This window comes from Roseovarius pacificus (assembly GCF_900142665.1).
GTDB lineage: Bacteria > Pseudomonadota > Alphaproteobacteria > Rhodobacterales > Rhodobacteraceae > Roseovarius > Roseovarius pacificus.
Map to the genome: position 1 here is coordinate 1 of NZ_FRBR01000009.1, position 55450 is coordinate 55450.

A 55450-nucleotide genomic window follows, 5' to 3' on the forward strand; every position below is an offset into this window, starting at 1 on the left:
GCAGACCTCTTCACTGCCGTCCCGGAACTCACAGAGAAACTCTGAGACCGGCGCCCCCGAACATCCCGAAAGGCCCGCCAGACCGGCGGGCCTTTTTCATCTCCGGGCCATGACCCCGCGCAAGGCCGGGATCAACGCCAGCGCGGCCTCCACATGGGCCGCCGGGCCCAGCAACTCCCCGGCGGCCGGGGCCTCGATTTGTGAAAACACCATGCCGCTGGTCCCGGTCCTGAGCGCGGTTGCACTGGCCGTCACCTCGATCAGATGCGCCGCCTGGCCGCGCACCGTTTCCAGCATCGGCCGCGTCACGAAGGCCGGGTCCTGCGCCACATCCGCGCCGTCGCAATCCCGCCCCGGACGGCGGGCGGCGAACCATAGCAGGATCACCGGCGGCCCGTCGCGCCCGATCAGCTCCACCATGCGCTCCACCCAGACGGTGCGCAACTCCTCGCGCACCAGATCGAACCGCTCGGGTGAGACCGCCTGCAAGCGCCGCAGCATATGGCGTGTAAAGTGGAATTCGGTGAAATCCATCTCGGGAAACAGGCGCATCAGGGCGTCCGTGGCCCTCACGAACCGGTCGTTGCGCCGCGCATGTACGCCGTAGAACCGGTTGGTCATGTTCTGCGCGCCCGGCACTTGCAGCACCACGGCCCGCGCCCCGGCCCGCGCATATGCCATGCCCGGATCGTTCAGCAACACGTCCAGCCCGGCATTGGGCCAGCCCATGTTGACGCAGGTTTCCCCCATGTGCCGCCCGATCATCGCCGGAAACGGCTCGCGTATGAACTTGCCATAGGTTTCCGTGCCGCCCAGAAAGACGATGTAATCGCCCGTCAGCGCGCGGCGCGGCCCGCGAAACGTCAGTTTCGAGCCGGGATACCGGCACGGGCAGTAGTCAAGGGGCGCCCGCCCCCCCAAGGGTTCGTAACTCATTTTCACCCACCATGTTTTGTCACCCGACAGCAGAGTCGCCGACGCATGTTGAGATTTCTCTAAGGGAAGAATTTGCATCGGATTTTAGGCATCACCGGCCCTTGCGGCCCGCCCCCGGCCACGCCTATTGTGACGCAGGTCACAGCGAAAGGCAGGCGACATGGAGATCGGTAAAATCGGCGTCATCGGCGCGGGGCAGATGGGCAACGGCATTGCCCATGTGATGGCGCTGGCCGGCTACGACGTATGGCTCAACGACATCAGCGCCGACGCGCTCGAGGCCGCGCTGGCCACCATTCGCAAGAACCTGGATCGTCAGGTCAGCCGCGACAGGATCAGCGCCGATGAGATGGAGGCCGCCCTCGCACGGATCACCACCACCATGACGCTGACCGATCTGGGCGCCACCGATCTGGTGATCGAGGCCGCCACCGAACGCGAAACCGTCAAACAGGCGATCTTCGACGAATTGCTGCCCCATCTTCAGCCGCACACGATCCTGACGTCGAACACCTCGTCGATCTCGATCACCCGGCTGGCCAGCCGCACCGACCGCCCCGAGAAATTCATGGGGTTCCACTTCATGAACCCGGTGCCGGTGATGCAGCTGGTGGAACTGATCCGTGGCATCGCCACTGATCGCGAAACCTATGACGCCTGCCTTGCCGTGGTGGAAAAGCTGGGCAAGACCGCCGCCTCGGCCGAGGATTTCCCCGCCTTCATCGTCAACCGCATCCTGATGCCGATGATCAACGAGGCGGTCTATACCCTCTATGAGGGCGTCGGCAACGTGAACTCCATCGACCAGTCCATGAAGCTGGGCGCGAACCACCCGATGGGGCCGCTGGAACTGGCCGATTTCATCGGGCTGGACACCTGCCTTGCGATCATGAACGTGCTGCATGACGGGCTGGCCGATACCAAATACCGCCCCTGCCCGCTGCTGACGAAATATGTCGAGGCCGGCTGGCTGGGCCGCAAGACGGGCCGCGGATTCTACGATTACCGGGGCGAAACGCCGGTGCCCACGCGCTGATCCCGGCGGGGTTCAGCCCCCGTCCCGGCCCAGCGACAGCGTATGTTCGCGCAGCCACGCCATGAAACCGCGCGGATCGCTTTGCAGCATCGCCATCTTGTCCGCCGGCACCGGCGGGCCCACCACCGGTTTCTGCGGCCTGTTGCAACTGTGCACGACCTCGTGCAGCAACAGCGACTGGCGCAGCGTCGGCGACAGCCGGTTGGCCACCTGATACCAGCGCGAATTCGCACCGGGGAAATAGATCGGCACCACCGTCGCCCCCGACCGGCGGATCATCTGCGCGGTGAACACGTTCCACTCGCGCTCGATCACCGGCCCGAACATCGAATCCGACGAGGCCACCACCCCCGAGGGAAACACGCTGATCAGCCCGCCCTCTTTCAGATGGGCCATCGCCTTGGCGCGCATTTCCACCGATTTGCGCTGCGCATCCGGTTCATGCGGGAACGGCACCGGGATCATGTACGAGGCCGCGACCTCGTCGATCCCCGTCAACAGGGCGCGCGTCAGGATCTTGTAATCGGTGCGCCGCCGCCCGATCAGGTCGGCCAGGATCATTCCGTCCACCAGACCATGGGGATGATTGGCCACCGCCACCACCGGTCCCTCGCGCGGGATGTGCTCAAGCTGCGCGTCGGGGGTTTGCAGATCGATCCCCATCGTGTCCAGCGCCGCGCGCCAGAACGGCTGCCCGGTGGGCGCGCCGCGCCGCTCGAACTGCTTGATCATGCGAAGGATCGACAGCTTGCCGGTGAACCATTCGATGGTCCGGATGGTCAGCGCCGTCGCCGGTGAGTCGAAGGAATTGGCATAGGTCAGGCTGCGCCGGTCATACTTGGTGAAGTTCACCGTTTCGCCGGGTTGTCCGCCACTCTGATCCTTTGCGCCGTCAACCACCTGATCCGTTCCCGTTTCGTCGCGCATCGTCGCGCCTTCGCCTTACATGTCCTCTCCGAACCGGTTCGCCACCAGCGCCTGCACCGCATCGGCCAACGCCTCGGCGTCCGCCCCCGAAGTCTGCACGTCAATAGTGGTTCCTTGCGACGCTGCCAACATCAAAAGCCCCATAATGCTGTCCCCTCCGGCAGACATTCCATCATGGCTGACTTCGGCGGTGGCGTCGAACCCTTCGACGACCTCCACCAGCTTGGCTGCGGCGCGGGCATGCAGCCCCTTGACGTTGACGATTTCCAGTCGACGCGTGATCGTATCGGACATGAACTCTTCTACCTGTCTGCTTCACTGCACGAAACGTTATGACTGTCGATATACTTGCGCCCGGCGTCCAATGCACTGCGGGCGGCCTCCTGCACCGGCAGATGGCGGCTTTTGGCCAGCTTGATCAGCATCGGAAGGTTGGCCCCGTAGAGAATGCGCCGGTCACTGGGCCGGCACGCCTTCAGCGAGAGGTTCGAGGGCGACCCCCCGAACAGGTCGGTCACGATCAGCACACCGTCGCCGGTATCCACCGCGTCGGCGGCGGCGCATATCTCGGCCTGCTTGCCTGCGCGATCCTCGGCGTCTTCCATCGAGATCGCAACAATGCCCTTCTGCTGGCCGACAACATGTTCGATCGCCCGCAGATATTCCCGAGCCAAACCACCATGCGCCACGATCACGATGCCGATCAAAGCCGTCACTCTCCTACATTGCCGAAACTGTCCTGAACCGGGGCCTGCGGGCCTGCCACTGCCCCCCTCCGTTCCAGCTCGCGATGCCTTATTGACACCGCCCAGCCGCCATCCGCAAGGGCCTTGGCCAAAGTTTCTGCCATCGTGACGCTGCGATGCTGCCCGCCCGTGCAGCCGAACCCGATCGCCAGATAGGCCTTGCCCTCGGCCTCATAGGCCGGCAGCAGCAGACCGGCCAGATCGACCACCTTGTCGCGAAACGCGGCAAAGCGCGGATCGCCCTCTACATATGCCGCCACCCTTGCATCGCGCCCGTTCAGGTCGCGCAGCGCCTCTTCCCAGTACGGATTGCGCAGAAACCGGCAATCCAGAACCATGTCCAGCCCGCGCGGCAGCCCGCGCTTGTAGGAAAACGAATGCACCGACACCGCCAGGCGGCTCTGGCCGTCCGGGGCGAACCATTGCTCCAGTTCCGCGCGCAGGTCGTGCGGCGACATCTCGGATGTGTCGATCAGCATATCCGCCCGCGCCCGGACCGGCCCCAGCAGATCGAATTCCCGCGCGATCCCCATGCCGGGGCTTTCCGCCGGAGCCAGCGGATGACGCCGCCGCGTTTCCGAAAACCGCCGCAGCAGCACCTCGGCATTGCAATCGAGATACAGAACCTGCATCGGCGTCCCCGAAAACCCGTCCATCCGGTCGATCACCTCGATCAGGGCATTGGTCGAGAAATCCCGGTTGCGCGTATCCACGCCCAGCGCCAGCGGTTTTTCCGGTGTGTCGCCTTCCAGCAGCCGGGGCAACAGCGACAGCGGCAGGTTGTCGATGGCCTCATAGCCCATATCCTCCAGCGCCCGGATCGCGGTGCTGCGGCCCGCGCCCGACGGGCCGGTGACCAGAACCAGCCGGGGCTTGCCCGTGGCCGGTGGATCTGGCTGTGCTGTACTGCTCATCAACGGCCCCCTTTCGTTCGGTCACCTCGCCCGTCAGTCGACCCGCCCATACATAAGATATAGTAATATCGCCGAAGGAAAATGGGGGTGCCCCGGATTTCCAAGGATCGGCAGCGAAATATCCAGCACCTTTTCCTCGCCCCATGGCGGCAGGCGCTCGGGCTCGGGGCGGTCCATGTCCACGATCAGCGCCAGCGGCACCGGCCCGGCTGCGGGGCAGCCCATGATACCGACGCCGCGCGCCTCGATCCGGCCCCGGATCGCCTCGGGGGCGTCCGCGATCACCTGATCGCCCGTGCGCCGCAGCCGGGTGCGATCGTCGGCCACCAGCCCCGCGCCCAGCCCGATCAGCGCCAGCGCCAGCCCCGATTTCCCGCTCCCCGAGGTGCCCCGGATCAGCGCCGCGCGGCCATTGGCCGCGACCGTGGTGGCATGCAGGATGAGTGGCCCGGCGGCGTCGGCGGAGGCTCCGCTGTCACGCCCCGTCACGGGATCAGACCGGAAGGCCCACGACGAAACGCGCGCCCAGCGGGTCCGAGGTGACATCGGCATCGGTCGGGCGGATGTTCTCGGCCCAGATCACACCGTCATGCGCCTCGACGATCTGTTTCGAGATCGACAGGCCAAGGCCCGAATTGTTGCCGAAATCGCTTTCCGCGCGCTGCGAATAGAACCGCTTGAAGATCTTGGTCAGCGCCTGGTCGGGAATGCCGGGGCCGGTATCCTCGACCACGACCAGCACCCGGTTTTCGCGCTTGCGCACCCACAGCCGGATCGCATCGCCATCCTCGCAGAAGCTGATCGCGTTGGTGATCAGGTTGACGAACACCTGCGCCAGCCGCGCCTCCAGCCCGGTGATCACGATGGCGTCGGCGGGGAAATCGGTGATGAAGTCGATCCCCTTCTTCTCGGCCTCTTCGCCCAGGTAATGGCCCAGGTTGCGCAGCATCCCGATCAGGTCGAACGGCTCCTGCTCTTCCTTGACCAACTCGCTGTCCAGCCGCGACGCGTTCGAAATATCGCTGACCAGCCGGTCCAGCCGCCGCACGTCGTGCTCGATCACTTCCAGCAGCTTCTCGCGCTGGTCCTCGCGCTTGGCCACGCGCATCGTGCCCACGGCACTGCGCAGGCTGGCCAGCGGGTTCTTGATCTCATGCGCCACGTCGGCGGCGAATTGTTCGTTGCTGTCGATCCGGTGATACAGCGCCGACACCATCCCGCGCAGCGCGCCGCTCAGGCGGCCGATCTCGTCGGGGCGCGCCGTCAGGTCGGGGATGCGAATGCGCCCGCCGCCCTTGTGACGGTTGCGGTCGCCGCCGATCTCCGCCGCCGCGGCCAGATCGGCCAGCGGGTTGGCGATGGTCGAGGCCAGGATCAGGCTCAGCCCCACCGACACCGCCGTGGCGATCAGAAACACCCGCAGCACCCATTCGTGCTCGGCCCTCACCAGCAGGTCGATCTCGCCGGTGGCGTTGGCGATGGCCACCACGGCCACCGGCGCACCGTTTTGCAGAACCTGCGTCGCCGCCGAGAACACGGTGCGCTCGTTCACCTCGCTGGCGGCGGTCTGCGCACCCTCGCTCAGCGTCGCGGGCACCAGCCCCTGCACCTGATCCAGAACCGTCGTCGGCGCATCGCCCCCGAACAGGGCGAACGGGGCCGATACCCAATCCCAGACCCGGCTCAGCGCGTCGGTGATGATCGTGCGCTGCAACCGTTCGCGGTCCATCACGCCGGGGCGGCTGCCCACCGACTGCCCCACCAGCGCGCCGTCGGCGTCGAACACGAACACCTCGACCCCCTGCCGGATATCCAGCCCGGCCAGCGTGCCCGCCACGTCGATCCCGTCGCCGGTCATCAGGTTCACCGGCGCGCCGGCGGGCAATTGCACCTCGAACACGTCGGCGACCAGTTCGACCTCGCTGACAAGATTGCTGGCCCGCTGCAACGCCAGACTGTCGCGCGAGGAATTGAGATACAGGATTCCGGTCAGCAGCACGCTGAGCGCGACAAGGTTGAACGTGATGATCTTACGGGTCAGCGACGAATTCTTGACCGTGCGGAACCCCCTGCGCTCGCGGCGCGAACGCAGTTCCGAATCCGTGACATTGTCGGGCGACACGAAATCGTCGCCCAGAACAACATCGTCGTCCCGCCGATGCGCGGTGTCGCGCATGTCGATGCCCTCGGCCAGCGCCATTACTCTTCGTTATACCGATAGCCGATCCCGTACAGCGTCTCAATCGCCGAGAAATCGGAATCCACCATGCGCAACTTCTTGCGAAGGCGCTTGATATGGCTGTCGATCGTGCGGTCGTCCACATAGACCTGATCGTCATAGGCCACATCCATCAGCTGATCGCGGCTTTTCACGAAACCGGGGCGCTGCGCCAGTGCCTGCAACAGCAGGAATTCCGTCACCGTCAGCGACACGTCCTTGCCCTTCCAGCTGACCGCGTGGCGCAACGGGTCCATCCGCAGCTGGCCGCGTTCGATCACCTTGGTGTCTTCGGTATCGGCCACCACCTCGCCGGCCACCGCATCCTGCCGCCGCAACAGCGCGCGGATGCGTTCGACCAGCAAACGCTGGCTGAACGGCTTCTTCACGTAATCGTCCGCGCCCATGCGCAGCCCGAGCACCTCGTCGATCTCGTCGTCTTTCGAGGTCAGGAAAATGACCGGCATCGAGGTCTTCTGCCGAAGCCGTTGCAACAGGTCCATGCCGTCCATGCGCGGCATCTTGATGTCCAGCACCGCCATGTCTGGCAGTTTCTTGCTGAAGGCATCGAAGGCCTGCTGACCGTCATTATAAGTGTCCACTTCAAAACCCTCGGCCTCGAGGGTCATCGAAACCGATGTCAGAATATTCCTGTCATCGTCCACCAGGGCGATCTTCGACATGTCACCGTTCCTTGTACTGCTCTGTTTGTTGTTGTTTTTTTTCGCCAATATGCGCGGTTTCGTGCTTTACAATCAATCCCAAAGTGCGAATCGGCCCGTTCGCGCCACAATATTGAGCCAAAAAATTCTTGATAATGACTTAATTGACTCACCCGTCATACGGCACGGCTCGTATGCTTGCGCTAACACATGTCTGGTTGCGCTAACTTGGGCGTGGTTGCGCTAACTGCGCTAAAGCGTCCTGTTCTTTTACGGAAACGTCATGTTATGAGGCCGCCAGGGCATGGCATGCACTGCCATACCGGTGCCGCACCGGCACTACGGACCAAGGCCGCCGCACTGGCCGGCCACCGCGAACAGGAGCGTGAAAGACATGACATCTGGACGGGTCAACCCGCAATTCCGGCTTGAGGATCAAGGCATCACCGGGCTGGGAAATGTCTATTACAACCTCATCGAGCCCGCGCTGATCGAACAGGCGCTGAAGAACGGCGAAGGCACCCTTGGCAATGGCGGCGCACTTCTGGTGACCACCGGCAAGTTCACCGGCCGCTCGCCAAAGGACAAGCACGTCGTCAGGACCGACAGCGTCGCCGATACGATCTGGTGGGACAACAACGCCGAAATGTCGCCCGAAGGGTTCGATGCCCTGTACGACGACATGCTCGCGCATATGCAGGGCGGCACCTGTTACGTGCAGGATCTCACCGGCGGGGCCGATCCCGCCCATGCGATCAACGTGCGCATGGTCACCGAACTGGCGTGGCACGGGTTGTTCATCCGCCACCTCCTGCGCCGCCCCGACCGCGACGCGCTGGACAGTTTCACCGCCGATTTCACCGTCATCAACTGCCCCAGCTTTCAGGCCGACCCGGCCAAACACGGCTGCCGCTCCGAGACCGTGATCGCGATGAACTTCGACCGCAGGATCATCCTGATCGGCGGCACCGAATACGCGGGGGAGAACAAGAAATCGGTCTTTACCCTGCTCAACTACCTGCTGCCCGAAAAAGGCGTGATGCCGATGCACTGCTCGGCCAACCATGCCGATGGCAACCCGGTGGACACCGCCGTGTTTTTCGGCCTGTCGGGCACCGGCAAGACCACCCTGTCGGCCGATCCCGCGCGCACGCTGATCGGCGATGACGAACACGGCTGGTCCGAGCGCGGCACCTTCAACTTCGAAGGCGGCTGCTATGCCAAGACCATCAACCTCAACCCCGAGGCCGAGCCGGAAATCTACGCGACCACCAGCAAGTTCGGCACCGTGATCGAGAACATGGTGTTCGATCCCGAAACGCTCGAACTGGATTTCGACGACGATTCGCTCACCGCGAACATGCGCTGCGCCTATCCGCTCGAATACATCTCGAACGCGTCCGGCACGGCGCTTGGCGGGCACCCCAAGAACGTCATCATGCTGACCTGCGACGCCTTCGGCGTTCTGCCTCCGATCGCGCGGCTGACCCCGGCGCAGGCCATGTATCACTTCCTGTCGGGCTTCACCTCCAAGGTGGCCGGCACCGAACGCGGCGTGACCGAACCCGAGCCGACCTTCTCCACCTGCTTCGGTGCGCCCTTCATGCCGCGCCGCCCCGAGGTCTACGGCAACCTGCTGCGCGACAAGATCGCCAAGCACGGCGCAACCTGCTGGCTGGTCAACACCGGCTGGACCGGCGGGGCCTACGGCACCGGATCGCGCATGCCCATCAAGGCCACCCGCGCCCTGCTGACCGCCGCGCTCAACGGGTCGCTGAACGAGGTCGAGTTCCGCAAGGACGACAATTTCGGCTTTGACGTGCCCGTGGCCGTGCCCGGCGTGGCCGAGGTTCTGCTGGACCCGCGCCGCACCTGGGACGATCCCGAAGCCTATGACCGCCAGGCCGCCAAGCTGGTGCAGATGTTCGCCGACAATTTCGAACAATACGTCCCCTATATCGACGACGACGTGAAAGCGGCGGCACTCGGCTGACGCCACGCGGCGCGCGGCGATATCGATCTTCAAACGCTCCGGTCCGATGGCCGGGGCGTTTTTCATGTCCGGCCGCGCCTGTGGCCGTATCGTGATTTATCTCCTCTTGCCGCACCTCCGCTATCGTGACCGCCATGCGCGCCATCGGGCCGACTCGGGCGCGCAGCACCACGATGCCGGGGAAAGGTTGCAAACGGGTTAAGGGCGCGGCGGACGGCTCCCGATGCGTCCCTGATGGACGCAATTTTCCGGCACAGCCCCGATTTTCGTACAAAACGCGCGTACACCTCGTACAAAACGTACGAAACTCCCCCTGCACCGCGCCAGCTCTCTTGCCGCATCTGCAAAATTCGGCAAGCAATATTCAATCAAAATAGCAGCTATAATGGCATAATAGTTGCGCTGCACCTGCAAAATGGATAGGACAGTCCCGACAAAAAGAGGATTGATTCATGGCGCATGATGGACAGGACGCAGCAATGGCAAACCCGATCATTCTGAATGACCTTCTCGGCCTGACCGAGGCCTCCGTTTCCCCGGCGGAAACCGTTCTGGCAAAAGCCCGCGACCACCTGCGCGACATGGTCCTGGTCGAAGACCGCGTCGATGGCGCCGCGGTCGAGGCCAACCAGTTCGCAGCCCACGGGCTGGCATGGCTCGCCACCTATGTCGAGTCCCTGCGCCAGATGCAGAACTGGGCCAAGCGACTGACCGATATGGGAAAATTCGGCGAGGTGGAGCAGTTGATCCACCAGATCGCCTTTGGCGAATACCTCAGCCAGATCCGTGGCGGCATCCAGATGAACCAGGGCGAAATGGTGCGCCTGACCGATCTGGGCCTGACGCAGGATGACATGGCCGCGCTGGACACGCCGCAAACCCTCACGCTCATGCACTCCGGCAACACCCAGGCCGCGCGCACCCGTCTGGTCGAACTGATGCAGGAACGCAATGCCGATGTCACCGTCGGCCATACCGGGCTCGACGAAGAGCTCGACATGATCCGCGAACAGTTCCGCCGCTTCTCGGTCGACAAGGTCGAACCCCATGCACATGACTGGCATCTCAAGGACGAACTGATCCCGATGGACATCATCGACGAACTCGCCGGCATGGGTGTGTTCGGCCTGACGATCCCTGAAAACCTTGGCGGGTTCGGCCTGTCCAAGGCCTCGATGGTGGTCGTGTCCGAGGAACTGTCGCGCGGCTATATCGGTGTCGGCTCGCTTGGCACGCGGTCGGAAATCGCCGCAGAACTGATCCTCGCCGGCGGGACGGACGACCAGAAAATCCAATGGCTTCCGCGCATTGCCAGCGGTGAAATCCTGCCGACAGCGGTCTTTACCGAACCCAACACCGGCTCCGATCTCGGCAGCCTGCGCACCCGCGCGGTCAAGGATGAAAACGGCGACTGGAAAGTGACCGGCAACAAGACGTGGATCACCCACGCCGCCCGGACCCATGTAATGACCCTGCTGGCCCGCACCAAGCCCGACACGACCGACCATCGCGGCCTGTCGATGTTCCTGGCCGAAAAGACCCCCGGCACCGACGAGGACCCTTTCCCCACCGAAGGCATGACCGGCGGCGAGATCGAGGTTCTGGGCTATCGCGGCATGAAGGAATACGAACTGGGCTTCGACAACTTCCATGTGAAGGGCGAAAACCTGCTTGGCGGGGAAGAGGGCAAAGGCTTCAAACAGCTGATGGAAACCTTCGAATCCGCCCGCATTCAAACGGCAGCGCGCGCGATCGGCGTGGCGCAATCGGCGTTGGACGTGGGCATGCAATACGCACAGGACCGCAAACAGTTCGGCAAATCCCTGATCGAGTTTCCGCGCGTTTCCGGCAAGCTGGCCATGATGGCGGTCGAGATCATGATCGCCCGCCAACTGACCTATTTCAGCGCCTGGGAAAAGGATCACGGCCACCGCTGCGATCTCGAGGCCGGGATGGCCAAACTGCTCGGCGCGCGCGTGGCATGGTCGGCGGCGGACAATGCCCTGCAAATCCACGGCGGGAACGGTTTTGCGCTGGAATACGCGATCAGCCGCATCCTGTGCGACGCCCGTATCCTCAACATCTTCGAGGGGGCTGCGGAAATCCAGGCTCAGGTCATCGCCCGCCGCCTTCTGGCCTGACGGCCCGCCTTAACCGACACAACGAAAAAGGGCGCCCGGATGATCCGCAAGCCCCTTACCGGATGTGTGGAAGATTGCGCGCTGCCAATGGCAGCGCGCTTTTTATTCATTCTCCGAAGAGATCCCGCTCGTAGACTTTGCCCTTAGCGAGGCCGAGTTTCATCGCCGGGGTTCGTTTTGTGTCCCGTGATCCCATCCAGTTGTGGTGAAAGCGGTAGATCTCGATGATCTTGACCAGCATCTCCGGCTTGTAGAGGAAGTGCCGATCCCAGGTTCGGCCATTCGCGCTTGGCGTCGAGACTGGCCGGGATGCTGGCCGCACATTGCTGCGAATCTTGTGGAAATAGCTGTCCACGCTCCGCAGCGTGGCGAGACGCATCAATCTCGCGCATCGCTCTGTTGAGAGCTCGGGTCGGTCCGTCTTGAGATCAACGGCCCGGGAAGGTTCGGACTTCGTGTGATACGGCCAATCGAAGGGAGAGCCGATAGGCCTGCCGGCGAGACGCTTGACGATCTCCCTGTCGATTTCCTCGTTCAGCACGAACTCCGGCAGGCTGTTGAGCTGATGTGCGGTCAGGTTGAGATCATTCCGCAAGTCTCGGCGCCCTTGGGCATAGAGAGCCTCGCGTGCGTCGTTGAACTCGTATTTGGCGAAGGACACTGTTGCCACATCCACCCGACCCACCGCGACCTCCGGCGCGAAGGCTGCGAGAAAAGCCTTGCTGAGACCGGCGTCGCCGTCCTGAACGAAAAAGAAGCGGCTTTCGGATCTCGACACCATTCGGCGGAGCATCAGCGCGTGAGCAAACTGCTGGATGTCTTGGCGCACGAGGCCGCCTACATGCGGCAGTTGTAAACCCAGATCGACATCTGCGAGGATCTCGGGGTCGATCTCGACGCCTGCGGTGATGTCGTCGAGATATTTCTTGAACTCGGAGGCCGTCCAGAGACGTCCGTGGTGCCGCCAGCAGCGGTCCTTTGCCAGATCTCCATTGGCCGACATGTCGGCCTCGATCTGTCTCATATCGCCCGTAGGGTCGAACTGGAGATGCCCGAGGACGATGAAGCCGGAGTTCGCGTGCGCGGTGCAGAGGTGCTGCACGGACACGGAAGCACGCTTCTTGCGGTTGGGCCAGTTGAGGGTCAGCGTCTGGCTGTCCGTCGCAAAGCGGCGGCCATATCTCTCCCAGTCGACATCGCGGAGATCGCCTTCCCGCCGATCAGTGAACTCTCGAACCCGATCGTAGATGAAGTCGATCTTCCGATAGACATCACGCGGCGCGACATCGGCGATCTCCGTGATCTTCGACAGGGAGGTTCCGTGAACGAGCAGTTTCAGGATCTGCCCGTTCTTGGATTGGCGTCGATGATTGCGGGCCGGATGGCCAATGGTGAATGTCGATCGACATTTCTTACAGGCGTATCGCTGATGCCCAGCTTTAGTCCGCCCCGTCCTCCAGTAGAGATCAGGTCTTTTATCCACCGTTTTCCCGTGTGAAAGGCAATCAGCATTTGGGCACGACTTGCCCATACCGTGGAAGCATTGCAATCGCCGCAGGCGTGTGTATTCTTCTACGATAGCTCGGTTGTTTTTGACGACAGACTCCTGGCCGCAATATCCGCATTCGAAGTATTTGTCGTCGCCGGTGCCTCCGACTTTCCCGCGAGGAAAGTTGGCATTCACAGCCGAGAGCCTGAGGCCCCGGCCATCACGGGGATCGGGGCGAACACCGAAATGGGCGCATTGCGCGTTCCGGCAAAAGTTCACATCCACTCCGAAAAACGGGAGAGGAAGGCGCCGTTTCGGGCCTGTCGCAGATTTTTGCGAGACGGACTTCACCTGACATCTCCATTCGTGGATTCGTTCAGGTCAAGTTTCTAAGGATAAGGTTGGCCACTTTGTGGCCAACCGAAGCATTTTCTTCAACACATCTGGTAAGGGGCTTGGATGATCCGGACGCCCCTTTCCTGGACCGGGATACTCGTTAAAGCACTTGGGGAACCCGATCAAAAACTCAGGACGGTGGTGTCGTCCGCGATCAGCGCGGCAGCCATTGCCGGGGGTTTGGCGGCGGTGACGCCATCCAGCAGGGCCGACGCATCGACACCCTTGTTCGGCAGGTAGATCGCGCAAACTTCAACCGTGGTATCGGTCTTTTCCATGATCATTTTCATCAGGCCCTGCGGGCTCATGTCATTGGGCTTTTGCGGGGCGGTCGCGCTGGCCGGAGCGTCCTTGAGGGCCAGATCACCCGCCGGGCCACACAACAGGATCTGCGCCCTGGCGCCCTGCTGAACCGATTGCATGGTCAGCACCATCGACATCAGTTGGGTCTGCGCATCGGCGGTGGTGACGACCGTCACCAGTTTCTTGGCATCATCGGCCTGTGCGGCACCAGCAAAGGCGGTGGCAGCGGCCAGCGTTACGGCAGTCAGGGTCTTTTTCATCATGAACCTCTTTCAGGGTTGGGGTGAGTAACAGTTATTCGGGTTGGAACACGGCCCCCGCGATCACCGCGCGCGCGGTACGGACGATCAGGGCCGCGATGATCACGATCAGCCCCGCCAGAAGCACCATGCCCAACATCTGGTGAAATCCCGATCGGGCCGCCCCCGCATGGGCAAAGCTGGCGATGGTCACCGCCGCCACCGGGAAACTGAGCGCCCAGAAAGACATCGCAAAGGGCAGCTTCAGGATGCGCGGCAGTTGCACGGCCACGAGCAGGGTAAAGAAATAGGCTGCGTTCAGCAGGATATGGGCAAAAGGATCTATCACGCCCCCGTTCAGCCGCAGCCACGCCAGGAACCCCACCGCCGGAGGCGCGATCAGGATCACGAGGGTGGGTTGCAGACGTTCCGGCAACGGATCGTGAAAGATCAGCCGGTTCATCACCAGCGTCAGCAGGACGACCCAAAAAATCAGTCCGATGGACATGAAGTACCAGCTGATCTCGATATATCCCATCTGCGCCCCGGCAATCGGCACGATCACGTTGCCCACCGCCGGAATGAACCACGCAGGCGACAGATGCCCATGCACGAAAGAGCGCGTGCTGATCCAGCCGGTGACGACCAGAACGGTCAGCAGCCCTTGCAACAGCATACCCACCAGCCACATGCCCTGCGCCACGCCGGGAAACCGGCCCAGCATCGCCGTGGCCATCAACAGCAAAGAAATCGACACCGCCGGAAAGAATGCCAGTTTGACCGGATGGTTCCACTCCGCCGCCACCGCGCCAGGATAGCGCAGCGCCTTGGCCGCATAGGTCAGCGCGACAACGACAAACAGCGCCACCGTGGCCGCAAGCGCGACGCTTGACGTCACATCCGTCAGGCCAAGCGCCTGCTCACCCGCATGCAGAGCCAGGGTCAGCCCCGACATACCCATCACCGTGGTGAAGAAGGTGATCGGAAAATGCTCCAGTGCGGAATGCGTCTGCTCGCTCATCTTGCGGCTCCGTAAATATACATTCCGTATTCAGCATATATAGAGACCAAGTCTCGTTGATCCAGATCAAACCTTTTGGGAAAAATAGCCTTCGAAATACAATTATGACGAGAACATGCCCGGATATCCGCTCATGCGGCGCTCATTCGGCCGGTGCGATGCCCACCTCGACAGGGGTCAGCCCTTCGACCGCACCTTTCAACCGGCTGCCGGGCCGGATTGGCCCGACGCCCGCAGGCGTGCCCGTATAAATCAGATCACCGGGCGCAAGATGATAGAACCCCGAGAGATGCGCGATCAGTTCCGGGACGGACCAGACCATATCGCTCAGCCGCGCGTCCTGCACCACGGCCCCGTCATGCTCCAGCATGATCCGCTGATCACCGATCCGGCCAAACTCCGCCACCGGCGTGATCGGCGCAATCAGCGCGGCATTCTCGAAATCCTTGCCCAGATCCCACGGGCGGCGCTTGTCCTTGGCGGCGGCCTGCAAATCACGCCGGGTCAGGTCGATTCCGCAGGCATAGCCCATCACCGCCTCCATCGCCTCGGCCTTGCCGACCCGGAACGCAGGCGCACCGATGGCGACAACGAACTCCATCTCGTAATGGCAATCCCCGGTCCCCGGAGGGTAAGGGATACGCCCCCCGGTCAGGCACAGCGCATGGGCGGATTTGGTGAAATAGAACGGCGCTTCGCGATCCACCTGATTGCCCATCTCGGCGGCATGGGCCGCGTAATTGCGCCCGACGCAAAAGATACGCCGCACCGGAAAGGCGCGGTCGCTCCCGGCAACCGGAATACGGGGCGTGGCGGGCAGATCGAACAGCAGGTCATCACTCATGCTGCCATTATGCGCCCTGCTCCGCCCCCTGTCAAAGCGATCTCCGCATCCGATTGGCGCGGCATGCATCCTGTGTCATGAAGGCGTTACGCGCGTTCAGCAGAAGACAGCCCATGAATTTCAAACGCTACGCAATCTACTACCTCCCCGAGCCCGGCCCGCTGACCGAATTCGCCGCGGCATGGCTGGGCTGGGATGCGGCCAGCGGGCAGGACATGACGCATCCCTGCATTGACGGCCTGCCCCTGCCTGTCGAACACATCACCGACACCCCGCGCAAATACGGGCTGCACGCCACGATCAAACCGCCCTTCCGTCTGGCGCCCGGCACAACCGAAAATGCCCTGAACGACGCGCTCGCGGCCTTTTGCGCGGATCAGCCCGCCGTCACACTGAACGGGCTGGAACTGGCGCAGCTTGGCCGCTTTCTGGCCTTGCGCCCGGAAGGGGACGAAACCGCGCTCAACGCCCTGGCCGCAAGCGCGGTGCGCATACTCGATGCCTTTCGCGCCCCCCTGAGCGAGGCCGAACTGACCCGCCGCCGCACGGCGAATCTCAGCCCCGAACAGGACGCGCTGTTGCTGCAATGGGGATACCCTTACGTGATGGATTCCTTCCGCTTTCACATCACCCTGACCGGCAAACTGCCCAAGGCGCAGGCCCGCCAGACCGCACAGGTGCTAAAGCCGCATCTCGCCCCGCTTCTGCCGCAACCGTTCCGCATCGCGACCCTGAGCCTGATGGGCGAGGCCGACGACGGGCGCTTTCACCTGATCGCCCGGCACGAGCTGACCGGCTGACGCTCAGCCGCCGGCCAATGGCCTCGCCTCGATCACCACAAAGGCCTGCGCCCAGGGGTGATCGTCGGTCAGGGTGACATGGATGATCGCCTCGTGCCCCGCGGGCGTCATCGACGCCAGCCGATCCGCCGCCCAGCCAGTGACATGCATCCGCGGTTGCCCCGTATCCAGATTGGTCACCGCCATGTCCTTCCACGCGATCCCCATGCGCAACCCGGTGCCAAGCGCCTTGGAACAGGCCTCTTTCGCGGCCCACCTTTTGGCATAGGTGCCCGCCACATCGGCGCGGCGTTCGGCCTTGCGCTGTTCGGTCTCGGTGAAGACCCGGTTGCGAAACCGGTCGCCGAACCGCTCCAGCGTTCCGGCGATCCTGTCGATATTCGCCAGATCGGTGCCGATACCAAGGATCATTCCGTTCCGTCCCGATCACGCATCAGGGTCAGCTGGTTCCCCGCACCCAGACCGAGAAACAGCCGGTTACAGATCACATATCCCCCGGCATAGAGCCCCAGCAGGATCAGGAACTGTTTGGACAACGCGGGCGCGATGGCCAGTTTGCCGAACTCGGACGCGATCCCCGCCGCGCCATAGGCAAGCGCCATGTTCAGCCCCACCGCGATCACACCGGCCACCCAGGTAAAGCGCCACGCCTCGCCCGTATCGGGTTTGCGCCCCGTTTTGCGGGCGAACTGCTGCCCCTCGATCACCGCCGCGATCATCGCCGGGACCATCAACTGCGCCGACGATCCAAGCTGCGTATCCACCTGCGCATTCAGCCCGGCCACGGCCAGAGCCACGCCAAGCGCGACGACCAGAAAAACGATGGCATAGCGCAGGTAGTTCACGCCCGCGCCTCATCCATCAGACGGCGCATTTCGGCAATCGCGGGCCCAAGACCCCGAAAAATCGACTCGCCAATCAGGAAATGCCCGATATTCAACTCGACGACCTCGGGCATGGCCGCGACGGGCTGCACGGTGTCATAGGTCAGGCCATGCCCCGCATGCACCTCCAGCCCTAGCGAATGGGCCAGCGCCGCACCCTCGCGCAGCGCCTCCAACTCGGCGTCGCGGCGGGCAAAATCCCCCTCGGCATGGAAATCGCAATAGGCACCCGTATGCAGCTCGACCACCGCCGCACCGATCCGCGCGGCTGCCTCGATCTGGCGCGGTTCGTGACCGATGAACAACGAGACACGGCACCCGGCCTCGCGCAGGGGCGCAATGAAACCGGCCAGCCGGGTTTCATCCCCCGCCACGTCCAAACCACCCTCGGTCGTGCGCTCCTCGCGCTTTTCGGGCACGATGCACGCGGCATGCGGCCTGTGGCGCAGGGCAATCGCCTGCATTTCCGCCGTGGCGGCCATTTCAAAATTCAACGGACATTCCAGCGCCGCGATCAGCCCCTCGATATCGGCATCCACGATATGGCGGCGATCTTCGCGCAGATGCGCGGTGATCCCGTCCGCCCCGGCCTCTTCGGCCAGTTTGGCCGCGCGCACCGGGTCGGGACAGGCCCCGCCGCGCGCGTTGCGCACGGTGGCCACATGATCGATATTCACCCCCAACCGCAGCTTTTCCGTCGTCGCCATCGCACAGCCTTTCCTTGAGCGTCCCGAGTCGTCGCTCAGACTAGTCCTGATTGTTCTTGGCGTCAGCCTTTTGCGCGGCTTTTTCCCGGATCGCGGCCCATTTGGCCTTGAGCGCGCCCTTGCGGCGATTCTGATAGGCCTGGATGACCGGCAGGCTCAGGTAATACCCCGCCAGCCCGGCGATCAGGCCGGGAAGCATGCCGCCGATCAGATAGGGAAAGAACACCTCGTCATAAAACAGGTGCAGATGACTCCAATCCACCGGCGCATCCGTGAAAACGGCCCAGAGATTGTCCTTCAGGTCGCGCCCCGCATCCACGAATTTCCCGCCAAGGGAGCGATGCACCTCATCCGCGGACCCGTGATGCATGCCCAGCAGGAAATACCCGGTTTGCAACGACATCGCCCCGATCGGCACGAAGGTCAGCGGATTGCCCACGAAGGTCGCCAGCAAGGCGGCAACGATATTGCCGCGCAGGACCCAGGCCAGCGTCGCCGCATACAGGAAATGAAAGCCGAACAAGGGCGAGAAGGTCACGAAGATGCCCGCGAAAATACCCCGTGCGATCCGGTGCGGCGGATCGGGCAGACGGTGCAGACGGTGGCGAACATACCGAAACGCCCGCCCCCAGCCGCCGCGCGGCCAGAAGAAGTCTGCCACGATCTGCCAGATCGGACGTCTGTCTCGGCGTTTAAAGACCACCTGTGTGCTCCTAGCGTTCTGGGGCGCTCGACACCCCGGCTCTTTGCGGATCGCGGCGGCGTTCCACTTCGGCAACATCGCTTTCCGCGTTCAGAACCGAAATCACGCCATGCAGATGCTCGGCATCACGCAGTTCGACATCGACAAGCAGTCGAAAGAAATCCGGTTTGCGATCCACGAATGTCAGGTCCGAGATATTGGCCTTCTGCTCGCCGATCAATGTGCAAATCCGACCCAGCACACCTGCATCGTTGCCGATGGTGATATCGAGCGTCACGTCATAGGCTGCCGGATGCTTGCCCGCATGCCAATGCAGATCCAGCCAGCGTTCGGGCTGATCGTCATAAGCGGACAGCGTCTCGCAGTCGATCGCATGCACCACCACGCCGCGCCCACGATACGTGATACCCACAATACGCTCGCCCGGCAGCGGCTGGCAACAGCGGGCGCGCTCGAAGCTCTGATCGGCGGATAGACCGATCACCGCCCGGTCGCGGCCCACCTCTTCGGCATCCTTCGGCGCGAGGTCGGGATAGACCGCATGCACCACCTGCCGCGCCGTCAACTCGGCGCTGCCCAGACGGGCCAGCACCTCGTCCCGCCCCTTGACCCGCAAGGTCGTCGCCGCAGAGTCCAGCGCCTTGTCGGTGGCCTTTTTGCCAACATGCTCGAACGCCGAGCGCGCCAGTTCCCGGCCCAGCTTGATGTAACGGTCGCGATCCAGCTCGCGCAGGGCGCGGCGGATGGCCGAACGCGCCTTGCCGGTGGTGGCGATATCCAGCCATGTCGCCTGTGGCGTCTGCCCGCCGGCGGTGATGATCTCGACCGACTGGCCGTTCTTGATCCGGGTCCACAGCGGCACGCGCATCGTGTCCACCTTGGCGCCCACGGTGGCATTGCCGATCCGGGTGTGAATGGCATAGGCAAAGTCGATCGGCGTCGCGCCACGCGGCAGTTTCACCACATCCCCCTTGGGGGTAAAGCAGAACACCTTGTCGGCATACATCTCCAGCTTGACCGCTTCGAGAAAATCCTCGTGATCTTCCTCGGCATCGAATTGCTCGGTCAGGCCGGAAATCCACTTGGCCGGATCAACGGCAAACGGATTCTCCACGCGCACACCGTCACGATAGGACCAATGCGCCGCCACGCCCGATTCGGCCACGTCATGCATGGCCTGCGTGCGAATCTGCACCTCGACCCGCTTGCCGTCGCGCCCCGACACGGTTGTGTGGATCGAACGGTATCCGTTCGACTTGGGCTGGCTGATGTAATCCTTGAACCGCCCCGGCACGGCGCGCCAACGCTGGTGGATCGCGCCAAGCGCGGCATAACAATCCGCCTCACTCCGGGTGATGATGCGGAAGCCGTAGATATCGCTGAGACGGGAAAATCCCATCTCCTTTTCCTGCATCTTGCGCCAGATCGAATAGGGCTTCTTGGCGCGTCCGAACACGTCGGCCTGAATCCCGGCCTTGTCCAGTTCGTGCAGCATGTCGCCGGTAATGTGCTCGACCACATCGCCGGTTTCCTTCTGCAAGGTGATAAAGCGGCGGATGATCGAGGCGCGCGCATCCGGGTTCAGCACGCGAAACGCCAGATCCTCCAGTTCCTCGCGCATCCATTGCATGCCCATACGGCCCGCCAGTGGCGCGAAGATATCCATCGTCTCGCGCGCTTTCTGAGCCTGCTTTTCCGGGCGCATCGCCTTGATCGTACGCATGTTGTGCAGCCGGTCGGCCAGCTTGACCAGAATGACCCGCAAATCCTTGGACATGGCCATGAACAGCTTGCGAAAATTTTCGGCCTGCTTGGTCTCGGAACTGGACAGCTGGAGATTGGTCAGCTTGGTGACGCCATCGACCAGATCGGCCACCTCGGCCCCAAAGCGGCTGGCCACCTCGGCATAGGAGGCGCGGGTATCCTCGATCGTGTCATGCAAAAGCGCCGTGATGATCGAGGCATCGTCCAGCCGCTGCTCGGCCAGAATCGCAGCCACGGCGACAGGATGACTGAAATAAGGTTCCCCCGAGTGGCGAAACTGACCCTCATGCATGTCGCGGCCATAATCATAGGCCGCGCGGATCAGCGCTTCGTCACTCTTGGGGTTGTAAGTGCGGATCAGCGCGACAAGGTCATCAACCGAAATCATGCCGCCCGCAGCTCCGGAATTGTCGTCAGGCTCAGCCCTGACCCTGGGCTTCCATCAGAGCCCGCAACAGCTTTTCCTCCGACATGTCGTCGTCGGCTTCGGGCTTGTCGGGCTCACCGCCGCCCATCAGCAAGGCCATCGAATCCTCTTCGGGTTCGTCCACCTCGATCTGGGTCTGGTTCGATTCGATCAGGCGTTCGCGCAATTCGTCCGCCGATTGGGTTTCATCGGCGATTTCGCGCAAGGCCACGACCGGGTTCTTGTCGTTGTCGCGGTCCACGGTCAGCGGCGCACCGGCCGAGATTTCACGAGCCCGATGCGCGGCAAGCATGACCAGTTCGAACCGGTTGGGAACCTTGTCAACGCAATCTTCAGTGGTAACGCGGGCCATGGGACCTCCGATAAATCTCTGCAGAAGTGGTTTATCTAAGGCCTCGCGCCCGGATTTACAAGCAGAGAATCAGGCGCCGGCCCGACCTGCGGAAACCGGAGCAGGCGGCCCCCATATCCGCGCGGTTTCTCGGGCCAGACGGGCCTGTTCGACACGGTCGAGATACGCCAGCGCCGCGTTTTCGTCGCCACCCGACTCATGCAGCGCCTTGTGCCAGACACGCGCCACGGATCGCGCCGACCACGGCAGCACCGCCGCCGCCAGCCAGCGGCGCGCGGCGGGCGGCAGCCGGTCGAAATCGGCCATCGGGCTGCGCGCCACCCGGCGACGGCCAAGCGTGCTGCGGCAGTTCGTGGCCATGTCAGGCGGCCCCGGCGCGCCGCCAGTCCGGGAAAGGATCGGACAGGCCGACAAATTCCTGCGGGTCGAATGCCGTCTCCGATCCCGTCAATGCCTCGTCCAGCGCCGCGCAGATCGCCGCGCGATCCATGCCTGTGCCGATGAACACCAGCTCCTGCCGCCGGTCTCCGAACGGCTCCTGCCAGTGGCGCGCCATGTACTCCTGCGCCTGCGGATGATCCGGCCATCTCTCGGACGGGACGCTGGCCCACCAGGTCCCGAGAGGTGCCACCTTCGACAGCGCCCCGGCCAGGCTGAACTCGGCTACCCAGTCGGGACGGTTGGCCAGCCAGAAATGCCCCTTGGCCCGGATCACCCCCGGCAGCGGGCCGTTCAGAACCGCATGCACCTTTTGCGGATCGAACGGCCGCCGCGCCCGGTACACGAAAGACGTCACACCGTATTCCTCGGTTTCCGGCACATGATCGGCGAACCCGTACAACTCTTTCGCCCAAAGCGGATGCTCATGGGCCTTGTCGAAATCGAACAGCCCCGTGTCAAAGATCGTTTCGGGCCGGACATGGGCGAAATCCGTCTCGATCAGGCGCGCATCCGCATTCAGGCTGCGCACGATCTTGCGCGCTGCACTGGTTTGTTCGGGGCCTGCATCGCCGACCTTGTTCAACACGACGACATCGGCGAACTCGATCTGATCGACCAGAAGATCCACCAGCGTGCGGTCGTCGCCATCGCCCGCCACCTCTCCGCGATCGCTCAGGAAATCGTGGCTCGAATAGTCGGCCAGCAGATTCGCCGCATCCACCACCGTCACCATCGTATCCAGCCGCGCCACATCCGACAGGCTGTCGCCCGCCTCGTCACGGAACTCGAAGGTCGCGGCCACGGGCAAAGGCTCGGCGATCCCGGTGGATTCGATCAGCAGGTAATCGAACCGCCCCTCGTCCGACAGGCGCCGCACCTCTTGCAGCAGGTCATCGCGCAGGGTGCAACAGATGCACCCATTGGTCATCTCCACCAGCTTTTCCTCGGTCTGGCTGAGGTTCGCACCCCCCTCGCGCACCAGATCGGCGTCGATATTCACCTCGGACATGTCATTGACGATCACGGCCACCCGCCGCCCGTCGCGGTTGTTCAGCACGTTGTTGAGCAGCGTGGTCTTCCCCGCCCCCAGAAATCCCGAAAGAACGGTTACCGGCAGGCGTCGGTCAGGCTGTGGCATGGGTCAGGTCTCCTTCGCGCATCGCAATAAATGTAATGTTATACTATTACATTTACCGATCCGAAGAATGCAACCCCCCTTCCGACCCCGCCATGAGGTTACAGCGCCCGCACCTCGTCCCGCCTCTCGCCCGGCAAATCCGCCAGCATCTGCGCCACCGTCCGCCCCGAGACAGGATGGCGCCAGTCCGGCGCGATATCCGCCAACGGCACCAGAACAAAGGCCCGGTCCTGCATCCGTGGGTGCGGCAAAATCAGGGTTTCGGGGGCCTCCCGCATTTGCCGCTCCAGCGGCAGATCGCGCCATTCCGCATAGGTCTGGCTGTCCGGCCATACCGTCCCGCCCATGGCGATCAGGTCCAGGTCCAGCGTCCGCTGCCCCCATCTGCGCACCCGCTCGCGCCCCAGAAACGCCTCGACCTCGTGCAACAGCGCCAACAGATCTTCCGGTTCCCCGTCATAGGCAAGCCGCGCTGCGGCATTCACGTAATCCGGTCCCGCTCCGGGCGGAAAACAGGGCGTTCTGTAAAACCGGCTCACGGCATCGACCGGCACACCCAACTCGCTCAGACGCTGCAACGCAGCTCGCAAAGTCCGGGCAGGATCGCCTGCCCGAGACGGTATATTTCCACCGATGGCGATCAATGCACCCTGCTTCTGAACCATTGTTTCCTATCCTTTAGGACAAGGCCTTTTCTATTGCGTTCCCGCCCGGATATCCTAGTTTTACTGACTGTTCCGTCCGGCATCCACTCACTGAACGCTCATTGCGGCCGGAACAAGTGAATTTGAAAGGACATTCTGTATGTTTTACAAAGACGAACGGCTTGCGCTGTTCATTGACGGGTCGAACCTGTATGCGGCTGCAAAATCTCTCGGCTTCGACATCGACTACAAGCTGTTGCGCGCCGAGTTCATGCGTCGCGGCAAACTGTTGCGTGCGTTCTACTACACGGCTCTGCTGGAAAACGACGAATATTCGCCGATTCGCCCTCTGGTTGACTGGCTGAACTATAACGGCTTCACCATGGTCACCAAACCGGCCAAGGAATACACCGACAGTCAGGGCCGCCGTAAGGTCAAGGGCAACATGGATATCGAACTGGCCGTAGACGCGATGGAACTCGCGCCGCATGTCGATCATATCGTGCTGTTCTCGGGCGATGGCGATTTCCGGCCCCTGGCCGAAAGCCTGCAACGCCAGGGCGTGCGCGTTTCGGTCGTTTCCACGATCCGCAGCCAGCCGCCGATGATCGCTGACGACCTGCGCCGTCAGGCCGACAATTTCATCGAACTCGAAGACCTCAAAGACGTGATCGGGCGCCCGCCGCGCGATTTCAGCCAGTCCCGCGACGACGCTTATCAGAGCAGCGACTGATACGATTCTCCACGCGCGCGCCCGTTCACTCCGGGCGCGCACGTCACCCCTTTGCGTGCGCCTCCCCTCCGATGCAGGCCGCTCACCCCCCTCCCCGCGCCTTGCATCCGCCCATTCGCGCCTTCCCTCTGGACGCGGACGGCCCATGGTCTTACCTCTGAGCGCAACAGGAGGCCCAGCATGACCAAACCGCCCCTCACCCTATACCTGGCCGCGCCGCGGGGATTTTGCGCAGGCGTGGACCGCGCCATCAAGATCGTTGAAATGGCCCTGCAAAAATGGGGCGCACCCGTCTATGTGCGGCATGAAATCGTGCATAACAAATACGTCGTGGACGATCTGCGCGCCAAGGGGGCGGTTTTCGTCGAAGAGCTCGACGAATGCCCCGATGACCGCCCGGTGATCTTTTCCGCCCATGGCGTGCCGAAATCCGTGCCCGCCGCGGCTGCCGAACGCCAGATGCTCTATGTCGACGCCACCTGCCCCCTGGTGTCCAAAGTGCATATCGAGGCCGAACGCCACGCCGACGCGGGCCTTCAGATCGTCATGATCGGCCACGCGGGTCACCCCGAAACCATCGGCACGATGGGCCAGTTGCCCGAGGGCGAGGTTCTGCTCGTCGAAACCCCCGCCGATGTGGCAACGCTCAATGTGCGCGATCCCGGCAAACTGGCCTTTGTCACCCAAACCACCCTGTCGGTCGATGACACCGCCGATATCGTCGCCGCGTTGCAGGCCCGCTTTCCCGCCATCAGGGGCCCGCACAAGGAAGATATCTGTTACGCCACCACCAACCGGCAAGAGGCGGTCAAGGCCATGGCCCCGAACGCCGACGCGATGCTGGTGGTGGGCGCACCCAACTCGTCGAACTCCAAACGCCTGGTCGAAGTGGGCCGCCGCGCGGGCTGCGCCTATTCGCAACTGGTGCAACGCGCCACCGACATCGACTGGCGCGCCCTCGACGGCATCCGCTCCCTCGGCATCACCGCCGGGGCCTCCGCCCCCGAAATTCTGGTGAACGAGGTGATCGACGCCCTCAAGTCCCGCTATGACGTGACTGTCGAAACCATCGAAACCGCCACAGAAAACGTCGAATTCAAAGTCCCGCGCGTCATGAGGCAACCGGCCTGAGCGCGGACGTGCCGGGTGCCGGGATCGCTTGACAGTTCCGTCACGCTCAGGCCCCATGACCGCGAACCGAGAGAGATCAAAGCATGATGAGCCTGCATTTCCTTGTTACCGCACTCGTGGTCGTCATCGCGCCCGGAACCGGGGTGATCTACACGCTGGCCATCGGCCTCGGGCAGGGCCGCCGCGCGGCGTTCATGGCCGCTCTCGGCTGTACCCTCGGGATCGTGCCCGCACTTGTCGCGGCCACTCTCGGGCTCGCCGCGCTGCTGCACAGTTCGGCCCTGCTGTTTCAGATCGTGAAATTCGCCGGGGTAGCATATCTGCTGTGGCTGGCGTTCCAGGCGGTGAAATCGGACGGTGCACTGGCCGTGCGCCCCGATCGCCGGTCGGAACCGGGGCTCACCATTGCCCGGCGGGGCGCACTGATCAACATTCTCAATCCCAAGCTCTCGATCTTTTTCCTGGCCCTGCTCCCCCCGTTCCTGTCCGGCGATCCCGCAACCGCCACCACCGAGATGCTCAGCCTCGGAGCCGTGTTCATGGCGCTTACTTTCATCGTGTTCACGCTCTATGGCAGCTTCGCCGCCGCCATGCGGGATCGCCTGCTCGCCTCGGAACGCGCAATGCGCTGGCTGAACCGCAGCTTCGCGGCCATTTTCGCCACGCTCGGCGCGCGCCTCGCACTGGAAAAAACGGCATGAGCGCGATCCCCCGCGCCCCCCTGATCCTTGGCCTCGCCGGTCTGATCCCCTTCGTCTGGGGCGCGGTCACCGTCCTTCTCCCCGATCTGGCCAGTTGGACCGCCCGCACCCTCGGAGGGCGCTTTGCGGGCCCTTACGTGATGCTGTTCTACGGCGCGGTGATCCTGTCCTTCATGTCCGGCGTGCTCTGGGGCTTCGCCGCCCGTCTCGAAGGCGCACAGGCCAGTACCGGCTACGCCCTGTCGGTCATCCCCGCCCTCTGGGCCTTCTTCATGACCGGCGGCGGCCCGACCGGATCGGCGATCTCGCTGATCGCCGGGTTCATCGGCATTCTCGGGCTCGACTGGCTGTTCTGGCGTCACGGCGCCGCGCCCGAGTGGTGGATGTCGCTCCGCCTCGCCCTCACCGCCGTGGTCGTGACCTGCCTGACCATCGGCGTCTTCTTCTGATCGCCCTCTCGCGCCGATTGACACCCGCCGCCCCAGCCTGCAACAGGACCGCCATGACCGACCTGACCCTTTATTCCATGCCTTCCTCGGGCAACAGCTACAAGATACGGCTGCTGCTGTCCCTTCTGGGGCGCGATTACACCCATGTCGCCTGTGAAATGCAGTCCGCCGAAACCGCCAGCGCCAGGGCCGCAGGCCACCTTCCGCTCGGCAAGCCGCCCGCGCTGCACCTGCCCGATGGCACGATCCTGTCGGAATCGAACGCCATCCTGTGGTACCTGGCCCACGGCACCGGCTGGGTTCCTGACGATCTCCTGACCCAGTCGCAAATGCTCGCCTGGATGTTCTTCGAACAGAACCGGCACGAGCCGGTGATCGCCGTGCGCGCCTCGCTCAACTCCTACCCCCACCTCGCCGAACAGGCGACGCCCGCGCGCATGGAGAAACTGCTGGCAGACGGCCACGCGCTCCTGCAAATCATGGAAGACGCCCTCACGGGGCGCGAGTGGTTCACCGGCACCGCCCCCACCCTCGCCGACATCGCGCTTTATGCCTATACCCACACGGCGGAGTCGCGCGGCGGGTTCGACATGGCCCGCTTTCCCAATATCGCCGCATGGTGCGGGCGCGTCGCCGCCCTGCCCGGCTATCGGGGGCTGTTCGATCATGGCTGAGCTTTTCGCCTATACCGACGGCGCCTGTTCCGGCAATCCCGGCCCCGGCGGCTGGGGCGTGCTGTTGCAGGCGGTGGAAAACGGCACCGTCGTCAAGGAACGCGAGCTGAGCGGCGGCGAGGCCGAAACCACCAACAACCGCATGGAACTTCTGGCCGCGATCGCCGCGCTGGAAACCCTGTCGCGGCCCTCGACCCTGACCATCGTCACCGACAGCGCCTATGTGAAAAACGGCGTCACGGGCTGGATTCACGGCTGGAAGCGCAACGGCTGGAAAACCTCGGCCAAAAAACCCGTCAAGAACGTCGAACTCTGGCAGCGCCTGGACGAGGCGCAACACCGCCACAGCGTGACATGGGAATGGGTCAAGGGCCACGCGGGCCACCCCGAAAACGAACGCGCCGACGAACTGGCCCGCGCGGGCATGGCCCCGTTCAAACCCGGCAAGGCCGAGGCATGACAGCCCTCGCGCTGCTCGATTACGCCGCTGTTCTGGTCTTCGCCCTGACCGGCGCACTGGTCGCCTCGCGCCAGCAGCTCGATATCGTCGGTTTCGCCTTCGTCGCCAGCCTGACGGCGGTCGGCGGCGGCACGCTGCGCGACGTTTTCCTGGATCGCAACCCGGTCTTCTGGATCGGCAATCCCGATTACATCCTGATCGCCTGCGCCGCGGCGCTGCTGATCTTCTTCACCGCGCATCTGGCCGAAAGCCGCTACCGCTGGCTGACATGGCTCGACAGTTTCGCACTGGCCGTGGCCGTTCCCGCAGGCGTGGCCGCCGCGCTGCAAATGCTGCAACCGGGACCCATCGTGGTGATCATGGGCGTCGTCACCGGCTGTTTCGGCGGGCTGATGCGCGACGTGGTCTGCAACGAGGTGCCGCTGGTCCTGAAACAGGGCGAACTCTACGTGACCGCCGCCTTTGCGGGCTCGCTCGCCGCCGTCGCCCTGACCGCCCTGAGCGATGACATGACCCTGATCCTCGGCACCTGCGCCGCTCTCACATGGGGGTTGCGCGCCGGGTCCATCGCCTTCGGCTGGCGCCTGCCGGTCTACAGGGCCCGCCCGCCGAAAAGCTGACCGCGCCTTCACTTTTCCGGAAATACTCGCGCCGCAGGCATCGCCCGCAGGGCGATCTATTTTTTCGGCCCGCCACGCCCCGCGACATAGGTCTGATACAGCCAGATCAGCAGCAACGCCCCCATAACCGCGCCGATCAAACCGCCCAGCAACCCGGCAACCGTCAGCACCATGCGCAACACGAACCCGCCGATCAGCGCCCCGGCGATGCCGATGGCGATGGTGGTGACGATATCGGTTTCCAGCTTCATCAGCCGCGTGGCCAGAAACCCTGCCGCCGCGCCCACGATGACCAGATAGATCACAGCCACGGCCCTACCTCCTGCGCCGCCAATGGGTCGGCACGATCACCAGCGCCCCGATCGAAGACAGGATCGCATCCACCCCCGGCGCCCCAAAGCGAATCCCGAACATGATCCGCACGAAATAAAACAGGAACGCCCCGCCCACGCAGATGATGATGGATTGCAGATATCCGTTGCGGGTGAACCCCGTCTTTTCCGACAGGTAGCCGACGATCCCGGCCACAACCACCGTTCCGATCAGCGTGGGAAACATCGCGCTCTACTCCCTGGCTACAGCCGCACACCTGCGGGAATGCTCATCCCCCGCAGGAAGGTTTCGGCATCCTGCGCGCCCTTCCCGGCCCGTTGCAAGCGCAAAAGCCGCACGGCCCCCTCGCCACAGGCCACCGTCAGCACATCATCCAGCACCTCACCGGGCGCGCCGTGGCCTTCGGCAACGGTCGAGGCGAGCAACTTGATCCGCTCGCCATTCACCTCGCACCACGCGCCCGGAAAGGGCGAAAGCCCACGAATATGCGCATCGACCTCCGCCGCTGACCGGGTCCAGTCCACCCGCGCCTCGGATTTGTCGATCTTCTCGGCATAGATCACGCCTGCATCGGGCTGCACCTCGGGCGTCAGATCGTCCAGCCGCTCCAGCGCCTCGACAATCGCCTGTGCCCCCATTTCGGACAGCCGGTCATGCAATTCCCCGGTGGTTTCCCGCGCGCTGATCGTCGTGGCCTTGCGCAGCAGAACGGGGCCGGTATCCAGCCCCGCCTCCATCTGCATGATGCACACGCCGGTCTCACGATCCCCGGCCATGATCGCCCGGTGGATCGGCGCCGCCCCGCGCCAGCGCGGCAACAGGCTGGCATGGATGTTCAGGCACCCGCGCCCCGGCGCATCCAGAATGGCCTGCGGCAGGATCAGCCCATAAGCCACCACCACGGCGACATCCGCCTCCAACGCGGCAAACGCCGCCTGCTCGGCCTCACCTTTCAGGCTGACCGGATGGCGCACCTCCAGCCCCAATTCCTCGGCGCGGGCCTGCACTGGCGTCGGGCGTTCCTTCTTGCCCCGGCCCGCACGGCGCGGCGGCTGGCAATACACGGCGACCACCTCGTGCCCGGCCTCCACCAACGCATCCAGCACCGGCACCGAAAACTCCGGCGTCCCCATGAAGATCACGCGCATCTCAGCCCACCTTCCGCGCCTTGCGCAACAGCATGTCGCGTTTCACCTTGGACAGCCGGTCGAAATAAAGTCGCCCGTTCAGATGGTCGACCTGATGCTGCACCGATGTCGCCCACAGCCCGACGAAATCGCGCTCTTCGATCTCGCCCGCCTCATTGAGAAACCGCACCGTCACCGCACGCGGGCGTTTCACCTTTGCCGACACGCCAGGCAGGTTCGGGCTGGCCTCTTCGTGTTCGCGCAACTCAATGCTGGAATACAGGATTTCAGGGTTGGCCATACGCACCGCCTCGCCGCGCCCGGCGCTGGCATCGACCACCGCCAGCCGCTGCATCACCCCGATCTGCGTCGCCGCAAGGCCCACGCCCGGCATCGCCTCCATCGTGTCGATCATGTCGTCCCACGTTGCGCGAATATCGTCCGTCACCACCTCGACCGGCGCGGCCACGCTCTTCAGCCGCTTGTCGGGCCAGGGCAGGCAGCGCCGCACGGCCATCCGCTCAGGCCCTCGCCTTGGCCTGTTCGCGCTTCAGCTTCTGCATCTTGCGGGTGATCATCTGGCGTTTCATCGGCCCCAGGTAATCGATGAACAGCTTACCGTTCAGATGGTCGATCTCGTGCTGCACACAGGTCGCCCACAGCCCGTCGAAGGTTTCGCTCTGCTCGTTCCCATCCCGGTCGATCCAGCGCACATCCACCACCCTGGGGCGCGTCACCTCGGCATATTGCTCGGGGATCGACAGGCAGCCCTCTTCATAGACATTCGTCTCGTCCGAGGCCGCCACGATCTCGGGGTTGAACATCACCAGCGGGCGGGGGGCCTCGTTCTCGTCCTTGACGCAATCCATCACGATCAGCCGGTCCAGCACCCCGACCTGCGGCGCGGCCAGCCCGATCCCCGGCGCGTCATACATGGTTTCCAGCATGTCGTCCGCCAGGGCGCGCAATTGGTCCGACAGGTCGGACACAGGCGTGCAGACCTTTTTCAGGCGCGGGTCGGGATGGATCAGGATCGGGCGTTTCATGCGGCTTCATTTAGGTCATCGCTCCCCGATCCGCAACGCCCCTTGCACCTGACGCGCAAATCACTAGCCTGCCCGCAACGCAAGGGAGACAGCCATGAATTTCGACGACATCATCGACCGCCGCGGCCACCTGTCCAGCAAATGGGACATGATGGAAAAGAACTATGGCGTCCCCGCCGAGGACGGGCTGGCCATGTGGGTGGCCGACATGGATTTCCGCTCTCCCGATTGCATACAGGACGCGGTGCGCGCCAAGCTCGAACACGGCATCTACGGCTATCTCGGCGATTACGGCCCCTATACATCCGCCATCGCCTGGTGGATGGAAAACCGCCATGGCTGGCAGGTCGATCCCGATTGGATTCTCACCACCACCGGCCTGTGCAACGCCGTCGGCCTCGCCATCGACACGCTGACCAGCCCCGGCGACAGCGTCGTTCTGTTCACGCCGGTCTACCACGCCTTCGCCCGTGTCATCCGCACCGCCGGGCGCAACGTGCTGGAATGCCCGCTGGTCAACGAAAACGGCCGCTACCGGATGGATTTCGACGCCTGTGAATCCCTGATGACCGGCAAGGAGAAAATGATGATTCTCTGCTCGCCCCACAACCCCGGCGGCCGCGTCTGGAACAAGGACGAACTGCGCGCCGTCGCCGATTTCGCCCGCCGCCACGACCTGCTGCTCATCTCCGACGAGGTGCATCACGACCTCGTTTACCCCGGCCAGACCCACACCCCCATGCCACTGGCCGACCCCGGTATTATCGACCGGCTGATCATGCTCACCGCGCCGTCGAAAACCTTCAACATCGCGGGCACCCATACCGGCCAGATGATCGTCTCCAACGACACGCTGCGCGGCCAGCTCAAGGCGCGGATGTCGGCCCTGTCTCTCGGCACCCACGATTTCGGCATCGCCATGACCACCGCCGCCTACAGCCCCGAAGGCGCGGCCTGGGTCGATGAGCTGGTGGCCTATCTCGACGGCAACCGCAAACTGTTCGACGACGGCGTCAACGCCATTCCCGGCGTCACCTCCATGCCCCTCGAAGCCACCTACCTGTCATGGGTCGATTTCTCGGGCACCGGCATGAAGCGCGAGGAATACAAGCGCCGCGTCAACAAGGACGCCCGCATCGCGGTGAATTACGGCTCGACCTTCGGATCGGGCGGTGAAACCTTCCTGCGCTTCAATATCGGCATGCCCCGCGCGCAGATCGCCGAAGCCGTCGAACGCCTGCAAGCGGCCTTTGCCGACCTGCAATAACCCGCACGACGGGGCACCGGCGCCGCCCCGCGCTGCGCCGGTCAGTCCCGCCCGATCAACGCCACCGGCGCTTGCGGGTCGCGCTCGAAATCGACGGGCGCTTCATCACTGGCCGGGGTCACCCGCTTGAGTTCGAACCGGATCTCGCCGCCCTCTTCCTCGGAGGCGACGATCAGGCAATGCGACAGATGCCTGCTCCCGTCATAGAGATCGACCAGCCCGCGCAGATGCCCCGCCTTGTCGGCCTCCATGGCGAACCCGCCCTCCCAGGCGCGCAGCACCGGATAGGCATCCTCCCCGGCATGAACCCGCACCCGCAACCGGCGGCTTTGTCTCACGGCGCGCTTGCGGGCCTCGTCAAGGCCCGCCTGCACATCGGGCGGCAAATAGGTGGTCATGGCACTACATCCCCAGAATCATGCCAACAGTCTGTGCCACCGCACTATTACGATCACGTAAAATCTTGCGGGCTGCCGGAAATCAGCCGGAAACTGTTGCTTTCGGACGCAGCACATGGGGTTGCGCCGGATCGTAAAGCGCGCTTTCGGTGAAATCGCTGATCTCACCCAGAACCGGCCCCACCAGAATCAGCGCCGTGCGCGTGATCTTTTCGTCGCGCACCTTCAGCCGGATATCGGCCAGCGTCCCGCGAATGAACATCTGGTCCGGCCAGCCCACGCGATAGGCCACCACCACGGGGCAATCCGCCCCGTAATGCGGCGTCAATACGCGCTCGATCTCGCGCAGGGCGCGCACGCCCAGATGAATCGCCAGCGTGGTGCGTGTGCGGGCGAAATTCTCCAGCGTCTCGCCATCGGGCATCGAGGTCGATTTCATCGACACCCGTGTCAGAACGATGGATTGCGCCACCTCCGGCACGGTCAACTCCTGCCCCAGTGCCGCTGCCGCCGCCGCATAGGCCGGGACACCGGGAATGATCCGATAGTCGATCCCGTCCGCGCGCAGCCGCCGGATCTGTTCGGCAATCGCCCCATACAGCGACGGATCGCCCGAATGCACCCGCGCCACATCCTGCCCCTTGCCATGCGCCTCGCGAATAACGGCATGGGTTTCGTCCAGCGTCATCGGCGCGGTGTCCATCACCAGCGCCCCCTTGGGCGCACAGGCCACCACCTCGGCAGGCACCAGCGACCCGGCATAGAGACACACAGGGCATTCCCCGATCACCCGCTCGGCCTTTTTGGTCAGAAGCTCCGGATCGCCCGGCCCCGCGCCAATGAAATACACCGTCATGCCAAAGCCCCCGACTTCATCTTTCCAAAAATACTCATGTCCCGGCCCCTGCCGCCAGATCGCCGTCGATCTTGCGCGCATAGCCGCGCGGCGTGAACATGCGCGGCCCCTCGCCCAGTTGCGCCAGCCGCGAATTGCTCGAGCCGACCAGAACCACCGTCAGCATATCCACCTCGTCGACCTGCAACTGGTCCAGACGGCGATAGCGCACATGCTCCTCGGGGCGGCCCAGCGAACTGGCCAGCATCACCGGCGTCTCCGCCGGGCGGTGCCGCAACAGGATATCGCGCGCCTCGGCCAGAAGGGTGCGGCGGGTTTTCGACACCGGGTTGTAAAACGCGATCACGAAATCCCCCTCGGCGGCGGCATGCAGGCGGCGAAGGATATCCTCGCGCGGGGTCAGCAGATCGGACAGCGAAATCGTGCAGAAATCATGCCCAAGCGGCGCCCCCGCCCGCGCCGCCGCCCCTTGCAGGGCCGACACGCCGGGGCTGCACACCACCTCGACCCGGTGCGCCGCGTCGCTCACGCCGTGTTCCTCCGCACCCCGGTCCAGCAATTCGAACACCAGCGCACCCATCGCGTAAATGCCCGCATCCCCCGAACAGACCAGCGCCACGTTCTTTCCCTGCGCCGCCTGTTCCAGCGCATAGCGGCACCGCGCTTCTTCCCCGCCAAGCGGGAAATCGCTGCGCGTCTTGCCCGCCGCCAGAGGGCCCAACAGGTCGATATAAAGCCCATAACCCACCAGTTCCTCGGCCTCGGCGATCAGCCGCGACACCTCGGGCGTGCGCCACGCCGCCTGACCGGGGCCGATGCCCACCACGCTCAGCCGCCCGCGCGCGCGGCCCGGCATGTCGGTGATCGGGCTCTCGCTGCGGCTGACGGCACAGGTGGCATTGGCCGTCTTGCGTTTCTCCACCACCAGATCGCCACCACAGGCCAGCGCCGCGCCTTCGCTCACGCCATGACAGCCCACCTCGGCGAACACCACCTCCGACGGGTTGGCCAGCCGCTCGGCCTGCGCCTCCAACTCCCCGGCCGTGAACAGCCGCAGCGGCACGCCCAACCGGCGCGCGACCTCGTTCATCGCGGGCTCATCGGCCTTGAGGTCGATCGACGCCACACAGGCCACCGCACCTTGCGCGATCCCGGCCGCGTCCAGCGTGTCGCACACCAGCGCCCATAATTCCTCGGGGTCGGCATTGCGCGCGCACCCCACCCCAAGGGCAAAGCGTTGCGGATGATACACCAGCCGCGCCGCGCTCCCCTGCGCCGGCGCCTCACTCACCAGCAGGTCCACCGCGCCGCCCCGATCTTCGAGGTCAAAGATGTTCTCGCCCCGGATCGACACGCCCTGCCCGTCCAGCAACGCCGCCATCGCTCCCTTGGCATGGTCGGGATTGGCCAGCCGATAGCCTTCGGGCGGCGCGTCCAGCGCCACGCCCATCGCCACATCGCCCGCCGTCGTCACCGCCGCCACGGCCTCCAGCCCGTTGGCGATCTCGCTGGCCAGCCGGTTCGCCCCGCGATGCCCGCCCAGCAAAGGCACCACCACCGCCCCGTCATCGCTGACCGAAACGACCGGCGGCTCGGCCCGCTTGTCGGCCAGCAGCGGCGCGACCGCCCGGATCAGGATACCGCTGGCGCAGACACCGATCACCGGCACCCCGGCGGCGAACAGATCGCGCGCATGATCCAGCGCATTGGGAAAAACCGCATCGGCCCGCGCCACGCGCCCCGCGCGCCCATGCACCTGCGCCCCCAACAGCGCCGCCACGCGATGCGCCACTTCCTCCCCCGACCGGCTCAACGCCAGAACGACAGGTTTCACAGCCATGGATCGGCTCCCTTCGTCAGCAATATCATCGAAAAATACGGCGCCTTTTCCGGCGCCTCGGCCAGCGGGCAGACCACCTCGTCGGGCAGGCTCGCACGCTCCACGTAAACCGCCCGGTCCGTGAACCCGAGCGCCTCGATCACGCCGCGGATCTTGGCCAGATGGCGGCCCACCTTCATGATCGCCACGCTTTCCGCCCCGTCGATCCGCGCGCGCAGCTCGGGTTCGGGCAGCGGCCCCGGCAGCACCGTCAGCCGCTCGTTGCGCGCCGCCAGCGGCATGCCCGCCCGCGCCGCGCATGTGGTGATAGAGGTCACCCCCGGCACCACCTCGACCCGGAACCGCCCGGACAGCCGCGCAAACAGATACATGAACGAGCCATAGAAAAACGGATCGCCCTCGCACAGGCACACCACATCCCGGCCCGCCTCCAGTTCCGCGGCAATCGCCGCGGCCCCCGTGTCATAGGCCGCCTGCGCCGGGCCGCGCTCCACCGTCATCGGCACGTCCATCACGATCTCGCGCGCGCCCGCCGGGATCGCCCCGGCGGCAATCGAGCGCGCGAAACTCGCCCCGCCCGCAAGGCTGGGATAGGCCACCACCTGCGCCCCGGAAATCAGCCGATGCGCCCGCAGCGTCATCAGATCCGGATCGCCCGGCCCCAGCCCGACACCGTAGAGAACGCCGCTCTGCCCCCGCCCGCTCATCGCTTCACGAGGCTCCACTGGGTGACCGGCATCAACGGCCGCCAGCCTGTCAACCCGCCCACCGGCGCAGCGCGGTTGACCGACAGCTTCACCAACTGCCCGCCATGGTCCTTGTGCAACGCCACCAACAGCGCCTCGCTTTCCAGCGTCACCGCATTGCACACCATCCGCCCCAAGGGGCGCAGCGCCGCCCATGCGGCCTCAAACGTTTCCCGGCTCAGCCCGCCGCCGATGAACACAGCATCCGGCGCGGCCAGCCCCTCCAGCGCCTGCGGCACGCGCCCCTCGACCAGTTCCAGCCGGGGCACCCCGAGCGCAAGCGCATTCGCCGCAGCCATCTCGCGCCGGTCAGCGCGCGGCTCGATCCCGATGGCGCGGGCATAACGCGCGCCGCGCATCCACTCCACGGCGACCGATCCGCAACCGGTGCCGATATCCCACAGCAACGCGCCCCGCATCGGCATCAGCTTGGCCAGCGTCACCGCGCGCACCTCCTGCTTGGTCATGGTCCCGTCATGACGAAACAGATCGTCCGGCAGGCCCGGCACGCGCGGCAGCAACGCGGCATCGGGCGCGGCGATGCACTCCACCGCCAGCGTGTTGAACTCGGGCACCGTATGATTCCACGCTTCGGCCACGCCATCGATGCGCGCCTCCTCCGCACCGCCCATATTGGCCAGCACACTCATCTTCGACTGCCCGAACCCCCGCTCGGCCAGAAACGCCGCGATCCGCGCCGGGGTTTCGGCCCCCGTGGTCAGGATCAACAGCCGCGCATCGGGCTGGATAAAGGCGATCATCTGCTCCACCGGACGGCCATGCACCGTCAGCGTTTCCACATCGGCCAGCGACCAACCCATGCGCGCCGCCGCCAGCTGAAACGCCGACAGTTGCGGGTGATAGGTGATCTGCGCCGGGTCGATCTCCCGCCCGATCCGCGCACCCACCGAAAACCACAGCGGATCGCCGGTGGCCAACACCACCACACGCCGCCCGCGCAACCCCTCGAGCGTGCCGATCAGCGCATCGAACGGCGAGGGCCATGCGATCCGCTCGGCGCCCACGCTGTCGGCCAGCCTGTGATGCCGCTCGGCCCCGACGATCACCTCGGCGGCCTCCACCACGGCGCGGGTGGCGGGCAAAAGCCCCGCCAGACCGTCCTCGCCGATGCCCACGATATGCAGCCACGGATCAGCCATGATGCGCCTCCTCGGGTATCCCCGCCGCCAGGGCATTGACCGCGGCACTCGCAATCGCCGACCCGCCGCGCCGCCCGCGCAGCGCCACGAACTCGCAGCCGCGCGGGCGCGCGGCCAGTTCCGCCTTGCTCTCCGCCGCGCCCACGAACCCCACGGGAAAGCCAAGGATCACCGCCGGTTTCGGCGCGCCCTCGTCCAGCAGCTCCAGCAGATGAAACAGGGCTGTCGGCGCATTGCCGACGGCCACCACGGCCCCCTCCAGCCGGTCGGCCCACAACTCCACCGCCGCCGCCGAGCGCGTGTTGCCGATGCCCGCCGCGATCCCCGGCACGCGCGGATCGTTCAGCGTGACGATCACCTCGTTGCCCGCAGGCAGGTAGCGGCGGATGATCCCCGCGCCCACCATCTCGCAATCGCACAGCACCGGCGCACCGGCCTGCAAGGCCGCATGACCCGCCGCATATGCGTTTTCGGAAAAGGCCAGCCGGTCGGCCACCTCGACCATGCCGCAGGCATGGATCAGGCGGATCGCCAGCGCCTCCATACCGGGGCCGAAGCGCTCCAGCCGCGCCTCGCGGCGCACGGTGGCGAAACTTTCGGCATAGATGGCCGAGGGGTTTTTCTCGTAGGGGCGCAACTGCAACTCTTTCACTGGGTGGCCCCGTCGGATGCCTCCGGCGGGGATATTTTCGGCAAGAAGAAAGCCCGGCTCAGGCCCTGCTTTTCCGCGCGCTTTCCGGCCCCAGAGGGTGGTCGGCATGCGGGTATTCGGCGTGGTGATGATGGGGGTGATCATGGCCGTGATCGTGGTGGTGGTGGTGGTGATCGTGACCATGGTGATGGTGGTGATGATGATGGTCGTGACCGTGATCATGGTGGTGGTGATGATGCCCGTCGCCTTCGAGGCGGCACAAGCCGGTGCAGAACGTGTCGCACAGGGTGCAATCCGCCACGTTCGAGCCCGGCGCGCTGGCGCCCTGGCCTTCGACATGGTGGTGATGGCTTTCCTGCACCGCGCCCACCTCGGCCTCGAAGCCCAGAACCTCCGTGCGGTATTTGCACAGCACGCAGGTCGGAGGCGGCACGTCGCTGAACGCCGGATGCACCCCGGCCAGGGCACGGCGCTCTTCGGGCGTGATCCGGCGGGGGGTTCTGTCGTCAAGGGCCAGCACCTGCGTGCGGTACTGACAGGTGCCGCAATTGGGCGGCGGGTTGGCGCCCGCCTGCTCGCGCACACGCTCGGCAAAGGTTTCCAGAACCTGCGGATGATCGCCCAGATAGCCCGCCTTGACGAACTGGATACCCGGATACTCGCCCGCCACCTGATCGGTAAACCCGTAGATGCGGTCGATCAGAATGCCCGAAAACAGGAAATACGGAAATACGATCACCCGCTTGTAACCCAGCCGCGCCACATGTTGCAGGCAAGGCTCGACCAGGGGGAAGGTCACGCCGGAATAGCCCACCTCGCACCAGCCAAAGCCCATGCCCTCCTGCAACATGCGGGCGATCTTGGACACGTTGCCATTGGCGTCCGGGTCCGACGCGCCGCGCCCGATCACCACAAGGCAGGTGTCGTGCAGAGCGACCTCGCCCAGATCGTCATTGGCGCGGTCCACCGCCTCCTGCACCCGTGCACCGGCAGCGGCGATCATCCTGGGATCGACGCCCAGTTCGCGGCCATAGCGCATGTCGATCCCGTGTTTCGCGGCATAGGTATTCAGCACCGTCGGAATGTCGTTCTTGGAATGCATCGCGGCAAACAGCATCCCCGGCACCGCCAGAATCCGCTCGCAACCCTTGTCGCGCAGCCGGTCCAGACCGTCGCGGATCACCGGGTTGGCGAATTCCAGATAACCGTATTCCATCTCCCAACCGTCGGGCAGATAGGCGGGCAGTTTCTCGGCCAGCGTGGCGAATTCGTCCACCGCCGACTGGCTGCGCGACCCATGCCCGCAGATCATCACACCGGTCTTGCCCATGCTCAGGCCTCCTGCGCGTCTTCGTCGGCGGCCTCTTCGGCCTCGGCGTCCTGGGCCGCCTTGCGGCCCTTCAGCCCGGCCCACAACCCGATGGCGATCGCCGCCCCCAAGGCCGCCGCGCCCAGCCAGTGACCATGCCCCGCCACCTCGGACAGATGGCCGGGATGGGCCTGCGCACTGCCCGCGGCCAGAAGGGCGGCGATGAAACCTGCATATTTCATGGGTATACTCCCCCGTTTGCAATCCATGGTCGGCCCGCGCACGAACGACCCGGAAAGGGGCAAGGCCGCGCCACCGCGCGGCTGACGATCGCAAGACCGCAGGCCCCCGGTATGGGTCGGCCCCGTCTGCACACCTTTCCGGCCCGGCACGGGCATCGTCCCCTCCCGTATAGGCCGCGCGCGCGCCCCGCGCAAACAAAGAAACGCCGCAGCACCGTCCGGGCGCGACATGTGCGGGCGTGCACGGGACATGCGCGGCGATGGCCCTACCCGACGGGCCCGCGCGGGATTAGGTCTGGACCAAGCACAGGAGGACACCGCATGGGACATCTGGTTGACGGCCAGTGGCACGACGAATGGTACGACACCTCAAAGACGGGCGGCAAATTCGTGCGCGACACGGCGAAGTTCCGCAACTGGATCACCGCCGACGGCAGCGCAGGCCCCTCGGGTGAAAGCGGGTTCAAAGCCGAATCCGGGCGCTATCACCTCTATGTCTCGCTGGCCTGCCCCTGGGCGCATCGCACGCTGATCTTTCGTACCCTCAAGGGGCTGACGGATCATATCGGGGTGTCCGTCGTGCATCCCGACATGCTGAACGAAGGCTGGGAATTGCGCGCCGACTACCCCGGCGCTACGGGCGATACGCTCTATGGCTTGCCCTTCGCCCGCGATCTCTACACCAGGGCAGACCCCACGATTTCAGGCCGCGTGACCGTGCCGATCCTGTGGGACAGGACAAACGAGACCATCGTGTCCAACGAATCCTCGGAAATCATCCGCATGTTCAACGCGGCCTTCGATTCGATCACCGGCAATAGCGACGATTACTGGCCCGAGGACCTGCGCGATGCGATCGACCTCGTGAACGCCCGCATCTACGACACGCTCAACAACGGCGTCTACAAGGCCGGGTTCGCCACCAGCCAAAGCGCCTATGACGCGGCCATCGGCCCGCTGTTCGACACGCTCGACTGGCTGGAGGAGCGCCTCTCGCAAAACCGCTACCTGATGGGCGACCGCCTGACCGAGGCCGACTGGCGGCTGTTCACCACGCTGATCCGCTTCGATACGGTCTATCACACGCATTTCAAATGCAACCGGGCGCGGATCGTGGATTATCCCGACCTCTGGGGGTATCTGCGCGAGCTTTATCAATGGCCCGGCGTGGCCGATACGGTGAATTTCGATCACATCACCCGGCACTATTACTACAGCCACGACACGATCAATCCGCACCGGATCATCCCCATCGGCCCGGTACTGACCCTCGACGCCCCCCACGGCCGCGGCTAGGCACCCCGCCTACAGCGCGCCGACCCGTTCCAGCACGCGCCGCACAACGGCAACCTCGTCGGGGCCGAGCGCCCGTTGCGGCGGTGCGGGATCGCCGCAATCGAACCCCTGCAACTTCAGCCCCGCCTTCACCGCCCCGGCGAGGTTGAACCGCGCAAAGGCCTGATTGACCGCCCACAACTCGCGCTGCAACTCCATCGCCGCATCCCACTGCCGGGCCTCGCACAGCTCGAACAGGCGCACGCTCTGGCGCGGGATCAGGCAGGACGGCCCGGCCAGCCACCCCCGCCCGCCGATCAGCATCACGGCGGCGGTGATATGCGACGAGGCGGCAAACACCCCGATCCGCCCCTCCGTCCGGTTCAGCATCGACAACAAGCGCCCCGTATTGGTCGAGGCATCCTTGACGAACACGATATTGGGATGATGTGACAGCCGGTCGATGGCATCGAGCGACAGGTCCGAGCGCTGGAAATTCGGGTTGGTATACAATGTCACCGGCAGGTCGGTGGCATCCGCGACGGCGGTGAAATACGCCACAACGCCGTCCTCATTCACCGGGAAATAGGCCTCCATCACCGCCAGAATGCCATCGGCACCCAGTTCGGCCCAGCGCCGCGCCTGCCGGATCGCATCCCATGTCGTCGTCGCGGCAACACCCGCGATCACCGGCACCCGGCCCGCCGCCGCCTCGACCGTCGCGATCACCACCCGCTCCTTCGCGGCGAAATCCAGATAGGCGAACTCGCCCGTCGATCCCAGCGGCGTCACCCCGTGCACGCCCTCCCCGATCAGATGATCCACCAGCCGCCGCAACGCGCCCTCGTCCACCGCGCCATCGGATGTCAGCGGCGTCGGCAAATAGGGCACCACGCCGCGCAGGTTGCGAATATCTGTCATGACGGACTCCTCCGGCCGGGGCGGCACAATTGAAAACACTTACGGTCATGCCACGATTTCAAGCAGAACACGCCGGACAGTTCAACGCCCGGCGCGCGGCGGGCGCAGCCTTCTTCGCTGTCGGGACAGATGGGGTTCCCATCCCCCAACACCCGCCATTCGCCACGAGAACCGGAAGCGGCGGTCATGCCGGACAAACCTGTCATTGCCTGAGCCGCGCATCGCCTGACCGCGGGATGGCGATCAAACCGTCATTCAGCGCAGTTTATGCCCGCCAAATCCGAAAGAGATCAAAGCGGCGCACCAACCCGACCAAATCGCCAGCCCGGTCACGCCAGAGGCGTGCCAATCATGCTTGGCGCACCTCTGGTGTGACAGCGGTCTGGCGATGCGCGGCGCCTTCGGCGCTGTTTCGCGCAGGTGGAAAGACCTCTGCGGCTTCACTCCGGATAACAGCCGGACATGATGCCGATGGCCTAAATGCGGGACAGAGAGAACATTGCCTTGCCCGGACTCAAGGCGCGCCTTGCGCGCCGCCGGGCATCGCCCGACCGCCCCCCGGGCGGGCGATCCTGCACCGACAGCCCCCCGAACCACCGTTGGATGTGACCTCACCATGAATCGCCATCGAAAGACCGCCGGTCGCCCACCCGCGGTCGGACAATGCCCGGCGCACAAAGTCGTCGTCGGACTCACAGCAGTCATTCACTCCACATCCCGCAAACATCCGCTGTCCGCCCCGGTGTGGACCGCTGGCGCGCCATCCTCAACAAAACGGAAAGCCACTTCCGAAAATCGAACATCCATAGGTCACGCCTCAACACCTTCAATCACAGCCGGGCAAGCGGTGCGCGAGCAATTACCTCCGGCGTTTCTCTGGATACGCAATGCTCCCGGCTCCTCGAATACCACGTCTTCGCCACACCACCCATTGCCCGCCCCGTCAAACCATGACAAACAAAGGAAAAACCGGCTTTCCGGCGGCCTGCAAAACAGGATACGTCCGAGCGCCATCAGTAAAAAGCGGAGACCTGAAAATGCGAAACATATTTGCCGGTGGCCTGTTCCTGGCCTTGCTTGCGGGCTGCCAGACGACGACACAGGAAAGCGCGACCTCTCAATGCAAGGGTTCCCTGAGCGATTACTCGGTTCCCTCATGCGCCTATACCGCCGCCTACGACAGTGGTTTTTCAAACCCGTCGGACCGGATGGGCTGGTCGCAAGCGTTGCAAATCGCATGGTCACGCGGCGCAGCTGCCGAACAATGTGGCCTGAAATTCGACAGGGACGCATATCTCGACAAGCTTGCCCGAAACTTCCCCGAAGCGGGTCGTCTGATTCACGATCTGAACGGTCTGCAATGGCACGGGGCGCAAATTCAGAAAGCCGGACAAGCATTCTGCACCGACGCACGGCTGGCGGACGCGCGCCAACATCTCTGAACCGCCCTCGCCACGGGCAGGCTGCCGCGTGGCCACAAGGCAGAACACCGGCAAAGGGCCTTCCGCGCGGCGGCTGGCTCTTTGCAACGCCGTGCGTTGGGGCCTGTCGCCCCGGCCATCCCTGCCAGCAGGAGCGCAACGAGCCGCATTTCAATATATCTCATTTCATACACCCCGGCGTTTGTTCTGACGATGGACGATGTCATCGGGCGATCTGTGACTGCCCGCACTCAAACACATCGGTCTTGCCAAACGGTTAATCCCGCGCGCCCGGGCCCGGCCTCGGTGTCACGGTCCGGCCAACCGGCCCTGCCGCCCCCTTGCGCCGTCGCATGGCGCATCGCCGTCTCCACCCCGGATTTGCGCCCATCATGGACACACCTCTGCCCGCACCCCCCGATTTTCGTACAAAACCCGCGTACACATCGTACGTTTCGTACAAAACGCGGGGCCGACACACGGTTTGCGATTTCCCGCCCGCGAATCCCTTGACGCCCCGCCGCTTTGGACGTAAAGACCCTTCGATGAATTCGGGGCGCTGCCGCTGGCGGTGCCCGTTTGTATTGAGCAGGGGCACGACGCCCCGTGACCAACACGAGGATGAACCCATGTCGCGCCGCTGCGAACTCACCGGAAAAGGCCCGATGACGGGCAACAACTCCAGCCACGCCAACAACAAAACCAAGCGCCGTTACCTGCCCAACCTGCAGGACGTATCGCTTCAGTCCGAAACCCTGGGCCGCGCCATCAAGCTGCGGATCACCGCCGCAGCCCTGCGCAGCGTCGACCACCGCGGCGGGCTGGACGCCTACCTGGCCAAGGCCAAGGACGGCGAACTTTCGGATAACGCCCTGAAAATCAAAAAGGAAATCGCCAAGGCACAGGCCGCAAACGCCTGACGCTCCAGCGTTTCCAGGAAAGATTTCGCAGCCCTGCCCAACCCGGCAGGGCTGTTTCCTTTTGTCCCTTTACCTTTGCGCAGGCCAGCGCATATATCATGCGCTGACATGAGAACAACGCGCTCATACCTCGCACTCGCACTGGCCTTCGTGCTGGTCCTCACGGGTCAAAGCATGGCCCTGGCCCGCACCGCACCCGGCCCGGACGGGCAGATCGTGCTGTGCACCGGCACCGGCCCCGTGGCCGTTCTGGTGGATGATCAGGGGCAACCCATCGGGCCATCCCATATCTGCCCCGACTGCGCCTTGTCGCTGTTTCAGGCCCTGGCCGAAACCGCGCCCGAGATCGCCGCACCCACGTCATGGCTGCGCGCGCATCCCATTGAATTCACGTTGGTTTTCCACAGCCCGGCCCCACGCCCCGCAGTCGCCCGCGGCCCGCCACAAGCGGCGTGAATCCCAACCGGTCGAATTCAATCCAATCCCAGACAGGAGAGTTTCCATGTCCTTCAAATCCACCATTCTGGCGGCTGTTGCCGCCTCCGCTTTCGCCCTGCCCGCTTTCGCCGCCGACATCATGGTGCAAGACCCTTACGCCCGTTCCTCGGCGATGATGGCGACCTCGGGCGCAGCCTTCATGCAGATCATGAATCACGGCGAAACCGACGACCGCCTGATCGGCGCGGCGTCGCCCGTCGCGGAAATGGTCCAGTTGCACACCCACGAGGAAGACGAAAACGGCGTCATGCGCATGCTCCATGTCGAAGAGGGCTTTCCCGTTGCCGCAGGCGAAACGCTGATGCTGGCCCGCGGCGGCAATCACGTCATGTTCATGGGCATCACCGAACCGTTCGAACAGGGCGACATGATCCCGCTGACACTGACCTTCGAAAAGGCCGGCGACATCACCGTAGAGGTTCCCGTGGACCTCGAACGCCAGCCGATGCATGGCATGAAGCATCAGCACGGCAAGAGCGAATAACGCTCACAGGACACTGGCAAAGGCCGGGCAACGCGACCCGGCCTTTTCTTTTGAAATCAACTGGATAATATCCCCTTAACCCACTCCGGCACGATAACTGACGCCGGGCCGTGCCGCGCCTCGGAAAAGTCGCGTGCATTCACCGAAGCCTCCATGTTCAATTCCACCGTATGTGCCCCGGCGCGCCCGGCATGCTGCCCGAATGCCGCCGCCGGATAGACCTGCCCCGACGTTCCGATGGCCGCGAACAGATCCGCCTCATCCAGCAACTGCCAGATCCGTTCCATGTGATAGGGAACCTCCCCGAACCAGACGATATCGGGCCGCGCTGCCGGAGCGGCGCAAGAGGGGCAGCTATCGCCCGGCGCCATGACCAGCGGTGCGGGCCAACGATGATCGCAGGCCGCGCACAACGCCCCATCCAATGCGCCATGCATATGCAAGACATTGGAATTCCCGGCCTTTTCGTGCAGTCCATCGACGTTCTGCGTTACGATCCAGACCTCACCGGAATGCTGCGCCTCAAGCCGGGCCAATGCCGCATGCGCCGGGTTCGGCACCGCCTCGGCCGCCTGCGCGCGCCGGGTGTTGTAGAATCGATGCACCAGCGCCGGGTCCCGCGCGAACCCTTCGGGCGTGGCCACATCCTCGATCGCGTGTTGCGCCCACAATCCGCCTTCATCGCGAAAGGTGCCAAGCCCGCTTTCCGCGGAAATACCCGCCCCGGTCAGAATAACGATCTTTTCCATGCTGCCTCCTTGCCCTATCCCTTGATGCTCAAAGGAGCCCCCGATGACCACCCGTATCCTGTTCGTCTGCCTTGGCAATATCTGCCGCTCTCCCGCTGCCGAGGGCGTATTTCGCACATTGGCCCCGCATATCGAAACCGACAGTGCCGGGACAAGCGACTGGCATGTCGGCGAGCCGCCCTACGGCCCGATGCAACAGGCTGCCCGCGCGCGTGGGCATGACCTGTCAGACCTGCGCGCCCGGCAGTTTCACGCAGGCGATTTCGAAGCTTTCGATCTGATCATCGCAATGGACACCGCCAACCTGCACGAGATCGAGGCACAGCGCCCACACGGGAATGCAACGCCCGTCCGGCTGTTCACCGAATATGCCCCCGAAAGCGGTACAGATCACGTCCCCGACCCGTATTATACACGCGATTTCGACGGTACTCTGGACCTGATTGAACAGGCCGCACAAGGATTGCGCAAGACACTGTAACCTGCGCGGCACATACACCCGGTACATATTACGCCCAGTTTTTCGGCTTTGCCGAAGCATATCTTCAGCACCTGAAAAAAGCCCTGACCCAGCTTCGCAAATTGCTTGCCCGGCAGGCCGATTCCCCCCACCCAATTGAGGGGAAGGAGCCATGCCATGACCCTGAGCCATCTCAAAACCGCCCCCGGCCATCCCCGGCACGCCGCAGCAGACATTGCCGACACCGTACAAATCATGCTGGCCCGTATGCGAACCGGCGGAGCACAGGTCGCACTGGAATATGCCCGCTCACTGGACGGCTGGACAGGCGACATCGCCGTGCCCTCCGAGCGTATCGCACAGGCCATTGCCGAGGTTCCGCAAGACCTCAGGGACGACATCCGTTGGGCGCATGACAATATCAGCCGCTTTGCCGCCGCACAGCGCGCCACCGCGCAGGACATGGAGGTGGAACTGCGCCCCGGCCTGATTGCCGGTCAGCGACAGATTCCGCTGTCAGCGGCGGGCTGCTATGTACCGGGGGGGCGCTATACCCATATCGCAAGTGCACTGATGTCCATCGCCACCGCACGCGAGGCAGGTGTTCCCGACATCACCGCCTGTTCGCCGCCCAAGGATGCGCAGGGTATTCCCGCACCGATGCTTTATGCGATGCACGTTGCCGGGGCCACGCGCATCCTGTGCCTGGGTGGGGTACAAGGAGTGGCCGCGATGGCCTTTGGCCTGTTCGGCGCACCGCCTGCGGATATCCTCGTAGGTCCGGGCAACGCCTATGTGGCCGAAGCCAAACGCCAGTTGTTCGGTCCCATCGGCATCGACATGTTCGCAGGGCCCACCGACAGCCTTGTTCTGGCAGATGACAGCGCAGACCCCGACACCGTGGCGATCGACCTTGTAGGACAGGCCGAACATGGCGCCACCAGCCCCGTGTGGCTGGCCACCACGCATGCGCCACTGGCGCGGGCGGTCATGGATCGAATTCCGGCCCTGATCGCCCGCCTGCCCGAGGCCAACCGCAGCGCAGCCGAGTCGGCATGGCGCGATTTCGGAGAGGTCGTACTCTGCGACACGCGCGAAGAGATGGCCCGGTTTGCCGACGATAAAGCACCCGAGCACCTGCACGTTCAGGCCCGCGACTTGGATTGGTGGCGTACCCGGCTGCGCACCTATGGCTCGCTGTTTCTGGGCGAGGACACCACGGTGGCTTTCGGGGACAAGGCGGCGGGGCCGAACCATGTGCTGCCCACCTCGGGCGCGGCGCGCTACACCGGCGGGCTATCGGTGCACAAGTTCCTCAAGACCGTCACCTGGCAAAAGGTGGACGAGCGCGCATTGCCCGACCTCGCCCGTGTCAGCGCCCGGATCAGCCGCGAGGAAGGGATGGAAGGACACGCCCTGTCAGCCGACATACGGCTGGACAAGATGGCCACCTCTGGCAAGATGCCTCTGAAGGCGCATGGCTAGCCCTGCGCACAGGCAACGCAAGGGCGACCGGACAGTGAAAACAACAGGTATATTGGGCGGCATGGGGCCTGAGGCCACGATCCTGCTTATGCAAAAGCTGCTGGATGCCGTTCCTGCCCGCGACGATGCCGATCACATCCCGCTGATCGTGCATCAGAACCCGCAGGTGCCCAGCCGGATCAAGGCGCTGATCGACGGCACCGGAGAAGACCCCGGCCCGGTGCTGGCGCGGATGGCACAGGATCTGGAACGTGCCGGAGCCTCCGCCCTGGCCATGCCCTGCAACACCGCGCATCACTATGCCGCTGCCGTGACCGGCGCGACCGACCTGCCCTTCCTCGACATGCTGGACCTGACCGCCGATACGCTGGCCGCATCCGGGGCGCGCAAGGTGGGCATGCTGGCCTCACCCGCAACACGGTTGACCGGCGTATTCACCACGCCCTTCGAGGCGCGCGGCCTGATCCCCGTGACCCTGGCGGATGACGGCCCCCTGCTGGACATCATCCGCGCCGTGAAAGCGGGGCAGCCACTCGGGCAACTGGCCCCGCAGCTTGCGGCACAAGCCCGCATGCTCATGGATCAGGGCGCCGATCACCTGCTGATCGCCTGCACGGAATTATCGCTTATGACCGACGCGCTACCGGATGGCGCCCCATGGAGCGACAGTCTTGATTGCCTCGTGAACGGGATCATCGATTTCTCAAAGAGCTAGGGATCAGTCCCGCAATCCCTGCAACAATTCCTGCGCGGCCACCGTGGGCGTAATTCCCCCTTCGGCGACCTTTGCTGCGAAGGATTGCATCGCCTCCCGGGCGCTCGGTGTGTCCAGCTTCGCCAGAAGTCCCTGACGCACCTCCTGCTCGAACCAGTACCGCGCCTGCGCCTCGCGCCGGGACGCGAAATGACCGTTTTCCTTGCGCCATTCGGTCAGCGCGGTCATTTCCTCCCACGACTTCTGCAATCCGTCGCGTTCAAGCGCCGAAACCATCATCGCCTTGGGAAACCCTTGCGGGTCCTGCGGGCGCTTACGCAACAAGCGCAGCGCACCGGAATAATCCGAGCAGGTCCGCGTCGCCGCCGGCTTCAGATCGCCATCGGCCTTGTTGATCAGGATGATGTCGGCGATTTCCATGATCCCGCGCTTGACGCCCTGCAATTCGTCCCCACCCGCCGGAGCGATCAGTAAAATGAACAGGTCGGACATCTCGGCCACCACGGTTTCCGACTGCCCCACCCCCACGGTTTCGATCAGCACCACGTCGAATCCGGCAGCCTCGCATACGGCCACGGCCTCACGCGTGCGCCGTGCGACGCCTCCGAGATGCGACTGAGACGGCGAGGGGCGGATAAACGCGTTGGGATCGCGGCTGAGTTCCTCCATCCGGGTCTTGTCCCCCAGGATCGAACCGCCCGAGCGGGCACTCGACGGGTCCACCGCCAGAACCGCCACCCGCAGGCCCTGCCCCGTCAGCATCTTGCCGAAGCTCTCGATGAAGGTCGATTTACCCACGCCGGGCGTTCCTGACAGGCCTATGCGGATGGCCTGCCGGCCAGCCCCCTTCAATCGTTCCATCAGTTGAGCGGCCTGATCACGATGATCGGCGCGGGAACTTTCGATCAGGGTGATCGCCCGCGACAATGCCCGGCGGTCGCCTGCAACGATCTTTTCGCTAAGTGTGTCGATATCCATGATGGTAATCGGCCCGTTACGTTCCTGTGACTCTCGGGCGCCTACATGACGTGGCCCACCCCCAAATGTCCAGAGCATGCCCTCTGCCGCGGCTATGGAAAATCACGCTCGCATGACCGATAACGTGGCCATGACCAAAAACTTGCCCATTCATGACGCCATTGCGCCGCTGATTGCCGCACTACGCGATCACGGGCGCGCCGTACTGCAAGCCCCGCCCGGCGCGGGCAAGACCACGGTCGTACCGCTGGAAATGCTGCACGCGGGGCTGACCAAGGGGCGTATCCTGATGCTGGAACCGCGCCGTCTGGCCGCCCGCGCCGCCGCTGAGCGCATGGCGCATACTCTGAATGAACACCCCGGACAGACTGTGGGCTATCGGGTGCGGGGCGATGCGAAAATTTCGAAATCCACGCAAATCGAAGTGGTCACCGAAGGTATCCTGACCCGCATGATCCAGTCCGACCCGGAACTGACAGGCGTGGGGGCCGTGATCTTCGACGAATTCCACGAACGCTCGCTCAATGCCGATCTGGGTCTGGCCCTGTGCCTGGAAGTAGCAGGGGCCTTGCGGGACGACCTGATCCTGCTGGCCATGTCAGCCACGCTGGACGCCGAACCGGTGGCCGAATTGATGGGCGGCGCGCCTGTCATCACCTCGCAAGGGCGTAGTTTTCCGGTCGAGACTCGCTGGCTGGACCGACCGGTGCCAAAACAGACCCGGTATGAGACCGCCCTGACCGATCTGGTAATCCGCGCCGTTTCGGAAACCGAGGGAGGCGTTCTGGTGTTTTTACCCGGTGAAGGCGAGATCCGGCGTGTCGAGGCGTTGTTACAAGGCCGCCTGCCCGAGGACTGCCATATTCGCCCCCTTTTTGGCGCAATGGACTTTGCCAGGCAACGCGCGGCCATTGCCCCCGCCGCCGACGGACGCAAGATCGTGCTGGCCACATCAATTGCGGAAACCTCGCTGACAATCGAGGATATTCGCGTTGTCGTCGATGGCGGGCGGGCGCGGCGGGCGCGGTTCGACCCGGGCAGCGGCATGTCACGGCTGGTGACGGAACCCGTGACCCGCGCCGAAGCCACGCAGCGCGCAGGCCGCGCCGGACGTGTGGCCGAAGGCACCTGTTACCGGCTGTGGACCAAGGGCGAAGAGGGAGCTTTGCACGCTTATCCCCCGGCCGAAATCGAAGCCGCCGATCTGGCTGGCCTTGCTCTGGAACTGGCGGTATGGCGGGCGACACCGGATGAACTCGCCTTCCTCACCCCGCCCAATCCCGGTGTCTATGCCGAGGCGCAAGCACTGCTGAGAATGCTGGGCGCACTCGACGAACAGAACCGCATCACTACCCATGGCAAGGCAATCGCCGCCCTGCCCCTGCATCCACGCCTTGCGCATATGATGGCCAAGGCGGGTCCGGAGGGCGCAATGCTGGCGGCCCTGTTATCTGATCGCGATCCATTGTCCCGTGGTGCCCCCGTTGATCTGGCGTTGCGCCTGACCGCTTTGAAAGACCTGCGCACGTACGAACAACGCCACCCGCATGCCGTCAACCGGGGCGCGTTGGAACGGATCAAATCCGAAGCCAAACGTCTTGCCCGGCAAGCAAACCCTGCCGGGCCGGTCAGCCTGAGCGACGCCGAAATGGCGGCACTTGCCTATCCTGATCGTGTCGGACTGCGCCGCAAAGGCGATGCGCCGCGTTATGTTCTGTCAGGGGGAAAAGGTGCCGTGATGCCAGAAGGCGACGATCTGTCCGGCACGCGCCTGATCGTAGCCACCGATCTGGACGGCAACCCGCGCGAAGCCCGTATCCGGCAGGCTATCGCGATCACGGAAAGCGAGTTGTGCACTCAGTTCAGCGATCAGATCGAATGGCACGATGTCTGCCTGTGGGACAAGCGTGAGCGGCGGGTAATCGCACGGCGACAGGAACGGTTCGGTGCGATCGTTCTGGATGACCGGATATGGAAAGACGCCCCGCCCGAGGAAACTGCCCGCGCCATGCTGGACGGTGTCCGCGATCTTGGCCTGAACTGGAGCGATGCAGCCAAACGGTTTGCAGCTCGGGTCGAACTGATCCGTGCGGCAGGAAAGAACCTGCCCGAGATGACGGAAACCGCGTTGCTGGACGATCTGGAACGCTGGCTATTGCCCTATCTGGGCAAGGTCAAAACCGCACAGGAATGGAAAAAGTTCGACATGCTGGACGCCCTGCGGGCGCATCTGGATTACGAACAAATGCAACTATTGGACGCCCTGGCTCCGGCATATTTCACAACGCCGCTCGGACGTAAAATCCCGATAGACTATGGCGGCGAGGCGCCCGAAATCAGCCTGCGCCTGCAAGAGATGTTCGGCCAGACAACCCACCCCCTGGTGGGGCGAACGCCACTGCGTGTGACGCTGCTATCGCCCGCCGGACGCCCGGTGCAAACAACCACCGACATTCCCGGTTTCTGGGCCAGCAGCTATGGCGATGTACGCAAGGACATGCGTGGGCGCTATCCCAAACATCCATGGCCCGAAGACCCGACACAGGCCGATCCGACACTGCGCGCCAAACGCAGAAACAGCGGCTGATTTGATATTTCCACGGATCGCGCATATATTACTTCGATAACAAAGATTTAAATAAGAGCAGACTAACGTAAACCCATGACTGATGGATTGAAAAAAGCCTGGGCCGAGGTCGTCCAGCCACTTTTGCGCCGCCCCCCGGAGTGCCAGGTCGCCGCGCTGTGCTGTCGCCAGCGAGACAACCGCACCGAGGTCTTGCTGGTCACGAGCCGCGACAGCGGTCGCTGGATCGTGCCCAAGGGCTGGTTGATGGAGGGCAAATCCGCCGCTCAGGCGGCCAGGGAAGAAGCCTGGGAAGAAGCGGGCGTCAAATCTGCCACGATCGGGCAAGAGCCAGTCGGCACCTTCAGCTATGACAAGCATCTCGACGATGGGTACGATGCCCCGGTAGAAGTACAGGTATTCCGCCTTGATGTTACCAAGATGACCGACATCTTTCCCGAAGCGCGCGAACGCCGCCGCAAATGGGTAAGCGCCGATCAGGCTGCGGAAATGGTGAACGAACCAGGCCTCAAAGCGATTTTGATGCAACTGTAACAGATTTGTAACGATTTCATGACTTCGGCCATTGAAATGAGCCCGGAGTCATTCTAGCGCTGTCCCCCGACACGAAATGACGGGAGAGAGAGCGCTGTGGCCGAGCCCTCTGACAGCAACCAGTGGAAGACACTGGACAAGGACCTTAACCGCATTTCCCAGATCGAGTACGCGACAAGCTATGTCGCGCGCCCTCTGATCGGTCCGGGCATCGCTCTGGCATTCATGGTAATCGCCGGATTTGCGGCCGCCCTTTTGTTTGGCACCTATCCCAACAACATGATTGTCGTCGCAGCAGCGGTATTCGGCGCATACATGGCGCTGAATATCGGGGCCAACGATGTCGCCAACAACATGGGCCCTGCCGTCGGCGCCAACGCGTTGACCATGAGCGGCGCGATCATCATCGCCGCCATCTGCGAAAGTGCCGGTGCGTTGCTGGCCGGGGGCGATGTGGTGTCGACCATCTCGAAGGGAATCATCGACCCAAGCGGGATGGAGGAAATACGCGTCTTTACCTGGGCCATGATGGCCGCTCTGATTTCCGCGGCGCTTTGGGTCAACCTTGCCACCAAGGTCGGCGCACCCGTCTCGACCACCCATTCGGTCGTCGGTGGCGTCATGGGGGCGGGCATCGCCGCCGCAGGGTTTACAGCTGTCAACTGGCCGACGATGGGCGCCATTGCAGCAAGCTGGGTCATCTCGCCCGTGCTCGGCGGTGTGATCGCGGCAGCCTTTCTGGCATTGATCAAGAATCGTATCATCTATCAGGACGACAAGATTGCAGCCGCACGCAAATGGGTGCCGATCCTTGTCGCCATCATGGCCGGGACCTTTGCCGCCTATCTGGCGCTCAAAGGGCTGAAACGCATCGTCAAAATCGACCTCGAAACCGCCTTGCTGATCGGTCTTGCGATTGGGGTCGTCACATATTTCACAACCCGCCCGATGATCCGCCGTCAGTCCGAAGGAATGGAGAACCGTAACAAATCTCTCAAGGCATTGTTCGGTCTGCCCCTGGTTCTGTCGGCGGCGCTATTGTCCTTTGCCCATGGCGCCAATGACGTGGCCAATGCCGTCGGCCCCTTGGCCGCGATCGTTCACGCCAATGAATTCGGCGCGTTTGCCGGCGAGGTCGCGATCCCGATGTGGGTGATGGTGATCGGTGCCTTCGGCATTTCTTTCGGCCTGTTCCTGTTCGGCCCGAAACTCATCCGCATGGTCGGCAGCCAGATCACCAAGCTGAACCCGATGCGCGCCTATTGCGTCGCCTTGTCGGCGGCGATCACCGTGATCGTGGCCAGTTGGTTGGGCTTGCCGGTCAGTTCCACCCATATCGCCGTCGGAGGGGTCTTTGGCGTCGGTTTCTTCCGCGAGTGGCACATGGAGCGCCGCCTGCGCAACAACTCCGCCAATCAGGGAAAGCCCAAGAGCATCCCTGCCGAGGAACGCCGCCGCCGCAAACTGGTGCGCCGCAGTCACTTCATGACAATCGTCGCCGCATGGATCGTGACGGTCCCCGCCGCGGCAGCAATGTCGGCGGTCATCTTCCTGCTGTTGAATGCGCTGATCCGCTGATCAATCCCACCACGGGCCATGGAACTCACCGCCCTGGCCCAGTCGTTCAAACCCGTGCCGGCCGAAAACATCGCGCTGCGCCTGAATGACATTGGCCGTCCCATACCCTTGACGCATCGTATCGTACCACGCCAACGCTGCCGACAGCGCAGGCACGGCATGACCGGAATGCACTGCGGCCGAGACCACCTCGCGCAGGGCCGGAACACAGAGCGCCAACCGTTCGGCAACGGCCGGGGCTAGGATCAGTTCCCCGGCCCGGGGTCCGGCGTGAAAGGCTGCGGCGACATCGTCCAGCAAGGCCGAGCGAATGATACACCCCGCGCGCCAGATTTCGGCAATCCGGGCCAGATCGAGCTGCCAGTCATGCTCCCGCGAAGCGGCGGTCAGAACGCGAAACCCCTGCGCATGGGCCAGAATGCGCGCCGCCATCAATGCATCGGCCAGCGACTGCACCGATAAATCCAGCCCAAGCCGCGCACCGCCAAGGGTTTCTTCAGCAATCTGGCGGGTGTCTTTCTCTGAAGACCAGCTGCGCGCACCGACGGCGGCCTCAATCGTGCTTGCCGATTGGCCAAGGCGCAGAGCCTCGATCACGGTCCAGCGGCCGGTACCTTTCTGCCCGGCGCTGTCCTTGATGACATCAAGCATCGGGTGGCCGGTTTCGGGGTCGATGCTATGGAGAATGCGAGCGGTGATCTCAATCAGGTAAGAGGCCAGCGGCCCATCATTCCAGCCATCGAACACATCGCCAATCTCGTGCGGCGGCCGACCCAGACCATTGCGCATCAGGCCATAGACCTCGGAAATCATCTGCATATCAGCGTATTCTATGCCGTTATGGACGGTCTTGACGAAATGCCCTGCCCCGTCCCGCCCCAGGTGCGCCACGCAGGGCTGATCGTTGAACCGGGCGGCGATGCGGCGCAGGATCGGGGACAATTGCCGCCAGCTGTGATCGCTGCCGCCCACCATCATCGACGGCCCATGCCGCGCGCCTTGTTCGCCTCCTGACATGCCCATGCCGACGAAATGCAACTCCTGTTCGGCCAAGGCCGCGGCACGGCGACGCGTATCGTGAAAATCGGCATTGCCCGCGTCTATGATCGTATCGCCCCGATCAAGCAGCGGTACGATCCATTCAATCATCTCATCCATCGGCTGGCCCGACGGGATCATGAACAGAACGACACGCGGCACCTGCAACCCCGCGACGAAATCCGCCAGGGTTTCATGTGGTCGAAGATGCGCGGAAAGATCGCCGCTGTCCTCCATGAACTGCGCAATCCGTTCCGGCTCGCGGTTGGTAACGGCCACATCGATGCCCTGTTCGGCCAGGTTCAACGCCAAGGCGCTGCCCATCGTGCCGAGCCCGT

At 64.0% G+C, this 55450-nt stretch carries 61 protein-coding genes (1 of these 61 cut by a window edge); 23 read left to right on the forward strand and 38 right to left on the reverse strand.

Annotation, left to right across the window (positions count from 1 at the left end):
* Positions 1–96: 96 nt before the first annotated feature.
* Positions 97–936 carry a DUF6473 family protein gene (locus BUB53_RS14350; protein WP_073035477.1) on the reverse strand — a complete coding sequence of 280 codons (840 nt, stop codon included), beginning with the start codon at positions 934–936 and terminating at the stop codon, positions 97–99.
* 160 nt (positions 937–1096) lie between these two features.
* Here BUB53_RS14350 and BUB53_RS14355 point away from each other — a divergent pair, with 160 nt between their 5' ends.
* Entirely contained in the window at positions 1097–1972 is an 876-nt protein-coding gene (locus tag BUB53_RS14355) for a 3-hydroxybutyryl-CoA dehydrogenase (RefSeq protein WP_073035478.1), read from the forward strand.
* Between the two features lie 12 nt (positions 1973–1984).
* Here the strand turns inward: BUB53_RS14355 and BUB53_RS14360 are convergent, their stop codons facing one another.
* From BUB53_RS14360 to BUB53_RS14390, 7 genes are read right to left on the reverse strand one after another with little or no spacing between them, the layout of a single operon-like run.
* Entirely contained in the window at positions 1985–2899 is a 915-nt protein-coding gene (locus tag BUB53_RS14360) for a lysophospholipid acyltransferase family protein (RefSeq protein WP_084729161.1), read from the reverse strand.
* A gap of 15 nt (positions 2900–2914) precedes the next feature.
* Positions 2915–3193 carry an HPr family phosphocarrier protein gene (locus BUB53_RS14365; protein WP_188745010.1) on the reverse strand — a complete coding sequence of 93 codons (279 nt, stop codon included), beginning with the start codon at positions 3191–3193 and terminating at the stop codon, positions 2915–2917.
* A gap of 8 nt (positions 3194–3201) precedes the next feature.
* On the reverse strand, positions 3202–3606 hold the full coding sequence (locus BUB53_RS14370; protein WP_073035479.1) for a PTS sugar transporter subunit IIA: 405 nt from the start codon (positions 3604–3606) through the stop codon (positions 3202–3204).
* Positions 3607–3611: 5 nt separating this feature from the next.
* Positions 3612–4559, reverse strand: coding sequence for an RNase adapter RapZ (gene rapZ, locus BUB53_RS14375; protein WP_073035480.1), 948 nt, complete (start codon positions 4557–4559; stop codon positions 3612–3614).
* Positions 4560–4592: 33 nt separating this feature from the next.
* Positions 4593–5048, reverse strand: a complete 456-nt coding sequence (locus BUB53_RS14380) for an HPr kinase/phosphorylase (protein ID WP_073035481.1) — start codon at positions 5046–5048, stop codon at positions 4593–4595.
* Positions 5049–5052: 4 nt separating this feature from the next.
* Complete coding sequence (locus BUB53_RS14385) at positions 5053–6759, reverse strand: sensor histidine kinase (RefSeq protein WP_073035482.1); 1707 nt, start codon at positions 6757–6759, stop codon at positions 5053–5055.
* Entirely contained in the window at positions 6759–7460 is a 702-nt protein-coding gene (locus tag BUB53_RS14390) for a response regulator transcription factor (protein ID WP_073035483.1), read from the reverse strand. The genes BUB53_RS14385 and BUB53_RS14390 overlap by 1 nt, the downstream gene beginning before the upstream one ends.
* Positions 7461–7833: 373 nt before the next feature.
* Here BUB53_RS14390 and BUB53_RS14395 point away from each other — a divergent pair, with 373 nt between their 5' ends.
* Together BUB53_RS14395 and BUB53_RS14400 are read left to right on the forward strand one after the other, a co-directional pair.
* Positions 7834–9432 carry a phosphoenolpyruvate carboxykinase gene (locus BUB53_RS14395; RefSeq protein WP_073035484.1) on the forward strand — a complete coding sequence of 533 codons (1599 nt, stop codon included), beginning with the start codon at positions 7834–7836 and terminating at the stop codon, positions 9430–9432.
* Positions 9433–9884: 452 nt separating this feature from the next.
* The gene (locus BUB53_RS14400; RefSeq protein ID WP_073035485.1) at positions 9885–11573 is read left to right on the forward strand and encodes an acyl-CoA dehydrogenase family protein; all 1689 of its coding nucleotides are present in this window, start codon (positions 9885–9887) and stop codon (positions 11571–11573) included.
* A gap of 106 nt (positions 11574–11679) precedes the next feature.
* Here BUB53_RS14400 and BUB53_RS14405 read toward each other — a convergent pair whose 3' ends face one another.
* The 4 genes from BUB53_RS14405 to BUB53_RS14425 all read right to left on the reverse strand — a co-directional run bounded on the left by BUB53_RS14405 (position 11680) and on the right by BUB53_RS14425 (position 15865).
* On the reverse strand, positions 11680–13413 hold the full coding sequence (locus BUB53_RS14405) for an IS1 family transposase (RefSeq protein WP_143163233.1): 1734 nt from the start codon (positions 13411–13413) through the stop codon (positions 11680–11682).
* 167 nt (positions 13414–13580) lie between these two features.
* Positions 13581–14021: a hypothetical protein gene (locus tag BUB53_RS14415; RefSeq protein WP_073035618.1), complete on the reverse strand. Its 441-nt coding sequence runs from the start codon at positions 14019–14021 to the stop codon at positions 13581–13583.
* Positions 14022–14055: 34 nt separating this feature from the next.
* The gene (locus tag BUB53_RS14420; RefSeq protein WP_073035488.1) at positions 14056–15021 is read right to left on the reverse strand and encodes an SLAC1 anion channel family protein; all 966 of its coding nucleotides are present in this window, start codon (positions 15019–15021) and stop codon (positions 14056–14058) included.
* 142 nt (positions 15022–15163) lie between these two features.
* On the reverse strand, positions 15164–15865 hold the full coding sequence (locus BUB53_RS14425; RefSeq protein WP_073035489.1) for a fumarylacetoacetate hydrolase family protein: 702 nt from the start codon (positions 15863–15865) through the stop codon (positions 15164–15166).
* Between the two features lie 113 nt (positions 15866–15978).
* Here BUB53_RS14425 and BUB53_RS14430 point away from each other — a divergent pair, with 113 nt between their 5' ends.
* Complete coding sequence (locus tag BUB53_RS14430; RefSeq protein WP_073035490.1) at positions 15979–16665, forward strand: DUF1045 domain-containing protein; 687 nt, start codon at positions 15979–15981, stop codon at positions 16663–16665.
* 3 nt (positions 16666–16668) lie between these two features.
* Here BUB53_RS14430 and acpS read toward each other — a convergent pair whose 3' ends face one another.
* The 9 genes from acpS to folK form a co-directional block, all read right to left on the reverse strand.
* Positions 16669–17076, reverse strand: coding sequence for a holo-ACP synthase (gene acpS, locus BUB53_RS14435; RefSeq protein WP_073035491.1), 408 nt, complete (start codon positions 17074–17076; stop codon positions 16669–16671).
* A complete protein-coding gene (locus tag BUB53_RS14440; protein ID WP_073035492.1) occupies positions 17073–17510 on the reverse strand; it encodes an ABZJ_00895 family protein in 438 nt (145 codons plus the stop codon). Before BUB53_RS14440 ends, acpS begins: the two co-directional genes overlap by 4 nt.
* Positions 17507–18256 (reverse strand): pyridoxine 5'-phosphate synthase, encoded by a 750-nt coding sequence (locus tag BUB53_RS14445; protein WP_073035493.1) that lies wholly within the window; start codon positions 18254–18256, stop codon positions 17507–17509. Before BUB53_RS14445 ends, BUB53_RS14440 begins: the two co-directional genes overlap by 4 nt.
* 40 nt (positions 18257–18296) lie before the next feature.
* Complete coding sequence (locus BUB53_RS14450) at positions 18297–18959, reverse strand: DUF2062 domain-containing protein (protein WP_073035494.1); 663 nt, start codon at positions 18957–18959, stop codon at positions 18297–18299.
* A 10-nt stretch (positions 18960–18969) separates the two neighbouring features.
* Complete coding sequence (locus BUB53_RS14455) at positions 18970–21111, reverse strand: RelA/SpoT family protein (protein WP_073035495.1); 2142 nt, start codon at positions 21109–21111, stop codon at positions 18970–18972.
* 31 nt (positions 21112–21142) lie between these two features.
* A complete protein-coding gene (rpoZ, locus tag BUB53_RS14460; protein WP_073035496.1) occupies positions 21143–21502 on the reverse strand; it encodes a DNA-directed RNA polymerase subunit omega in 360 nt (119 codons plus the stop codon).
* Positions 21503–21571: 69 nt separating this feature from the next.
* Complete coding sequence (locus BUB53_RS14465) at positions 21572–21862, reverse strand: DUF6525 family protein (RefSeq protein WP_073035497.1); 291 nt, start codon at positions 21860–21862, stop codon at positions 21572–21574.
* Position 21863: 1 nt separating this feature from the next.
* Positions 21864–23081 (reverse strand): GTP-binding protein, encoded by a 1218-nt coding sequence (locus BUB53_RS14470; protein ID WP_073035498.1) that lies wholly within the window; start codon positions 23079–23081, stop codon positions 21864–21866.
* Positions 23082–23179: 98 nt separating this feature from the next.
* Complete coding sequence (gene folK, locus BUB53_RS14475) at positions 23180–23746, reverse strand: 2-amino-4-hydroxy-6-hydroxymethyldihydropteridine diphosphokinase (RefSeq protein ID WP_073035499.1); 567 nt, start codon at positions 23744–23746, stop codon at positions 23180–23182.
* A gap of 139 nt (positions 23747–23885) precedes the next feature.
* On the opposite strand from folK, the gene BUB53_RS14480 reads away from it, so the two are divergent.
* The 7 genes from BUB53_RS14480 to BUB53_RS14510 all read left to right on the forward strand — a co-directional run bounded on the left by BUB53_RS14480 (position 23886) and on the right by BUB53_RS14510 (position 28493).
* Positions 23886–24458 carry a LabA-like NYN domain-containing protein gene (locus tag BUB53_RS14480; RefSeq protein WP_073035500.1) on the forward strand — a complete coding sequence of 191 codons (573 nt, stop codon included), beginning with the start codon at positions 23886–23888 and terminating at the stop codon, positions 24456–24458.
* 180 nt (positions 24459–24638) lie between these two features.
* Positions 24639–25589: a 4-hydroxy-3-methylbut-2-enyl diphosphate reductase gene (ispH, locus tag BUB53_RS14485; protein ID WP_073035501.1), complete on the forward strand. Its 951-nt coding sequence runs from the start codon at positions 24639–24641 to the stop codon at positions 25587–25589.
* An 83-nt stretch (positions 25590–25672) separates the two neighbouring features.
* Positions 25673–26290: a LysE family translocator gene (locus BUB53_RS14490; protein ID WP_073035502.1), complete on the forward strand. Its 618-nt coding sequence runs from the start codon at positions 25673–25675 to the stop codon at positions 26288–26290.
* On the forward strand, positions 26287–26739 hold the full coding sequence (locus BUB53_RS14495; protein ID WP_073035503.1) for a DUF3429 domain-containing protein: 453 nt from the start codon (positions 26287–26289) through the stop codon (positions 26737–26739). Before BUB53_RS14490 ends, BUB53_RS14495 begins: the two co-directional genes overlap by 4 nt.
* Before the next feature lie 53 nt (positions 26740–26792).
* Positions 26793–27413, forward strand: coding sequence for a glutathione S-transferase family protein (locus BUB53_RS14500; RefSeq protein WP_073035504.1), 621 nt, complete (start codon positions 26793–26795; stop codon positions 27411–27413).
* Entirely contained in the window at positions 27406–27873 is a 468-nt protein-coding gene (gene rnhA, locus BUB53_RS14505; RefSeq protein WP_073035505.1) for a ribonuclease HI, read from the forward strand. The genes BUB53_RS14500 and rnhA overlap by 8 nt, the downstream gene beginning before the upstream one ends.
* Complete coding sequence (locus BUB53_RS14510) at positions 27870–28493, forward strand: trimeric intracellular cation channel family protein (RefSeq protein WP_073035506.1); 624 nt, start codon at positions 27870–27872, stop codon at positions 28491–28493. The genes rnhA and BUB53_RS14510 overlap by 4 nt, the downstream gene beginning before the upstream one ends.
* 56 nt (positions 28494–28549) lie before the next feature.
* On the opposite strand, the gene BUB53_RS14515 is transcribed toward BUB53_RS14510, so the two are convergent.
* The 5 genes from BUB53_RS14515 to def (BUB53_RS14535) are packed head-to-tail and all read right to left on the reverse strand — an operon-like array spanning position 28550 to position 30999.
* Positions 28550–28804, reverse strand: a complete 255-nt coding sequence (locus BUB53_RS14515; RefSeq protein WP_073035507.1) for a GlsB/YeaQ/YmgE family stress response membrane protein — start codon at positions 28802–28804, stop codon at positions 28550–28552.
* A gap of 4 nt (positions 28805–28808) precedes the next feature.
* Positions 28809–29051, reverse strand: a complete 243-nt coding sequence (locus tag BUB53_RS14520) for a hypothetical protein (protein WP_073035508.1) — start codon at positions 29049–29051, stop codon at positions 28809–28811.
* Between the two features lie 17 nt (positions 29052–29068).
* Entirely contained in the window at positions 29069–29974 is a 906-nt protein-coding gene (fmt, locus tag BUB53_RS14525; protein ID WP_073035509.1) for a methionyl-tRNA formyltransferase, read from the reverse strand.
* A 1-nt stretch (position 29975) separates the two neighbouring features.
* Positions 29976–30470 (reverse strand): peptide deformylase, encoded by a 495-nt coding sequence (def, locus tag BUB53_RS14530; protein WP_073035510.1) that lies wholly within the window; start codon positions 30468–30470, stop codon positions 29976–29978.
* Between the two features lie 4 nt (positions 30471–30474).
* Entirely contained in the window at positions 30475–30999 is a 525-nt protein-coding gene (def, locus tag BUB53_RS14535) for a peptide deformylase (RefSeq protein WP_073035511.1), read from the reverse strand.
* A gap of 94 nt (positions 31000–31093) precedes the next feature.
* Between def (BUB53_RS14535) and BUB53_RS14540 the strand changes: the two genes are divergently transcribed.
* A complete protein-coding gene (locus BUB53_RS14540; protein ID WP_073035512.1) occupies positions 31094–32266 on the forward strand; it encodes a MalY/PatB family protein in 1173 nt (390 codons plus the stop codon).
* A gap of 41 nt (positions 32267–32307) precedes the next feature.
* On the opposite strand, the gene BUB53_RS14545 is transcribed toward BUB53_RS14540, so the two are convergent.
* The 8 genes from BUB53_RS14545 to BUB53_RS14580 form a co-directional block, all read right to left on the reverse strand.
* On the reverse strand, positions 32308–32664 hold the full coding sequence (locus tag BUB53_RS14545) for a hypothetical protein (protein WP_073035513.1): 357 nt from the start codon (positions 32662–32664) through the stop codon (positions 32308–32310).
* 82 nt (positions 32665–32746) lie between these two features.
* The gene (cobM, locus tag BUB53_RS14550) at positions 32747–33520 is read right to left on the reverse strand and encodes a precorrin-4 C(11)-methyltransferase (protein WP_073035619.1); all 774 of its coding nucleotides are present in this window, start codon (positions 33518–33520) and stop codon (positions 32747–32749) included.
* Between the two features lie 34 nt (positions 33521–33554).
* A complete protein-coding gene (cobJ, locus tag BUB53_RS14555; protein WP_073035514.1) occupies positions 33555–35360 on the reverse strand; it encodes a precorrin-3B C(17)-methyltransferase in 1806 nt (601 codons plus the stop codon).
* A complete protein-coding gene (cobI, locus tag BUB53_RS14560) occupies positions 35351–36067 on the reverse strand; it encodes a precorrin-2 C(20)-methyltransferase (RefSeq protein ID WP_073035515.1) in 717 nt (238 codons plus the stop codon). The genes cobJ and cobI overlap by 10 nt, the downstream gene beginning before the upstream one ends.
* A complete protein-coding gene (cbiE, locus tag BUB53_RS14565) occupies positions 36064–37266 on the reverse strand; it encodes a precorrin-6y C5,15-methyltransferase (decarboxylating) subunit CbiE (RefSeq protein WP_073035516.1) in 1203 nt (400 codons plus the stop codon). The genes cobI and cbiE overlap by 4 nt, the downstream gene beginning before the upstream one ends.
* A complete protein-coding gene (locus BUB53_RS14570) occupies positions 37259–37903 on the reverse strand; it encodes a precorrin-8X methylmutase (RefSeq protein WP_188745015.1) in 645 nt (214 codons plus the stop codon). Before BUB53_RS14570 ends, cbiE begins: the two co-directional genes overlap by 8 nt.
* A gap of 73 nt (positions 37904–37976) precedes the next feature.
* Positions 37977–39248 carry a sirohydrochlorin chelatase gene (locus BUB53_RS14575; RefSeq protein WP_073035518.1) on the reverse strand — a complete coding sequence of 424 codons (1272 nt, stop codon included), beginning with the start codon at positions 39246–39248 and terminating at the stop codon, positions 37977–37979.
* Positions 39249–39250: 2 nt separating this feature from the next.
* Entirely contained in the window at positions 39251–39469 is a 219-nt protein-coding gene (locus BUB53_RS14580; protein ID WP_073035620.1) for a DUF6732 family protein, read from the reverse strand.
* Between the two features lie 321 nt (positions 39470–39790).
* Between BUB53_RS14580 and BUB53_RS14585 the strand changes: the two genes are divergently transcribed.
* The gene (locus tag BUB53_RS14585; protein WP_073035519.1) at positions 39791–40765 is read left to right on the forward strand and encodes a glutathione S-transferase family protein; all 975 of its coding nucleotides are present in this window, start codon (positions 39791–39793) and stop codon (positions 40763–40765) included.
* 9 nt (positions 40766–40774) lie between these two features.
* Here the strand turns inward: BUB53_RS14585 and BUB53_RS14590 are convergent, their stop codons facing one another.
* Positions 40775–41665 (reverse strand): dihydrodipicolinate synthase family protein, encoded by an 891-nt coding sequence (locus BUB53_RS14590; protein WP_073035520.1) that lies wholly within the window; start codon positions 41663–41665, stop codon positions 40775–40777.
* Between the two features lie 1037 nt (positions 41666–42702).
* Here BUB53_RS14590 and BUB53_RS14595 point away from each other — a divergent pair.
* From BUB53_RS14595 to BUB53_RS14610, 4 genes are all read left to right on the forward strand, one after another.
* Positions 42703–43107: a hypothetical protein gene (locus tag BUB53_RS14595; RefSeq protein WP_073035521.1), complete on the forward strand. Its 405-nt coding sequence runs from the start codon at positions 42703–42705 to the stop codon at positions 43105–43107.
* A 608-nt stretch (positions 43108–43715) separates the two neighbouring features.
* Positions 43716–44006 carry a 50S ribosomal protein L28 gene (gene rpmB, locus BUB53_RS14600; protein ID WP_073035522.1) on the forward strand — a complete coding sequence of 97 codons (291 nt, stop codon included), beginning with the start codon at positions 43716–43718 and terminating at the stop codon, positions 44004–44006.
* Positions 44007–44114: 108 nt separating this feature from the next.
* A complete protein-coding gene (locus BUB53_RS14605; protein ID WP_073035523.1) occupies positions 44115–44462 on the forward strand; it encodes a hypothetical protein in 348 nt (115 codons plus the stop codon).
* 46 nt (positions 44463–44508) lie between these two features.
* The gene (locus BUB53_RS14610) at positions 44509–44988 is read left to right on the forward strand and encodes a copper chaperone PCu(A)C (protein ID WP_073035524.1); all 480 of its coding nucleotides are present in this window, start codon (positions 44509–44511) and stop codon (positions 44986–44988) included.
* Between the two features lie 56 nt (positions 44989–45044).
* Here BUB53_RS14610 and BUB53_RS14615 read toward each other — a convergent pair whose 3' ends face one another.
* On the reverse strand, positions 45045–45737 hold the full coding sequence (locus BUB53_RS14615; RefSeq protein ID WP_073035525.1) for an NAD-dependent deacylase: 693 nt from the start codon (positions 45735–45737) through the stop codon (positions 45045–45047).
* Between the two features lie 43 nt (positions 45738–45780).
* Here BUB53_RS14615 and BUB53_RS14620 point away from each other — a divergent pair, with 43 nt between their 5' ends.
* From BUB53_RS14620 to cuyB, 3 genes are all read left to right on the forward strand, one after another.
* Positions 45781–46218, forward strand: coding sequence for a low molecular weight protein-tyrosine-phosphatase (locus tag BUB53_RS14620; RefSeq protein WP_073035526.1), 438 nt, complete (start codon positions 45781–45783; stop codon positions 46216–46218).
* A 156-nt stretch (positions 46219–46374) separates the two neighbouring features.
* On the forward strand, positions 46375–47682 hold the full coding sequence (gene hisD / locus BUB53_RS14625) for a histidinol dehydrogenase (protein ID WP_073035527.1): 1308 nt from the start codon (positions 46375–46377) through the stop codon (positions 47680–47682).
* 34 nt (positions 47683–47716) lie between these two features.
* The gene (cuyB, locus tag BUB53_RS14630; protein ID WP_073035621.1) at positions 47717–48397 is read left to right on the forward strand and encodes a cysteate racemase; all 681 of its coding nucleotides are present in this window, start codon (positions 47717–47719) and stop codon (positions 48395–48397) included.
* 3 nt (positions 48398–48400) lie between these two features.
* Here cuyB and meaB read toward each other — a convergent pair whose 3' ends face one another.
* The gene (gene meaB / locus BUB53_RS14635; RefSeq protein WP_073035528.1) at positions 48401–49375 is read right to left on the reverse strand and encodes a methylmalonyl Co-A mutase-associated GTPase MeaB; all 975 of its coding nucleotides are present in this window, start codon (positions 49373–49375) and stop codon (positions 48401–48403) included.
* Between the two features lie 130 nt (positions 49376–49505).
* Here meaB and hrpB point away from each other — a divergent pair, with 130 nt between their 5' ends.
* The 3 genes from hrpB (at position 49506) to BUB53_RS14650 (ending at position 54074) form a co-directional block, all read left to right on the forward strand.
* Entirely contained in the window at positions 49506–51962 is a 2457-nt protein-coding gene (hrpB, locus tag BUB53_RS14640) for an ATP-dependent helicase HrpB (RefSeq protein WP_073035622.1), read from the forward strand.
* A gap of 75 nt (positions 51963–52037) precedes the next feature.
* Positions 52038–52496 carry an NUDIX hydrolase gene (locus tag BUB53_RS14645; protein WP_073035529.1) on the forward strand — a complete coding sequence of 153 codons (459 nt, stop codon included), beginning with the start codon at positions 52038–52040 and terminating at the stop codon, positions 52494–52496.
* Between the two features lie 96 nt (positions 52497–52592).
* Positions 52593–54074, forward strand: a complete 1482-nt coding sequence (locus BUB53_RS14650; protein ID WP_073035530.1) for an inorganic phosphate transporter — start codon at positions 52593–52595, stop codon at positions 54072–54074.
* On the opposite strand, the gene gndA is transcribed toward BUB53_RS14650, so the two are convergent.
* Positions 54075–55450 carry the 3' portion of an NADP-dependent phosphogluconate dehydrogenase gene (gene gndA / locus BUB53_RS14655; RefSeq protein ID WP_073035531.1) on the reverse strand. 25 nt of this gene lie beyond the right edge of the window, so 1376 of the gene's 1401 nt are visible here — the last part of the coding sequence; the start codon falls outside the window, past its right edge — the gene reads right to left on this strand; the stop codon is at positions 54075–54077.

Bases quoted from the DNA above. Each gene is read 5' to 3' on its own strand.
- folK (WP_073035499.1), bottom strand. From the start codon at position 23,746: ATGGTTCAGAAGCAGGGTGCATTGATCGCCATCGGTGGAAATATACCG.
- BUB53_RS14605 (WP_073035523.1), top strand. From the start codon at position 44,115: ATGAGAACAACGCGCTCATACCTCGCACTCGCACTGGCCTTCGTGCTG.
- BUB53_RS14470 (WP_073035498.1), bottom strand. From the start codon at position 23,081: ATGCCACAGCCTGACCGACGCCTGCCGGTAACCGTTCTTTCGGGATTT.
- BUB53_RS14395 (WP_073035484.1), top strand. From the start codon at position 7,834: ATGACATCTGGACGGGTCAACCCGCAATTCCGGCTTGAGGATCAAGGC.
- BUB53_RS14420 (WP_073035488.1), bottom strand. From the start codon at position 15,021: ATGAGCGAGCAGACGCATTCCGCACTGGAGCATTTTCCGATCACCTTC.
- BUB53_RS14430 (WP_073035490.1), top strand. From the start codon at position 15,979: ATGAATTTCAAACGCTACGCAATCTACTACCTCCCCGAGCCCGGCCCG.
- def (WP_073035510.1), bottom strand. From the start codon at position 30,470: ATGGCCGTGCGGCGCTGCCTGCCCTGGCCCGACAAGCGGCTGAAGAGC.
- BUB53_RS14480 (WP_073035500.1), top strand. From the start codon at position 23,886: ATGTTTTACAAAGACGAACGGCTTGCGCTGTTCATTGACGGGTCGAAC.
- BUB53_RS14490 (WP_073035502.1), top strand. From the start codon at position 25,673: ATGATGAGCCTGCATTTCCTTGTTACCGCACTCGTGGTCGTCATCGCG.
- BUB53_RS14520 (WP_073035508.1), bottom strand. From the start codon at position 29,051: ATGTTTCCCACGCTGATCGGAACGGTGGTTGTGGCCGGGATCGTCGGC.
- BUB53_RS14575 (WP_073035518.1), bottom strand. From the start codon at position 39,248: ATGGGCAAGACCGGTGTGATGATCTGCGGGCATGGGTCGCGCAGCCAG.
- BUB53_RS14610 (WP_073035524.1), top strand. From the start codon at position 44,509: ATGTCCTTCAAATCCACCATTCTGGCGGCTGTTGCCGCCTCCGCTTTC.
- BUB53_RS14620 (WP_073035526.1), top strand. From the start codon at position 45,781: ATGACCACCCGTATCCTGTTCGTCTGCCTTGGCAATATCTGCCGCTCT.
- BUB53_RS14495 (WP_073035503.1), top strand. From the start codon at position 26,287: ATGAGCGCGATCCCCCGCGCCCCCCTGATCCTTGGCCTCGCCGGTCTG.
- BUB53_RS14455 (WP_073035495.1), bottom strand. From the start codon at position 21,111: ATGATTTCGGTTGATGACCTTGTCGCGCTGATCCGCACTTACAACCCC.
- BUB53_RS14590 (WP_073035520.1), bottom strand. From the start codon at position 41,665: ATGACAGATATTCGCAACCTGCGCGGCGTGGTGCCCTATTTGCCGACG.
- cobM (WP_073035619.1), bottom strand. From the start codon at position 33,520: ATGACGGTGTATTTCATTGGCGCGGGGCCGGGCGATCCGGAGCTTCTG.
- ispH (WP_073035501.1), top strand. From the start codon at position 24,639: ATGACCAAACCGCCCCTCACCCTATACCTGGCCGCGCCGCGGGGATTT.
- BUB53_RS14615 (WP_073035525.1), bottom strand. From the start codon at position 45,737: ATGGAAAAGATCGTTATTCTGACCGGGGCGGGTATTTCCGCGGAAAGC.
- BUB53_RS14360 (WP_084729161.1), bottom strand. From the start codon at position 2,899: ATGCGCGACGAAACGGGAACGGATCAGGTGGTTGACGGCGCAAAGGAT.
- BUB53_RS14365 (WP_188745010.1), bottom strand. From the start codon at position 3,193: ATGTCCGATACGATCACGCGTCGACTGGAAATCGTCAACGTCAAGGGG.
- BUB53_RS14355 (WP_073035478.1), top strand. From the start codon at position 1,097: ATGGAGATCGGTAAAATCGGCGTCATCGGCGCGGGGCAGATGGGCAAC.
- BUB53_RS14415 (WP_073035618.1), bottom strand. From the start codon at position 14,021: ATGAAAAAGACCCTGACTGCCGTAACGCTGGCCGCTGCCACCGCCTTT.
- BUB53_RS14510 (WP_073035506.1), top strand. From the start codon at position 27,870: ATGACAGCCCTCGCGCTGCTCGATTACGCCGCTGTTCTGGTCTTCGCC.
- fmt (WP_073035509.1), bottom strand. From the start codon at position 29,974: ATGCGCGTGATCTTCATGGGGACGCCGGAGTTTTCGGTGCCGGTGCTG.
- BUB53_RS14350 (WP_073035477.1), bottom strand. From the start codon at position 936: ATGAGTTACGAACCCTTGGGGGGGCGGGCGCCCCTTGACTACTGCCCG.
- BUB53_RS14585 (WP_073035519.1), top strand. From the start codon at position 39,791: ATGGGACATCTGGTTGACGGCCAGTGGCACGACGAATGGTACGACACC.
- BUB53_RS14545 (WP_073035513.1), bottom strand. From the start codon at position 32,664: ATGACCACCTATTTGCCGCCCGATGTGCAGGCGGGCCTTGACGAGGCC.
- BUB53_RS14645 (WP_073035529.1), top strand. From the start codon at position 52,038: ATGACTGATGGATTGAAAAAAGCCTGGGCCGAGGTCGTCCAGCCACTT.
- rpoZ (WP_073035496.1), bottom strand. From the start codon at position 21,502: ATGGCCCGCGTTACCACTGAAGATTGCGTTGACAAGGTTCCCAACCGG.
- BUB53_RS14390 (WP_073035483.1), bottom strand. From the start codon at position 7,460: ATGTCGAAGATCGCCCTGGTGGACGATGACAGGAATATTCTGACATCG.
- acpS (WP_073035491.1), bottom strand. From the start codon at position 17,076: ATGATCCTTGGTATCGGCACCGATCTGGCGAATATCGACAGGATCGCC.
- rapZ (WP_073035480.1), bottom strand. From the start codon at position 4,559: ATGAGCAGTACAGCACAGCCAGATCCACCGGCCACGGGCAAGCCCCGG.
- meaB (WP_073035528.1), bottom strand. From the start codon at position 49,375: ATGGATATCGACACACTTAGCGAAAAGATCGTTGCAGGCGACCGCCGG.
- cobJ (WP_073035514.1), bottom strand. From the start codon at position 35,360: ATGGCTGTGAAACCTGTCGTTCTGGCGTTGAGCCGGTCGGGGGAGGAA.
- cbiE (WP_073035516.1), bottom strand. From the start codon at position 37,266: ATGGCTGATCCGTGGCTGCATATCGTGGGCATCGGCGAGGACGGTCTG.
- BUB53_RS14445 (WP_073035493.1), bottom strand. From the start codon at position 18,256: ATGGCGACGACGGAAAAGCTGCGGTTGGGGGTGAATATCGATCATGTG.
- BUB53_RS14385 (WP_073035482.1), bottom strand. From the start codon at position 6,759: ATGGCGCTGGCCGAGGGCATCGACATGCGCGACACCGCGCATCGGCGG.
- BUB53_RS14500 (WP_073035504.1), top strand. From the start codon at position 26,793: ATGACCGACCTGACCCTTTATTCCATGCCTTCCTCGGGCAACAGCTAC.
- cobI (WP_073035515.1), bottom strand. From the start codon at position 36,067: ATGAGCGGGCGGGGGCAGAGCGGCGTTCTCTACGGTGTCGGGCTGGGG.
- def (WP_073035511.1), bottom strand. From the start codon at position 30,999: ATGAAACGCCCGATCCTGATCCATCCCGACCCGCGCCTGAAAAAGGTC.
- BUB53_RS14400 (WP_073035485.1), top strand. From the start codon at position 9,885: ATGGCGCATGATGGACAGGACGCAGCAATGGCAAACCCGATCATTCTG.
- BUB53_RS14595 (WP_073035521.1), top strand. From the start codon at position 42,703: ATGCGAAACATATTTGCCGGTGGCCTGTTCCTGGCCTTGCTTGCGGGC.
- rnhA (WP_073035505.1), top strand. From the start codon at position 27,406: ATGGCTGAGCTTTTCGCCTATACCGACGGCGCCTGTTCCGGCAATCCC.
- BUB53_RS14465 (WP_073035497.1), bottom strand. From the start codon at position 21,862: ATGGCCACGAACTGCCGCAGCACGCTTGGCCGTCGCCGGGTGGCGCGC.
- BUB53_RS14580 (WP_073035620.1), bottom strand. From the start codon at position 39,469: ATGAAATATGCAGGTTTCATCGCCGCCCTTCTGGCCGCGGGCAGTGCG.
- hrpB (WP_073035622.1), top strand. From the start codon at position 49,506: ATGACCAAAAACTTGCCCATTCATGACGCCATTGCGCCGCTGATTGCC.
- BUB53_RS14540 (WP_073035512.1), top strand. From the start codon at position 31,094: ATGAATTTCGACGACATCATCGACCGCCGCGGCCACCTGTCCAGCAAA.
- BUB53_RS14425 (WP_073035489.1), bottom strand. From the start codon at position 15,865: ATGAGTGATGACCTGCTGTTCGATCTGCCCGCCACGCCCCGTATTCCG.
- hisD (WP_073035527.1), top strand. From the start codon at position 46,375: ATGACCCTGAGCCATCTCAAAACCGCCCCCGGCCATCCCCGGCACGCC.
- rpmB (WP_073035522.1), top strand. From the start codon at position 43,716: ATGTCGCGCCGCTGCGAACTCACCGGAAAAGGCCCGATGACGGGCAAC.